The following is a 41498-nucleotide window of genomic DNA, read 5'->3' as shown; positions in this document are numbered from 1 at the left end:
GATGGTACTGCGTGGGAGACTGCGTGGGAGAGTAGGACGCCGCCGGACAATCATTAGCGCGAGGCCGCTCCCTTCAGGGAGCGGCCTCGCTGCATTTCAGCAGGAGTCGGAATGAGTGAGCAGAAGGGCCCCCGTGGTGGGGGCGCAGGTCGTGGAGACGGCCGACGTGGATCGACCGGTGGTCGAGGCGGATCGAGCGGTCGGCCCGGTGCCGGCGGTCGGTCGGGCTCGGGCGGCCGTGGTCGTGACGAGAGCCCCCGTGGTGGGCGTCCTGGACAGGGGCGTTCGGACGGAGGGCGGCGAGGCGACGGTGCAGGGCGCCCGGAGCGTCGTGACACCCGGGGGCGACCCGGGACGGGCGGCACCGGCCGTCGTCCCGAGCGCGAGGAGCGCACGGTCGACCAGGTCGTCTACGACGGTCCGCCGATCCCGGACGACGTGTCGGCGAAGGACCTGGACCGGTACGCCCGCGACCAGCTGCAGAACCTGCCGGCCAAGCTCGCCGACCGGGTCGCGCGCCACCTCGTGATGGCGGGGCTGCTCGTCGCCACCGACCCGGAGACGGCCTACAAGCACGCGCTCGCGGCGCGGGCCCGAGCGCAGCGCAACGGCCTCGTCCGCGAGGCGTGCGGCGAGACCGCGTACGCCGCCGGCAAGTTCGCCGAGGCGCTGTCGGAGCTGCGCGCTGCGCGTCGCATGAACGGACAGCTGCTCTACGCGCCCATGATGGCCGACTGCGAGCGTGCCCTGGGACGACCGGAGAAGGCGCTGGCCTACGACACCCCGGACATCCGGGCCGCGCTGGACGACGCCGGCGGCGTCGAGCTGACCATCGTGGTCGCGGGCGCCCGACGCGACCTGGGTCAGGTGGACGCTGCGCTCCGTCTGCTCGAGACCGAGTCGCTGAACAGCAAGAACCGGTCCGAGTGGGTCGCTCGCCTGCGCTACGCGTACGCGGACACGCTCCTGGCGGCCGGCCGCCAGGAGGAGGCCGTCGAGTGGTTCCACCGGGTCGTGGCGGTCGACGGCAACAAGATCACCGATGCCGAGGAGCGCCTCTCCGCGCTGTCGTGACCTCTGCGCGCGAGCGCACCGCAGGGCCGGGCCGTCGTCCACAGGGACGATGCGCCCGGCCCTTCGTCGTCCACAGGGCTTGCCGGATGGCTGGGCTCGCGACGCCGACGCGGCCACGCTGGGGGGATGTCTGAACCACAGCACCACAACCAGGTGGCCCTGACCGGGCGGGTGTCGGGGACCCCGGAGGCACGCACGTTGCCGAGTGGCGACGAGATCGTCACCTTCCGCCTCGTCGTCCGTCGCACGAGGCCGCGGCGCGGCACGGCCCGGTCGGCGCAGACCGTCGACACGATCGAGTGCGTGGCCTGGTCGTCGCGCCTGCGTCGGACTTGCGTGCGGCTGCCGGACGGCGCGGTCGTCTCGGTCACGGGCGAGCTGCGTCGCCGGTTCCAGCGCGGGTCCGGCGGCGCCCAGAGCTGGTACGCCGTCGAGCTGACCACGTGCTCCCGGTCGCCGGCGGCTCAGTAGGCTCGTGCCATGCCGCTCCGGAGCACCGACGTCCCGCTCTGCGACCTGCACGACGTCGTGATGCTCGACCTCGACGGGGTGGTCTACGTGGGGGCCGACGCGGTCGACGGCGCTGCCACGGCCCTGCAGACGGCCGTCGAGCGGGGCCTCCGACCGGCCTACCTGACGAACAACGCGTCCCGGCCGGCCACCGTGGTGGCCGACCACCTGCGACGGATCGGCATGCCGGTCCCGGACGACGCCGACGTGGTCACGTCCGCACAGGCGGTGGCCCGTCTCATGGCCGCCGATCTCGCGCCGGGAGCACGGGTCCTCGTGGTCGGTGGCCCCGGGCTGAGGGAGTCGCTGGAGTCCGAGGGTCTGGTGCCGGTCGACGGTCCCGACGGCGAGCCGGTCGCCGTCGTCCAGGGGTTCCACCCCGACATCGGCTGGTCGGACCTCGCGGAGGTCGCCTACGCCGTCGGCCGCGGCCTGCCGTGGTACGCGAGCAACCGTGACCTCAGCATCCCCACGCCGCGCGGGACCGCGCCGGGCAACGGCTCGCTCGTTCAGGCGGTCGCCAACGCGACCGGCCTCGAGCCGGTCGTCGCCGGCAAGCCCGAGCGGCCCCTGTTCGACGAGTCGGTCCGGCGGACGGGGGCACGTCGACCCCTCATGGTCGGCGACCGGATCGACACCGACATCGACGGCGCCACCGCGCTCGACATCCCGTCCCTCGCCGTGCTCACCGGCGTCAGCGACCTCCAGGAGATCGCCGGCCTCGACCCGCGGCGTCGTCCCACCTACGTGGCGACGGACCTGCGGGGTCTCGTGGAGACCCACGAGCACGTGGCCGTCGACGGTGACGTGGCGCGGTGCGGTCGGGCTGCGGCCCGCCTCGACGGCGACGTGATCCGGCTGACCGACGGCGACCCTGCCGAGACCGCGTCGGTCCGCGCCCTCCTCGGACTCGCCTGGGCGACGCGCGACACCCGAGGGAGCGACGCCGACCTCCGACTCGTCGACGGTCTGGGAGGATGACGAGGTGAGCGAGCACAGCGACCGCCCGACCGTCGCGTCCCACGGCGACGAGGCACCCGACGTCGATCCCGCCGGCGATCCGGTGGCGGACCTCGTCGCGCGGGCCCGCGAGGCGTGCTCCGGCCACCCCGAGCTCCTCGAGCAGCTGGACCACCTCGACCGGCTCGACGAGGTCGAGCTTTCACGCCGACCCGAGGTGCTCGACGCCGCGCACCGCACGCTGCGCGAGGTGCTCGCCGGCGCGGGACGGCCGGACCCGCGATCGTGACCCGCCGCGTCCGGCTCGACTCCGAGCTCGTGCGACGCGGCCTGGCCCGCTCCCGGGACCACGCGGCGCAGCTGATCGAGGACGGCCGCGTGCGCGTCGGCGGTCAGCGCGCCACGAAGCCGGCCACCCAGGTGGGCACGGACCAGCCCGTCGTGGTGAAGGACGGCGACGACGCCGGCTGGGCCTCCCGCGGAGCCCACAAGCTCCTGGGTGCCCTGGCTGCCTTCGAGCCCGGAGGACTCGAGCTGGCAGGTCGACGCTGCCTCGACGCCGGTGCCTCGACCGGTGGCTTCACCGACGTCCTGCTGCGACGTGGCGTCCGGGAGGTCGTGGCGGTCGACGTCGGCTACGGCCAGCTGATCTGGAGGCTGCGGGACGACCCACGGGTCCAGGTGCACGACCGCACCAACGTGCGCGCCCTGACCCGCGACGACATCGACGGCCCCGTCGACGTGGTCGTGTCGGACCTGTCGTTCATCTCCCTTACCGTGGTCATGCCCGCGCTGACCGCCGTGTGCGACGAGAAGGGTGACATCGTGCTGATGATCAAGCCGCAGTTCGAGGTCGGACGCGGGAACCTGGGAAAGAACGGCGTCGTCCGCGACCCGGACCTGCACGCCGACGCCGTGCTGCGCGTCAGTGCTGCCGCCCTCGAGCACGGGTGGGACACCCGCGGGCTCGCCGCGAGCCCGCTGCCGGGCCCGGCGGGGAACGTCGAGTACTTCTGCTGGCTGCGGCACGACCCCGACGGTGACCCCCTCGAGCGTCGCGACGTCCTCGACGTGATCGGAACAGGGCCCCTGGGTGCCCGCCCCGACCAGGGAGGCCAGACATGAGCGCGCGCCGCATCCTGCTCATCGTGCACACCGCCCGCGCCGAGGCCACCTCGCTCGCTGCCCGGTTGGCGACCGACCTACGAGGGGCCGGGCTCGCCGTCTGCGTGCTGGAGTCCGACCTCGACGAGCTGCAGGCCGCCGGCATCGGGGAGGTCGGAGTGATCCCGGCCACCGAGGGCGCGGCCGCCGGGTGCGAGCTCGCGATCGTCCTGGGCGGTGACGGCACCATCCTGCGCGCCACCGAGATCTGCCGTGGCACCCTGACGCCCGTCCTGGGCGTGAACCTGGGTCACGTGGGCTTCCTGGCCGAGGCCGACGTCGACGACCTCCAGGCCGTGGTCCAGGGCGTCGTCGAGCGGTCCTACCGGGTCGAGGAGCGGCTGACGGTGGAGGTCGAGGTCACGGTCGGGGGCGAGGTCGTCGCCACGAACTGGGCCCTCAACGAGGCCACCGTCGAGAAGGCCTCCCGGGAGCGCATGCTCGAGCTGGTCGTGGAGATCGACGACCGACCGGTCTCCCGGTGGGGGTGTGACGGCGTGGTCTGCGCGACCCCGACCGGCTCGACCGCGTACAACTTCAGCGCCGGAGGCCCGATCGTGTGGCCCGAGGTGGAGGCACTGCTGCTCGTGCCGATCAGCGCCCACGCCCTCTTCGCCCGCCCGCTCGTCGTCTCGCCCGCCTCGACCCTGGCGATCGAGGTCGTGGGGGAGACCACCGCGGGGGTGCTGTGGTGCGACGGCCGCCGCGCCGCCGACCTGCCGCAGGGCGCTCGGGTCGAGGTCCGTCGCAGCGGTACGCCGGCGCGCCTCGCCCGGCTGCACGAGGCGCCGTTCGCGGACCGGCTGGTGCGCAAGTTCGACCTCCCGGTCGCGGGCTGGCGCGGCGCCGCCGAGCAGCGCGGGGTCGAGCGACGGGGCGGGGGTCGCTGATGTGGCAGCACCTGCGGCTCAGCTCCCTCGGCGTCATCGAGTCCGCCGAGCTCGAGCTCGACTCCGGCTTCACCGTCATCACCGGTGAGACCGGTGCCGGAAAGACGATGGTCGTCACGGCACTCGGCCTGCTGCGTGGTGGTCGCGCCGACCTCGGGCTCGTGCGTCACGGAGAGCGTCAGGCGCGTGTCGAGGCGAGCGTGGAGGTCGCGCCCGGCTCCACGGTGGGTCGGATCGTCGACGACGCCGGGGGAGCGGTCGACGACGACGTGGTCGTCCTGGGTCGCGTGCTGTCGGCGCAGGGACGGTCGCGGGCCTTCGCCGGCGGAGCGACCGTGCCCGCAGCCCTGCTGGCGGAGATCACCGACGAGCTGGTCGCGGTGCACGGGCAGTCGGACCAGCACCGCCTGCTGCGCGGACCGGCCCAGCGCGCGGCTCTGGACGCCTTCGCCGGTGAGCCGCTCGCGGACCTGCTCGCGGAGTACACCCCGCAGCACGCCCGGCTGAAGGCGGCGCACGCTCGGGTGCGCGAGCTCACGGAGCACGCCCAGGAGCGTGCCCGCGAGCTCGACCTCCTGCGCCACGGGCTCGCCGAGATCGAGGCGGTCGAGCCGCTCGAGGGCGAGGACGACCAGCTCGTCGCCGAGGAGGGGCGCCTCGCCCACGCCGAGGCACTCGCCCGGGCTGCCCTCGCGGCGCACGAAGGCCTGGCGGGCGACCACGGGACGGCCGCGCGCGACGTCGTGGCCGTCGCCACCGCGGCCCTCCAGGACGTCGCCGGCCACGACCCGACGCTCGACGACCTCACGACGCGGCTGCGCGAGGTCGGGATCCTGCTCGACGAGGTGTCTACCGACCTGAGCGCGTACGCCGACGGGGTGGAGGTCGACCCGGCGCGGCTCGCGGCCGTCCAGGAGCGCCGGGCGGCGATCGTCTCGTTGCAGCGCAAGTACGGACCCGGCGTCGCCGACGTGCTCGCGTGGCAGCAGAAGGCCGCCACGAGCGTGGAGGACCTGGACCACGACGACCAGGCCATCGCCGAGCTCGAGGACGAGATCGCACGGCTGACCCCGCAGGTCCACGACCTCGCGCGGCGGATGAGCGAGGTCCGGCGCGAGGCGGGGGAGCGGCTGGGCGCCCTGGTGTGCGAGGAGCTCGCCCAGCTCGCCATGCCGTCGGCCCGACTCGAGGTGGCGGTCCGCGTGGCCGACGACGCCGTCCTGTCCGCGCACGGCCTCGACGAGGTCGAGCTGCTGTTCGCCGCCAACAACGGTGCCGCGCCGCGGCCGCTGGCCAAGGGAGCCAGTGGCGGTGAGCTGTCGCGACTCATGCTGGCGCTCGAGGTGGTGCTCGCCGACCGGACCACGGTCCCCACGCTCGTCTTCGACGAGGTCGACGCGGGCATCGGCGGTCGCGCCGCGGTCGAGGTGGGCCGCCGGCTGGCCCGTCTCTCGCGCGGCCCCCAGGTGCTCGCGGTCACCCACCTGCCCCAGGTGGCGGCCTTCGCCCACCACCACTTCCACGTGACCAAGGACGACGACGGCAACGTCACGTCCAGCAGCGTGGTGCGTCTGGACGGCCAGGCGCGCGTCGACGAGCTCGCCCGCATGCTGGCCGGCCAGGACGACTCCGAGGCCGCCCAGGCCCACGCACGCGAGCTGCTGGACCTGGCGCGGCAGCAGTAGCCGACGCGGTGGTGGGCCGGGGACGCGCCGGGCCCGCGCTGCGCGGCCGAGGCGGGTCCCCGTGCCACGATGGACGACGATGTCTCGACGAACCCGCCCCTCCGAAGGTGCAGCCGACGACACGACCGACGACATCGTCGGCGTCGTGCGCTTCGCCCGCACCGGTGACGCCTCCTCCAAGGCGCTGCGCGACGGCGACATCGCCGTCGTCGACCTGCCCGACCTCGACCGCGGCCAGGCCGAGGCCCTCGTGGCCCGCAACGTCCGCGCGGTCCTCAACGCGGCGGAGTCCTCGACGGGCCGCTTCCCGAACCTCGGCCCCCAGGTCCTGGCCGACGCCGGCGTCACCCTCATCGACCACGTGGGCGCCGGCATCTGGTCGCGTCTGCGCAGCGGCGACACGGTGCGGATCGCGGACGGCAAGGTCTTCAAGGACGAGGTCCTCGTCGCGCAGGGCCACATGGTCGACGACGCGACCCGCTCCCAGCGGCTCGGCGTCGCCGAGCGCGACCTCGCCACCCGCCTGGGGTCCCTCACCGCCAACGCCTCGGACCACCTCGAGCGCGAGCGCGAGCTGCTGCTCGAGGGTGCGCGCATCCCGCGACTCCCGACCCGCCTGCGCGGTCGACCGGTCGTGGTGGTCTCGCGCACCTACGGATGGCAGGACGACCTCAAGCGGATCCGACGCTGGATCAGGGACTCCGGCGCCGTCGTCGTCGGCGTGACGGCGGGAGCCGACGCGTTGATCGACGCCAAGATCACGCCCGACGTCGTCATCGGCCACCTCGACGACCTCTCCGACCGGGCCCTGCGCAGCGGGGCCGACGTCGTGGTCGTGACGTCCTCGGGACGCAGCGAGGGGCACGAGCGGTTCGAGCGAGCCGGTGTCGACGTCGCGACGTTCACCGCCTCCGGTGCGCCGAGCGACCTCGCGATCCTGCTGGCCGACTCCAACGACGCACCCGTCATCGTCGAGGTCGGCGCACCCCGCGGGCTGGTGGAGTTCCTCGAGCGGGGCACCGCCGAGGTCGCCAGCTCGTTCGTCACCCGGCTGCGCGCGGCGAGCACGCTCGTCGACGCGCGTGCCGTGGCCCACTTCACCCGACGCACCATGCCCGCCTGGCCCGTGCTGCTCGTCCTGGTCGCGGGGGTGCTGGCCGTCGTCGCGGCGATCGGCGTCACCCCGACCGGTCGCGACTGGTACGACGCGCTGGGCGACAGCGTGAGCGATCTCCGAACCTGGCTCGAAGGACTGCTGTAGATGATCACCTTCCGGTACCACCTCGTCTCCATCGCGGCCGTGCTCCTCGCACTGGCCGCCGGTGTCGCACTCGGAGCGGGTGTGCTCGACGAGTCGCTCTCGGCACCCGAGGACGGCAGCGCGAGCACCGGCGGCGACGCCGCGCTGGCCTCCTTCGAGGACGGCTACGCGGCCCGGACCTCGTCCGGCCTCATCGACGGGTCGCTGGACGACCGCTCGGTGGTCGTGCTGACGCTGCCCGGCGCACGTGACGACGAGGTCGCCGGTGTGCGCCGTGACCTCGAGCGGGCCGGTGCCACGGTGACCGGGACCGTGGGCCTGACCGCCAAGCTCATCGACCCGGGCAACCGCCAGTTCGCCGAGAGCGTCGCCGAGGAGGCGGCCCCCGACGCCAGCGGCGAGGGGTACACGCGAGTGGGCGCAGCGCTCGGCAGCTCGGTGCTCGGCGATGCCGGCGGCGAGCTCGACGAGACGGCGCGCACCGTGGCGTCCGCCTTCGACGAAGGTGGACTCACGGCCGCCGAGGAGGCGCCCGACACCTTCGCCGACCTGGCCGTCGTCATCACCGGTCCGTCGCGCGTCGGTGACGCCGCCGAGGTCCTGTCGGGACTGGTCCGCTCGATCGCCGGCTCCGGCTCCGGTGCCCTCGTCGCGGGCCCGTCGTCGGCGAGCCGCGAGGGCGGGGCCGTCGACGTGGTGCGGCGGGAGGCCTCGCAGGTCTCCACCATCGACGTGATCGACTCCGCGGCCGGGCGCGCGGTCACGGCTCTCGCGCTGGCGCGGGCCGCCGAAGGCGAGACGGGCTCCTGGGGCACGTCGCGCAGCAACGACGGACCCGTCCCCGAGTAGCACGGAGCCGCGCGGCGCGTCGCGCCCGGGCTGGTCACGGGCGGGGTCGAGAGCGGCTACACTGGAATCCCGTGGAGCAGTGACGGCCCCGGCCGGCCCGCACGGATCGTCCGACACCCTCGCTGCGCCGCATCCAGGCCCACGACCACGGGAGTCACCTTGCAGGGCAGCGCCGTCACCAAGCACGTCTTCGTCACCGGCGGGGTCGCCTCCTCGCTCGGCAAGGGGCTCACCGCCTCGTCGCTCGGCCGACTGCTGAAGTCCCGCGGTCTGCGGGTCACGATGCAGAAGCTCGACCCCTACCTCAACGTCGATCCCGGGACGATGAACCCGTTCCAGCACGGCGAGGTGTTCGTCACCGACGACGGGGCCGAGACCGACCTCGACATCGGCCACTACGAGCGCTTCCTCGACGAGGACCTCGTGGGTCGCGCGAACGTGACCACCGGACAGGTGTACTCCGAGGTCATCGCCCGGGAGCGCCGCGGCGACTACCTCGGCGACACCGTGCAGGTCATCCCGCACATCACGAACGAGATCAAGGACCGGATGCTCGCCATGGGCGGGCCCGACGTCGACGTCGTGATCCACGAGATCGGCGGCACGGTCGGCGACATCGAGAGCCAGCCGTTCCTGGAGTCGGCCCGCCAGGTGCGCCACGAGATCGGCCGCGGGCACGTGTTCTTCCTGCACGTGTCGCTGGTGCCGTTCATCGGCCCGTCCGGTGAGCTGAAGACCAAGCCCACGCAGCACTCGGTCGCGGCGCTGCGCTCGATCGGCATCCAGCCCGACGCCATCGTCTGCCGCTCCGACCGCGAGATCCCCGAGTCGGTCAAGCGCAAGATCTCGCTCATGTGCGACGTCGACACCGAGGCCGTCGTGACCGCGAGCGACGCCCCCTCGATCTACGACATCCCCAAGGTGGTCCACCGCGAGGGTCTCGACGCCTACGTCGTGCGCCGTCTCGACCTGCCGTTCCGCGACGTCGACTGGACCGAGTGGGACGCGCTGCTGCGCCGGGTCCACCAGCCCGCCGACGAGGTGACCATCGCGCTGGTCGGCAAGTACGTCGACCTGCCCGACGCCTACCTCTCGGTGGCGGAGGCGCTGCGGGCCGGTGGCTTCGCCAACGACGCGAAGGTGAACCTGCGCTGGGTGCCGTCCGACGAGTGCGCGACCGAGTCGGGTGCGGCACGGCACCTCGGCGACGTCGACGGCATCTGCGTGCCCGGCGGCTTCGGCATCCGTGGCATCGAGGGCAAGATCGGTGCGCTGCACCTCGCCCGGACCCGCGGCATCCCGACCCTCGGCCTCTGCCTGGGCCTGCAGTGCATCGTGATCGAGCACGCCCGGAACGTGGCCGGCATCCCCGGGGCGAGCTCCACCGAGTTCGACCCCGACGCGAGCGACCCGGTGATCGCCACCATGGCCGAGCAGCACGCGTTCGTCGAGGGCGCCGGCGACCTGGGCGGCACCATGCGGCTCGGCCTGTACGAGGCCGCCCTGGCGCCCGGCAGCATCGTGGCGGGCGTCTACGGCGCCGACAAGGTCGAGGAGCGCCACCGGCACCGCTACGAGGTCAACAACGGCTACCGTGACCAGCTCGAGCAGTCCGGACTGGTCTTCAGCGGCACCTCGCCCGACGGCACGCTCGTGGAGTTCGTCGAGCTGCCGGCCGACGTGCACCCGTTCTACGTCGCCACGCAGGCGCACCCCGAGCTGCGCTCGCGTCCCACCCGCCCGCACCCGCTCTTCGCCGGTCTCGTGAAGGCCGCCCTCCAGCGCCAGCGCGAGACCCGGCTGCCCGTCGACGAGCCCGCCGCGCACGGCGTCGAGGCCGACGCAGGCACCCCGACGGCCTGACCGGATGACCCTCTCGTGAGCGCGCACCCGACCCTGCCGGGAGAGCTGGTCGACGACGTCGCCGATCGACCCGCCACGTGGCCGGTGGCCTCCAGCGATCGGGTCTACAGCAGCGCGTACCTCGACGTCGACGTCGACGTGATCGTCGACCCGCAGGGGGACGAGCACTCACGCGCCGTCGTGCGACCGAACGGCGCCGTCGGCGTGCTGGCGCTCGACGAGGACGACCGACTGCTGCTCGTCGTGCAGTACCGACACCCCGTGGCCGCACGGCTGGTCGAGCTCCCTGCTGGCACCCTCGACGTCGAGGGGGAGGAGCCCCAGGAGGCTGCGGCTCGCGAGCTCGCGGAGGAGGCCGACGTGGTGGCCGCCGAGTGGGCGCCGCTGATCTCGCTGCTGTCGAGCGCCGGGTACACGAGCGAGGCCTGCCAGATCTTCCGGGCCAGCGGTCTCAGCGCGGTCCCCGAGGACGAGCGGACCGAGCGGCGGGCCGAGGAGGCCGGCATGGAGCAGTGGTGGGTGCCCTTCGAGAAGGTCGTCGACGCCGTGCTCGACGGGAGCGTGCGCGACGCGACGATGTGCGCCGCGGTGCTCGCCGAGGCCGCCCACCGTCGGTCCCGATGAGCGACGGGTCCACGACCGGGACCGGCGACCTCGACCGCTCGATCCTGGACTACGTGAGCCACCTGGGGGTCGAGCGCGGCCTGGCCGCCAACACCTTGGCCAGCTACCGCCGTGACCTGCGGCGGTACCGCGAGCACCTCCACGGTGCCGACGTCCACGACGTCGCCGACGTCACCGAGACCGACGTGCTGGCCTTCCTGGCGGCCCTGCGCACCGGGAACGACGAGCATCCACCCCTGGGCGCCTCCAGTGCGGCGCGCGCCGTGGTGGCCGTCCGGGGGTTCCACAAGTTCTGCCTGCGTGAGCAGCTGGTGGCGCAGGACGTCACGGCCGCGGTCAAGCCGCCGCGACCGGCCTCCAGGCTTCCCAAGGCGCTCCCGCTGGCCGACGTCGAGGCGATCCTCGAGGCCTCCGGTGCGGCGGGCACCAGCCTGGCCAAGCGCGACCGAGCCCTGCTCGAGGTCCTGTACGGGACCGGGGCCCGCATCTCCGAGGCCGTTGGTCTGGACGTCGACGACGTCGACCTCGAGGAGGGCACCGCCCTGCTGCGCGGCAAGGGTGGCAAGCAGCGGCTCGTGCCCGTCGGATCCTTCGCCAGAGGTGCGATCACCGACTACCTGACCGTCGCGCGGCCGGGGCTCGTCTCGGTGACGGGCACCGGTGGCGCAGCCCTGTTCCTCAACGCGCGAGGTGGACGGCTGAGCCGGCAGAGCGCCTGGACGGTCCTGGTGCGCGCCGCCCGCGCGGCCGGCGTCGGGGTCGACGTCTCGCCGCACACCCTGCGCCACTCCTTCGCCACCCACCTGCTCGACGGGGGCGCCGACGTGCGCGTGGTGCAGGAGCTGCTCGGGCACGCCTCGGTGACGACCACGCAGATCTACACGCTCGTGACGGTCGACCGGCTGCGCGAGGTCTACGCGACGTCGCACCCCCGCGCTGGTTACTGAGTGCTGGTGACCGAGTGCCGGTCGCGGTGCGCCGGTCTTCGGGCGCCGGCTGCCGAGAGCCACCCACGGATCGCGATACAGTGACACGACGATCGCCGGGCAGGCGACCAACGCGGCGTGAAGGAGACAGATGAGCGACGACCTCGGGCCCACCGGACGCCCACGACCGGACTTCCCCGAGCCGTCCCCCCGCCGCGGTGGGCAGCCTGCGCAGATCATCGCGATGTGCAACCAGAAGGGCGGCGTGGGCAAGACCACGACCACGATCAACCTGGGTGCCGCCCTCGTCGAGGCCGGCCGTCGGGTGCTGCTGCTCGACTTCGACCCGCAGGGGTCGCTCACCGTCGGGCTCGGCTTCAACGCCCATGAGCTCGAGCAGTCGATCTACCACGTGCTGATGGACCGCGAGCTCACGCTCAAGGACATCGTCCTCGAGACCGCGGTGCCCGGCCTCGACCTCGTCCCGGCCAACATCGACCTCTCGGCCGCCGAGATGCGCCTGGTGACCGAGGTCGGTCGTGAGCAGGTGCTCGCCCGTGCTCTGCACCCCGTGCTGCACGACTACGACGTGGTCCTCATCGACTGCCAGCCGTCGCTCGGCCTGCTCACGGTGAACGCCCTCACGGCGGCCGACGGCGTGATCATCCCGCTCGAGTGCGAGTACTTCGCGCTCCGGGGCGTGGCGCTGCTCAAGGAGACCATCGAGAAGGTGCGCGACCGCACGAACTTCGACCTCAAGATCATCGGTCTGCTCGGCACCATGTACGACGGGCGCACCCTCCACGGCCGCGAGGTGCTGCAGACGCTCGTGCAGGGGTGGGGCGACCTGGTCTTCCACACCGTCATCCGGCGCACGGTCAAGTTCTCCGACGCCACGGTCGCGGGTCTGCCGATCACCGAGTTCGCGGGCGGGTCCCCGGGTGCCGCGTCGTACCGCCAGCTGGCCCAGGAGGTGCTGCATCGATGCCCCGACGCGTGAGCATGCCCGGGGCGGACGAGCTGTTCCGCCCCACCGCCCCCGCGTCGCAGGCCCGCAAGCCCACCGGCGGGGGTGCGGACGGCCCGCCGGCACAGGGGCGGGACGACGCGTCGCAGGCCCCGCCGCGTGACAGCGGGCGGGTCAAGCACGACGAGAAGATGACGGTGTACGTGACGTCGGCCGAGCTGCTGGCGATCGAGCAGGCGCGGCTCGGGCTGCGCGGCACCGTGGGGCGCAACGTCGACCGCGGCCGACTCGTGCGTGCCGCCATCGCGCTGGCCCTGGAGGACCTCGAGGTCCGGGGCGAGGAGAGCGACCTCGCCCGTCGCCTCGGCTCCGCATGAGCCTGCCGGTCGACGAGGCCGGCCTCGACACGGACGGCACGGACGGGGTCGACGAGGGGAAGGGCTTCCACGTCGACGTCGGGGTCTTCGAGGGACCGTTCGACCTCCTGCTCTCGCTCATCTCCAAGCACCAGCTCGACATCACCGAGGTCGCGCTCTCGACCGTGACGTCCGAGTTCATCGGCTACGTGCGCGAGCTGGGCGGCGACCTCGAGCAGACCACGCAGTTCCTGGTGGTCGCCGCGACGCTGCTCGACCTCAAGACCGCGCGGCTCCTGCCCCAGGCCGACGTGGAGGACGAGGAGGACCTCGCCCTCCTGGAGGCGCGTGACCTGCTGTTCGCCCGCCTCATGCAGTACCGGGCCTTCAAGCAGGTGGCGCGGTTCGTCGCGGACCGGCTGGCCACCGAGGGGCGCCGCCACCCCCGCCAGGTCGGTCTCGAGCCGCGCTTCGCGGCACTGCTGCCCGAGGTGATCGTGTCCGTCGGGCCGGACGAGCTGGCCGCCCTGGCCGCGCGGGCGCTCGAGCCGAGGCCCGAACCGATCGTCTCGCTCGCCCACCTGCACGCGCCCACCGTGAGCGTGCGGGAGCAGGCCCACCTCGTGGTCGACCGGCTGCGCCGCGAGCGGAGCACCACCTTCCGAGCGCTGACGGCCGACGCCGACCTGATGACCACCGTGGCGCGCTTCCTGGCCCTGCTGGAGCTGTTCCGCGAGGGTGTGGTCGGCTTCGAGCAGGCCACCCCGCTCGGCGACCTGCACCTGCGCTGGACCGGCACCGACGACGCGGACGTCGACATCGACGTCGGCGACGAGTTCGACGGCGGCCCGGTCGAGGAGCCCACCGCACCGACCACCCCGGAGGACGACGATGTCTGAGGACACGACCGAGACCCCGCTGGAGACCTCCACGCAGGACGGGACCTACGACGGGGGCCGTGAGGCCCCGGAGCCGGGGGGCCCGGCCTCGGACCCGTCGCTGCCCCGAGGCCCGCACGAGCTGGAGCTCGAGCTGCTGGAGCTGCGGCCGGCCCTGGAGGCCGTGCTCATGGTCGCCGACCAGCCACTCGACCACCTGACCCTCGCGCAGGCCGTCGGCCACCCGCCAGCCGAGGTCGAGGCGGCGCTGGGGGCGCTCGCCGCGGAGTACGACGAGCAGGCGCGCGGCTTCGAGCTGCGCAACGTCGGCGGAGGGTGGCGCTACTTCACCCGTGAGACGTTCGCCCCCGCGGTGGAGCGCTTCGTGCTCGACGGCCAGCAGGCCAGGCTCACCCAGGCGGCGCTCGAGACCCTGGCCGTGGTGGCGTACCGGCAGCCGATCAGCCGGTCGCGCATCTCGGCGATCCGCGGCGTGAACGTCGACGGCGTGGTCCGCACCCTCGTGACACGCGGACTGCTCGAGGAGGCCGGCACCGACAGCGAGAGCGGCGCCTTCCTCTACCGCACGACCAGCTACTTCCTCGAGCGGATGGGGCTGGCCTCCCTCGCCGAGCTCCCCGACATCGCGCCCATGCTGCCCGAGATCGAGGAGATGGACGACGAGGTCGTGTCCGTGACGGCCCCTGCGGACGCTGCTGGACCCGAGGACGCGATCGACGACCCGCAGCCCGAGGAGCAGGACGGCGCGCCCGCCCCCGAGTCCGACGAGGTGCCGCATGAGCAGCGGTGAGGTCGAGGGCGTGCGCCTGCAGAAGGTGCTCGCGCAGGCCGGCGTGGGCAGTCGGCGTCGCTGCGAGGAGCTCATGGCCACCGGCCGGGTGGAGGTCAACGGCGAGGTCGTGACGCAGATGGGGGTCCGCGTCGATCCGCTCGCCGACGTGGTGCGCGTCGACGGCCGACGCATCCCTCCGCCGTCGGACCACGTGTACCTCGTGCTCAACAAGCCGCGCGGCGTCGTCTCGAGCATGGCCGACGAGCAGGGGCGCCGGGACCTCACGGAGTTCGTGGCCGGCCGCGAGGAACGCCTGTTCCACGTCGGCCGTCTCGACACGGACACGTCGGGGCTGCTCCTGCTGACCAACGACGGCGACCTCGCCCACCGATTGGCCCACCCCTCGTTCGAGATCACCAAGACCTACGTGGCGCTCGTCGAGGGCGCCGTGGGCGACTCCGTGGGTCGGAGGCTGCGTGCCGGGGTGGACCTCGACGACGGGGCCGCCTCGGTCGACCGCTTCGTGGTGAAGGACCGCGGGCGGGGCCGTTCGCTCGTGGAGCTCGACCTGCACATGGGGCGCAACCGGATCGTGCGGCGGTTGCTCGACGCCGTCGGGCACCCGGTCGTGGAGCTCACGCGGACCAGCTTCGGACCGGTGCGTCTGGGCGGTCTGGCGGTCGGTCGGTCGCGCGAGCTGTCACGCGAGGAGCTGGGGGACCTCTTCGATAGCGTGGCCCCATGACGTCGCTGCCCCCCACCCTCGTCGTGGGCTGTGGCCTCATCGGCACCTCCGTGGCTCTCGCACTGCGTGAGCACGGGATCGACGTGCACCTCACCGACCGCGACCCCGAGCACGTCGCAGCCGCCGTCGAGCGGGGTGCAGGCAGTCCGGAGCCCGTGCGCGACCCCGCCCTCGTGGTCGTGGCCGTGCCGCCCGGTGCCACCGCGGCTGCGGTCCGCGAGGCGCTGGAGACCTTCCCCGAGGCCGTGGTCACCGACGTGGCGAGCGTCAAGGGCAGCGTCGTCCGCGCGCTCGACCGGACGGGTGGGATCGACCGCTACGTCGGCAGCCACCCGATGGCCGGCAGCGAACGGTCCGGTCCGCTGGCCGCCTCGGCGCGACTCTTCGAGGGCCGTCCGTGGGTGATCACCCCCGTCGACGGGGCGAGCGACGCCGCCGTCCGGCTGGTCGAGGAGGTCGCCGTCATGCTCGGTGCGGTCCCGATCGTCATGGAGGCCGACGCCCACGACCGTGCGGTCGCGCTCGTCTCGCACGTGCCCCAGGTGCTGTCGACACTGGCGGCGGCACGCCTCGTCGACGCGCCGCCGGCGCACCTGGCCCTCGCCGGCCAGGGGCTGCGCGACGTGACCCGCATCGCCGGCAGCGACCCCGCGCTGTGGCGCGACATCATCTCCACGAACGCCGCCGAGATCGGCCAGGTCCTCGGTGCCGTGCGCGACGACCTCGACGCCATGATCGCGGCGCTGGACGACCGCGACGCCGTCGGCACGGTGCTCGAGGCCGGTCGTGCCGGGACCCGGTCCATCCCCGGCAAGCACGGCGGGGACCCCGTCGAGCTCGTCGTGGTCAACGTCCAGATCCCCGACACGCCGGGGGCGCTGTCGCGGCTCTTCGCGCACGTGGGGGAGTCGGGCGTCAACATCGAGGACCTGCGCATCGACCACGAGCTCGGTCGTCCGGTCGGCCTCGTCGAGATCTCCGTCGCGGCCGATCGGGCCGACACCCTGGTGGAGCGCCTCGCCGACCAGGGCTGGTCGGCCTACCGTTGACCCGTCCCACCTCGTCCCTCACCCCGAACCAGCACCCCAAGGAGTCATCCCCTGTGAGCAGCACCCTCGTCGTCGCCGTCGACGGACCGTCCGGCTCGGGCAAGTCGAGCACCGCGCGGGGAGTCGCGACGCGACTGTCGCTGGCCTACCTCGACACCGGGGCGATGTACCGCGCCGTCACGTGGGCGCTGCTCCAGCGCGGCACCGACCTCGGTGACCCCGACGCCATCGCCCGCGACGCGGCCGATGTCCAGATCGTCTCGGGCACCGACCCGCAGGCCCCCACCATCACGGCCGACGGGACCGACGTGTCGCAGGCCATCCGCGAGGACGACGTCACGGCGCACGTGAGTCCCGTCGCGGCGGTCCCGCAGGTGCGGACGCTCCTCGTCGAGCTGCAGCGCCGGGTCATCGCGTCGGCGGACCAGGGCATCGTCGTCGAGGGACGCGACATCGGTTCCACCGTCGCGCCCGACGCGGCCGTGAAGGTCTACCTGGTGGCCGACGCCGAGGCACGGGCGGCCCGCAGGGCCGCGGAGCGCGGGGGCGCGGACCAGGAGGCCACGGCCGCCTCGCTCGCCGCCCGCGACCGGATCGACTCCACGCGCGCCACGTCGCCCCTGACCCGCGCCGACGGCGCCGTCCAGATCGACGGCACCCACCTGAGCCTGGAGGAGGTCGTCGACGCCGTCGCCGCCCTGGTGGAGGAGGCCCGGACGGCGTGAGCGAGCACCTCCTCTCCGCAGCGCGGGGGAGTCGCCCTCCACAGGGCCTCCCGGAGACCGGGCTGCGGGTGCTCCGACCGCTCGCGCGGCGGTACCTGGACCGCCGGTGGGACGTGCGTCAGCGCGGTGAGCACCGGGTGCCCGACGACGGTCCCGTGATCTACGCGAGCAACCACATCGGGTGGCTCGACGGTCCGCTGCTCATCCTGTGCACCCCCAGGCCGGCCCACGCCCTGGTGAAGGTCGAGGCGTTCGAAGGTCGAACCGGACGCCTGCTGCGGTTCGCCGGGCAGATCCCGCTGGACCGGTTCCGACGCGACGTCGGGGCCCTGCGGACCGCGGCGCAGGCGCTCGCGAGCGGCCAGTCGGTCGTCGTGTACCCCGAGGGCCTGCGCGGGGCCGGTGACGTGGCCCGGACGAAGGACGGCGTCGCCTGGCTCGCGATGGTGAGCGGCGCCCCGGTGGTGCCGGTCGCGATCTTCGGCACCCGAGCCCCGGGTGAGCCCTCCGAGAGCAGGCCCGAGCGTGGTTCTCGCATCGATGTCGTCTACGGTGAACCCTTACGGATCACGCCCGTCCCGTGGCCCCGCACGCGGGCCCACGTGGCCGAGGTCGGGCGTCGGATCACCGAGCACCTGCGGCACCACGTCGAGTGGGCCGCGGCCACCGGGCACCTGCAGCTGCCCGGCCCCCTGCCCCGAGGAAGTACCGATGTCTGACACCCCCGCCCGCGAGCCGGTCGACCCCGCTCTGCCCGTCCTCGCGATCATCGGCCGTCCGAACGTCGGCAAGTCGACCCTCGTCAACCGCATCATCGGACGCCGCGAGGCCGTCGTCGAGGACGTCCCCGGCGTCACCCGCGACCGCGTGCCCTACGACGCGGAGTGGAACGGCAAGGCCTTCACGGTCGTCGACACCGGCGGCTGGGACCCCGACGCACGCGGACTCGCCGAGCGCATCGCCGCCCAGGCCGAGGTGGCCGTCCAGGCCGCCGACGCCGTGCTGTTCGTCGTCGACGCCACGGTCGGCATCACCGACGCCGACGCGGCCGTCGTCAAGATCCTGCGGGCGGCCAAGAAGCCGGTCGTGCTCGCGGCGAACAAGGTCGACGACCAGCGCAGCGAGCTCGAGGCCGCATCGCTCTGGAACCTCGGCCTGGGCGAGCCCTACCCCGTCTCGGCCCTGCACGGTCGTGGCAGCGGCGACATGCTCGACGCCATCCTGGCCGTCCTGCCCGACGCGCCGCCGGATCGCGACCCCGAGCTCGGTGGCCCGCGTCGCGTCGCCATCGTCGGCAAGCCCAACGTCGGCAAGTCCAGCCTGCTGAACCAGCTGGCGGGGGAGTACCGCGTCGTCGTGGACGACGCGTCGGGCACCACGGTCGACCCGGTCGACGAGCTCGTCGAGCTGGGCGGTCGCGAGTGGCGCTTCATCGACACCGCCGGCATCCGCCGTCGGGTCCGCGAGGCCTCCGGACACGAGTACTACGCCAGCCTGCGCACGTCCACCGCGGTGGAGCGCGCCGAGGTGGCCGTCGTGATCGTCGACGCCAGCCAGCCGTTCACCGAGCAGGACATCCGCATCGTCACGTCGGTGGCGGAGACCGGCCGGGCCCTCGTCGTGGCCTTCAACAAGTGGGACCTCGTCGACGAGGAGCGGCGCTACTACCTGGAGCGCGAGATCGAGCGTGAGCTCGTGCAGGTGCAGTGGGCGCCGCGGATCAACTTCGCGGCCCGCACGGGCTGGCACGTCGACCGTCTGGTGCGGGCGCTCGACGCCGCGCTGGAGGGGTGGGAGACCCGCATCGGCACCGGTGCGCTGAACGCGTTCCTCGGCCGCCTCGTGGCCGAGCACCCGCACCCGGTGCGTGGTGGCAAGCAGGCCAAGATCCTGTTCGGCACCCAGGCGTCGACGGCGCCGCCCACGTTCGTCCTCTTCACGTCCGGCAAGCTCGAGGCCGGCTACCTCCGGTTCGTCGAGCGTCGGCTGCGCGAGGAGTTCGGGTTCGTCGGTACGCCCATCCACATCCAGCAGCGTCCTCGCGAGAAGCGCGGCAGGCGCTGACCCGAGGTGCCGCCGCGCTCACCCCTGCCGCCACGCCACGGGCTCGGTGCGGCCTGGGTGCGCACGCCCGACCACGACCGCACCTCTCCGGCCCCCGCGCCGACGCTGGGCGCGTGGTTGCGCGACCGGTTGCCCGAGCGGGTCGACGTCGAGGCGATGCTCGAGGCGGGTCGCTTCGTGCTGGGCGACGGCACACCGCTCGTCGGTGACGAGCCCTACCGCCCGCACACGTTCGTCTGGTTCCACCGCGACCTGCGCGACGAGCCCGAGGTGCCGGGCGACATGCCGGTGCTCCACGAGGACGACCGGCTGCTCGTCGTCGACAAGCCGGCCTTCCTCGCCACGATCCCGCGCGGGCGCCACGTGCGCCAGAGCGTCGTGGTCCGACTGCGCGACCAGCTCGGCCTGCCCGAGCTGACGCCCGCGCACCGGCTGGACCGGGTGACGTCCGGGGTCCTCGTGCTGGTCAAGGAACGGCGCTGGCGGGGCGCCTACCAGTCGCTGTTCGCCCGCCGGGAGGTGCAGAAGACCTACCTGGCGCTCGCTCGGCACGACCCCGGGCTCTCGCTCCCGCTGACCGTGAGCAACCACGTGCGCAAGGACCGGGGCACCCTGCGTGCCGAGGTGGTGCCCGACGCTCCGGTGAACGCGGTGACCCACGTCGACCTCGACGAGGTCCGCGGCGGGCTCGCGGTCTACCGCCTGAGCCCGGCCACGGGCCGCACCCACCAGCTGCGCCTGCACCTGTGTGGGCTGGGTGTCCCGATCGTCGGGGACCCGCTCTACCCCGACGTGCTCGACCTGCCCGTCGACGACATGAGCACGCCGTTGCAGCTCCTCGCCCACACGCTGTCCTTCGACGACCCGGTCGACGAGCAGCCACGGACCTTCACGAGTCACCGGAGCCTGCCGCTGACCGTCGGTGACCGATGACCTCGCGCCGGGGCGCCGTGCCGTGTGGGGTAGGGTTGCGGAGGTTCATCGGGCTGTAGCGCAGCTTGGTAGCGCACCTGACTGGGGGTCAGGGGGTCGCAGGTTCAAATCCTGTCAGCCCGACCGAGGAAACCGCAGGCCAGAGGCCGTTCCCGCTCGTCGCGGGGGCGGCCTCTGCCTCGTTCTCAGCCCGTTCCTGCGCCGGCACGGGACATCGAGAGGGAGTGGACGATGAACAAGGACGACGACCTCACGCTGACCGTGGGCCGGGAGACGCTGGTGATCCGCCAGCGCTACGAGACGTTGAGCATCGTCAACGACGTCCTCGTCGCCCTCTGGTTCCTGGTCGGGAGCATCCTGTTCCTCTGGGAGTCCACCACCACGATCGGGACCTGGTTCTTCGTGGCCGGGAGCGTGGAGCTGCTCGCGCGGCCGCTCATCCGACTTGCGCGGCGCGTCCACCTGCAGCGCGCCGGCGATCCCAGCGGCCGGGACGACTTCCTCGACGGGTGATTCACTCGCCCGGTGACGCCCGGCCCGGGTGAGGGGGACTCCGCGCACGACGGAGCTGCGAGGGCGTCGAAACAGGAACGACATCACCGCTTATCGCGGCTTTGTTCCGGACGTGACCAGCCTGAAACGACAGCCAGGCTGACTTGAGTCATGGCCCGCTCGCAGCTCGACTCCCATCGCCACATCGGTGCGCTGCCGGCCTACCCGTTCTACGGGGGCCCGGCTATCCGCGCCGACGTCACGGCGAAGGCGACCGTCGCCGAGTTCGTCGCCACCCTCGACGCCGAGGGCACGGATCGGGCGCTCGTCCTGCCCAACTACGGCGTCCCCGTCCCCGACGCGGCCTTCGACCTCAACCCCCTCGCGATCGAGGCCGCGCAGAAGGACGACCGCATCAGCTGCGGCCTCTGGGTCTCGCCGAAGGCCTCGGACGCCACCCGCAACGACGCCGCGCTCGCGCTGGTGGGGGAGCAGGGCGTGAAGGCGCTCAAGACGAGCTTCCTGCTCGGAGGCAGCCCGTCCGACCCCGACTGCGCCGAGCAGATCGACCGCATCTTCACGACGGCAGCGGCCCACGACCTCGTGGTCCACGTGCACACGTCGCCGGGCGCGGCGTCCGACGTCGACGAGGTCGGCACGCTCGTGGAGCGGTACGGCGACGACACCAAGATCCACCTGGTCCATCTCGGTGGTGGCATGAGCGGCCACATGAAGCTGATCGGCGGTCGTCTCTTCGACTGGATCGAGGCGGGCAAGCAGGTCTACACCGACACGTCGTGGACCATCGGCTTCGCGCCCGCCTGGCTGGTCCAGGAGATCGAGAGGCGCGGCGTCGGCCACGACCGCATCCTGTTCGCCACCGACGCCCCGTGGGGCGACTTCGAGGGCGAGCACGCGCGCCTGTCCGCCGCGGCCGGCGACGGCGAGCTCGCCGACCACTTCTTCCGCCGCAACTTCGAGGCGCTCTACGGCACCTAGCCCCCAGTCCCTGGACCACACCGACGTGGCGCCAGTGCACGACCGACCGCAGGACCCGACCGCAGCACCGATCATCAGGAGAACCCGCATGACCGACATCGACGACCAGATCGCCGAGAACATCGCCAAGTCGCTCGCCGAGATCCCGCACCCCTCGCAGCCGAAGGGCACGAACCTCTACGGCTCGACCAAGCTGTTCCCCGACTACCAGGCCGAGGACGGCGAGTCGTACTTCACGCTCGTGCACGGCATCCCGCACGAGTCGTCGGTCAGCTTCGTCGCGATCCTGCAGGCCACGCGCGCCCTGCGGAAGGGCTTCGACTCCGCGATGTACTTCTACGGACCCGGCACGCTCGCCTGCATGGCCACCCGCGGCTTCCCGACGACCGGGGACGCCGGCTTCCCGGGCGAGCTCAACATGAACGCCTCGCTCGAGACGTTCATCGGGGAGGGCGGCACGGTCTACTGCTGTCGCTTCGGGCTGGCCCTGCACGGACTCCGCGAGGAGGACCTGATCGAGGGCGTCATCCCGGCGCACCCGCTCGACGTGCAGGACGCGCTGATCCACTACGCCCGCAAGGGCGCCATCATCAACTCGACGTACAACCTCTGAGGCGGCCGGGATGACCGCACCGTCCTCCGAGGAGACACGCACCAGCACGCGGGTCGACGTCGCGATCCAGGGCATCCGCCTGCTCGACGCCCCGCTCACCCGCCCCAACGGCGCGGGCCCGAGCGCCGACGGGCACGTGCTCCTCGACGGGATCGGTGCGGCCATCCCGCTCAACCCCCGCAGCCCCTACTCCGTCGACGGCGGACGTCTGCTGCTCGACGGCGCCGACACCGGGCTCGGTGTGGAGGCGGTGTCCAGGCCGGCCTTCTACGACCTGACGACCTCCGACGGCACCAGCATGGAGAAGATCGCCCGCCTCCACGCCGCGAACGTGCTCGCCACGACGGTCGTGCAGACCTGCATGCGGTACGACGAGTCGGACCGCTGCCGCTTCTGCGCGATCGAGCAGTCGCTGGAGCAGGGCACGACGATCGCGGTGAAGACGCCGCAGCAGGTCGCCGAGGTGGCGAAGGCCGCCCACGACCTCGACGGCATCACCCAGATGGTCATGACCACCGGCACCTCCCGAGGACGCGACCGAGGTGCGACCCACCTCGCCCGCTGCGTCCGGGCGGTCCGCGAGGTCCTGCCGGACCTGCCGATCCAGGTGCAGATCGAACCGCCGGCCGACCTCGCGTCGATCACCCAGCTGTACGACGCGGGCGCCCGGTCCATCGGGATCCACGTCGAGTCGATGGACGACGAGGTGCGGCGGCGCTGGACCCCGGGCAAGGCCACGGTGTCGATCGACGAGTACCGCGCAGCCTGGCGCGAGGCCGTGCGCGTCTTCGGGCACAACCAGGTCTCCACCTACTTGCTCGTGGGGCTCGGCGAGGACCCCGACGAGCTCGTCGCCGCGGCGCAGGAGCTCATCGACATGGGTGTCTACCCCTTCGTCGTCCCGTTCCGTCCGCTCGCGGGCACGCTCGCCACCGACGTCGACCACGCCCCGGCACCGGCCGCGTCGAAGGTCGGCTCGGTGACGATCCGCGTGGCGGCGGCGCTGCGTCGTTCCGGGATGGCCGGGTCCGACCAGGCCGCAGGCTGCGCCGCGTGCGGCGCGTGCTCCGCCCTCAGCTGCGAGGGGGCCTGACATGACCGTCGACAACGGGATCCTCACCGGCATCCGCCGTGTCCCCGTGGCGGCCACGGAGGCCTTCATCGTGGTCGAGGCCGGCCCGCCGGAGATCGACGCGTACCGACGGCTGCGACGCGAGGTGTTCGTCCGCGAGCAGGGACTGTTCGAGGGCCACGACCGCGACGACGCCGACGACGACCCCCGCACCGTCGTCCTCGTCGCCCGCACGACGGACGGCGAGGTGCTCGGCGGCGTGCGGTTGCACCCGGCGCCGCACGCGTCGACCGCCGGCCGCGACATCGGCTGGTGGCGCGGGAGCCGCCTCGCCGTGCTGCCGGCGGCGCGTCACGGCGTCGGCGTCGGTGCCGCACTGGTGCGGGCCGCCTGTGCCCGCGCCGAGGCGGCAGGCGCCCTGCGCTTCGACGCGCAGGTCCAGGCCCGGCACGCAGCGCTGTTCACGCGGCTCGGGTGGGAGGTCCGGGGCGACGTCGACCTGCTGGGGCAGCCGCACGTCCTCGTCGACTGGCCCATCGGTCGGGTCCAGAGGCTCGCGACCGCCACGAAGGCGCCGCTCGGTGCCCTCCTGGCCGGGCTCGACGGGCCGGCCGGGTTCCGCGGGGACGACGGCGTCCCCGTGCCGGGCTCGGACTTGGTCGCCGCGTGCGACGCGATCCTGCCCTCGATGGTCGAGCGCGACCCCGAGTGGGCCGGCTGGTGTGCGGCGCTGGTCAACCTCAACGACCTGACGGCGATGGGCGCCGCACCGGTCGGTCTGCTCGACGCCGTGGGCGCCCGGGACGCCTCGTTCGCGCAACGCATCGTGGCCGGGCTCCGCTCCGCGGTCCAGGCGTGGGAGGTGCCCGTGCTCGGGGGCCACACCCAGCTTGGGGTGCCGGCCGCCCTGTCGGTCACCGCCCTCGGACGCACGTCGCGCCCGGTGCCCGGCGGGGGAGCGAGCCCCGGCGAGGCGCTGCGACTGACGGCCGACCTCGGCGGAGGCTGGCGACCTGGCTACACGGGAGCCCAGTGGGACTCCTCGTCGCACCGCACCGGCGAGCAGCTGCGAGCCCTGGGTGGCGTCGTCGGCTCCCTCGCGCCGACGGCGGCGAAGGACGTCAGCATGTCCGGCCTCGTCGGCAGCACGGGCATGCTCGCCGAGGCCAGCGGTGTCCGCGCCCTGGTCGACGTCGAGCGCGTGCCGACACCGCGGGGCGCCACGCACGGGGACTGGTTCACCTGCTTCCCCGGCTTCGCGATGGTCACCACGGATCGACCGACGGCGGACGCGGGCGACCTGCCCGGGTTCGTCACCTCAGAGGTCTGCGGCGAGATCACCGCCGGGGCCGGGGTCGGGCTGCGCTGGCCCGACGGAGTGGTGACGGAGGCCGTCCGCGGTCCCGTCACCGGAATGGGAGCAGCATGACCACCTTCGCAGCCGTCTCGGAGAACTTCGGGCGCGACGTCGACCAGAACCTCAGGCGCATCGCCGAGCTCGCAGCGTCCGCCCGCGGACGCGGGGTCGACCTGCTCGCCCTGCCGGAGGCCTGCCTCGGCGGCTACCTGTCCGTGCTCGGCCGGGGCCGGGACGGCAGCCACGACGAGCAGCCCGAGTCGCTGCCGCCCGTCATGGACGTGGAGGGTCCCGAGCTGCGTCGTGTCGCCGAGATCGCCGGCGACATGACCCTCGTCGTCGGCCTCTGCGAGTCCGACGGGGCCACCCGGTACAACAGTGCGGCGATCGTCACGGGGGACGGGGTGCTCGGCGTGCACCGCAAGGTGCACCAACCCCTCGGCGAGGGCTCCTTCTACGCGGCGGGCGAGACCTTCGAGGCGTTCTCGACGCCGGTCGGCCGCCTCGGCGCCCTGATCTGCTACGACAAGGCCTTCCCCGAGGCGGCGCGCGCCCTGGCCCTCGACGGGGCGGAGGTCGTGGCCTGCATCTCCGCCTGGCCGGCCTCCCGGACGGCGACGGCGGACGACCTCGCCGACGATCGCTGGACGCACCGCTTCAACCTGTTCGACAGCGCGCGGGCCCTGGAGAACCAGATCGTGTGGGTGGCCTCGAACCAGGTCGGCACCTTCGGCTCGCTGCGGTTCGTCGGGAGCGCGAAGATCGTCGGTCCCGGCGGCGACGTCCGGGCGACGACGGGGACGGACGGCGGCACGGCCGTCGCGAGTCTCGACGTCCGTGCCGAGCTCGAGGGTGCACGACGGGCCATGTTCCACCTCGGTGACCGGCGTCCGGAGACCTACCGGGAGCCCGTCCATGCCTGAGATGACGTTCTCGGTGCGCTGGCCCGACGGACGGATCGAGCCGTGCTACTCGCCCTCGCTCGTGGTGCACGACCACCTCGAGGTCGGCCGGACCTACGCCGTGGAGGAGTTCGTCCGACGTTCCTCCGAGGCGCTCTCGGTCGCGAGCGAGCGGGTCCGGGCGCGGTACGGCTTCGCCTGCAGCGCGTCCGACGCCTCGCGCGAGCGCATCGAGAACGCCGCGTCGGCGTTCGCCCCCGACGCGAGCGTCGAGGTCGTCGCGATGCACCCGCCCCTGCCAGGAGGACCCGCATGACCATCCCCGTCGCGATCGTCGGAGCCGGGCAGGCCGGGCTCTCCGTCAGCCACCACCTCATGGCGCGGGGCGTCGAGCACGTGCTCCTCGAGGCCGGCACGCCCGCCCACGAGTGGGCGGACAGCCGGTGGGACAACTTCACCCTGGTGACCCCCAACTGGCACTGCCGTCTCCCGGGCTACGCGTACGACGGGCCCGACCCGGACGGGTTCATGACCCGCGACGAGGTCGTCGCCTGGCTGGACGGGTACGTGCGCTCGTTCGACCCACCCGTCCGGGACCACACCCGCGTCGTGGAGGTCCGGGAGCGGGAAGGGGGCGGGTTCGTCCTCGACCTAGAGACCCCCGACGGCCCGGAGTCGATGGAGGCGCAGGACGTCGTCGTGGCCACCGGCGGCTACCACCGTCCGATCGAGCCGGCGTTCGCCCGGGCCATCGACCCGTCCATCGTCCAGCTGCACTCGCAGGAGTACATGCGGGCCGACCAGCTGCCGGCCGGTGCCGTGCTGGTGGTGGGGACCGGCCAGTCCGGTGCACAGATCGCCGAGGACCTCCACCTCGAGGGCCGCCAGGTCCACCTCGCACTCGGCAACGCACCCCGGGTGGCACGGACCTACCGCGGTCGCGACTGCATGACCTGGCTCGCCGACATGGGGCTCTACGACACGGCCGTGCAGCAGTACCCGGGCGGGCTCGCCGCGCGCGAGAAGACCAACCACTACGTCACCGGACGCGACGGCGGGCGGGACATCGACCTGCGCGTCTTCGCACGCGAGGGCATGCGTCTCTACGGTGCCGTCGTCGACGCCCGTGGCACCTCCCTCGACGTCGCGCCGACCCTGACGGCCTCGCTCGACGCGGCCGACGCCGTGTACACCTCCATCCAGCGGGACATCGATCGCTACATCGAGCGCGAGGGCATCGACGCCCCCGTCGAGGATCCGTACGCGCCTCCCTGGGCGCCCGCCGAGGACCCGACGTCCCTGGACCTCGCCGCCGAGGGGATCACGTCCGTCGTGTGGGCCATCGGCTACCGGCCCGACTACCGCTGGCTCCGCGTCGGGGTGTTCGACGGCACGGGACGACCCACCCACACGCGGGGCGTGACGTCGGTGCCCGGCCTGCACTTCGTCGGCCTCCCGTGGATGCACACCTGGGGGTCCGGGCGCTTCCTCGGCGTCGCGGCCGACGCCGGTCACGTGGCTGACTGCATCACGGGTGCCCTCCGCCCGGTGGTGCAGGAGGCCTGACGTGCGGATCGGCGCGGTCGCCGCCCACTTCGGGCGCGACCTCGACCGGGGCCTCGAGAAGATGCAGCGGATCGTCGACGACGCCCGGACGAGCGGCGTGGAGCTGCTCGTGTTCCCCGACGCCACCCTGGGTGGCTACCTCACCGACCTGCGGCACCCGTCCGCCGACGCGATGCCGCCCGCCCTGCGCGAGGACGCCTGGCAGATCGCCCGCGTCGTGGAGATGGCGGGCGACATGGTGGTCTGCTTCGGCTACACCGAGGAGACGACGCGGGGCGAGGAGGTCGTCCACCACAACGCGGCGCTCTGCGTGACCGGCGACGGGGTGCTCGGACGTCACCGCAAGGTGCACCAGCCCGCGGGCGAGGCGCTGGCCTACCGGGCGGGGGAGCGGTTCGGTGCGTTCGACACCCCGGTCGGCCGGCTCGGCATGGTGATCGACTACGACAAGACGTTCCCCGAGTCGGCCCGGTCGCTCGCCCTCGACGGCGCCGACGTCGTCGCCTGCCTCTCGGCCTGGCCGGCGAGCATCACGGACCGCGCGTCCCGTCTGCCTCAGGACCGCCAGTCACGGTTGTTCGACCTGTACGACAGCGCGCGGGCCGCCGAGAACCAGGTCGTGTGGGTGTCCTCGAACCAGACGGGGGTCATGGGCGGCCTGCGGTTCCTCGGCCAGGCCAAGGTCGTCGGCCCGGGCGGGGACGTGCTCGCCCGCACCTGGTCGAAGGGTGCCCTGGCGGTCGCCGAGGTCGACGTCCAGCACGAGATCGCCCGGTCACGCCGGATCCTCCACCACCTCGAGGAGCTGACGCCGAGCAGCTACGTCACCGATCGTCGGGGACGCTGATGCGCGTCGCTCTGCTCACCTACTCGACCAAGCCCCGCGGCGGCGTGGTGCACACCCTCGCCCTGGCCGAGGCGCTGGCCCGCCAGGGCTGCGACGTCGACGTCTGGACCTTGGCGCGCGGAGGTGACCGGACCTTCTTCCGATCCGTCGACCCGGCCGTCGGCGTCCACGCGGTGCCGTTCCCGGAGGTGCCGGCGGAGGGCGTCGGGGCCCGCATCGTCCGCTCGATCGACACGCTGGCCGCCGCGCTCGCCGACGTCTCCTACGACGTGGTCCACGCCCAGGACTGCATCAGCGCCAACGCCGTGCTGGCCGCCGGGCTGCCCTGCCTGCGCACGATCCACCACCTCGACACCTTCACCACCCCCGAGCTGGTGGCCTGCCACGACCGCGCCGTCGTCGAGCCGAGCGGGCACGTCTGCGTGTCGGAGACGGTGGCGATGGAGGTCGCGGCGCAGTTCGGCGTGCGACCGGTGGTCATCCCCAACGGCGTCGACGCCGCGCGCTTCGCTCGCGCGGCCGGGCCGGACGCCGCCGCCTCTCGAGGTCGGTGGCAGGAGGAGCTCGGACCGTACGTGCTCGCGCTCGGCGGCATCGAGCCCCGCAAGGGCAGCATCGACCTGCTGGAGGCCTTCGCGCTCATCCGCCGCCGACGCCCCGAGATGCGCCTGGTGTTCGCGGGCGGCGAGACGTTGTTCGACTACCGCGACTACCGCGCCGCGTTCGACCGGCGGGCGTCCGAGCTCCACCTGCAGCCCGCCCTGCTCGGCGTGGTCGACGACGACGAGCTCCCGTCCCTGGTGGCCGCGGCGTCGGCCATGGCGTTCGTGTCGACCAAGGAGGGCTTCGGTCTCGCCGCGATGGAGGCGCTGGCCGCCGGGGTGCCGGTCGTCGCCCGCGACCTGCCGGTGCTCCGCGAGGTCTTCGGTGACGCCGTCGTCTTCGCCTCGGACCTGATGAGCATCGCGGGATCGCTCGCAGACGTGCTCGAGAACCCGCCCGACCCGGAGGCCGGTCGGGTCCTGGCGCGCTCGTCGTCGTGGGAGGCGGCCGCGTCCGCCCATCTCGACCTCTACGCGCGACACGCAGGGCGGGCATGACGGTCAGCATCGGTCGCGCCCTCGACGTGCTGGCCCAGGAGGCACCCGACGCCGTGGCCGTCCGGCACGGCGACGTCACCATGACCCGACGCGAGCTGGACCTCGACACCACGCGCCTGGCGCGCCGGTGGTCCGACCGGGTGGGCCAGGACGACCTGGTCACCGTCGCGCTGCCGAACGGCCTCGACTTCGTGCGGGCCTGCTTCGCCGCCTGGAAGCTCGGTGCGACCCCACAGCCGTTGTCGACCACGATCGGGGCGGAGGAGCGTGACCGCGTCCTCGAGCTGGCCGGGCCGGCACTCGTGGTCGACCAGCCGATCGGCGTCGTGGACGGCGACGACGCCCCCGTGCCGGACCGGGTCGCGGCGTCGTGGAAGGCCCCGGTCTCGAGCGGGAGCACCGGTCGTCCGAAGCTCGTGCGCGCCGCCGCAGCGGGCACCGTCGACCCGCACGGGCCGGTCGCCGAGTTCGTCCCGCGCGACGCCGTGCAGCTGGTCGCCGGCCCGCTGACCCACGCCGCCCCGTTCGTCTACGCGATGCGGGGCCTGATGACGGGTCACGAGGTGGTGCTGATGTCGGGCTTCGACCCCGACGCGTGGCTCTCCCTCGTCGCCGAGCACCGGGTGACCTGGGGGATGCTCGTCCCGACGATGATGCACCGCATCCACCGACTGGGTCAGGACCGTCTCGACGCCGCCGACGTCTCGTCGCTGGACTCGGTGCTGCACCTCGGGGCGCGGTGTGCGCCCTGGCTCAAGCGCGCTTGGATCGACTGGCTGGGGCCCGACCGGGTCGTCGAGGTCTACGCCGGGACCGAGTCCCAGGGGATCGCGACGATCTCGGGACGGGAGTGGCTCGACCACCCGGGGTCGGTCGGTCGGGGCTGCGGCGGCTCCCGGTTCCGCGTGGTCCGGCCGGACGGGTCGGACTGCGACCCCGGCGAGGTCGGCGAGATCGTCATGCGTCGGGACGCGCCCACGTACGAGTACGTCGGCGCCCGACCGCAGGTGCGCGACGGCTGGCACACCCTGCGCGACAGCGGCCACCTCGACGCCGACGGGTACCTCTACGTCAGCGACCGCCTGGACGACGCGATCGTGACGGCCGGGGGACCGGTGCAGCCCGCCGACGTCGAGCAAGTGCTCGATGCCCACCCGGACGTGGCTGGATCCGTGGTCGTCGGACGTCCCGACGAGGAGCGCGGCGAGGTGGTGCATGCCGTCGTGCAGACCACCGCGAGCGTCGCGGAGCTGACCAGGTGGGTCGCCGGTCGGCTCGACCGGGAGAAGCGCCCACGCTCATGGGAGGTCGTCACGGAGTCGCTCCGGTCCGACACCGGGAAGGTGCGGCGGCGCGACTGGCGGGAGCGGTACGTCACCGCGGGGGCGCATCGGGGCGACCGTCGCGGCGAAAGTGACGAAAGTCCTGCAGCGCCCGGGACCTTCGCCTAGGCTCGCACCGACGTCGTGCCGGGAGGCACTGGGAGAGGCGTCACGGGAGATCATCGTGTGGAGTCGTGTCAGCGCTGCCGTCGTGGGAGCCGTGCTCGTGGTGGGACTGCTCGGCGCGCCCGCGGAGGCGGCCGCCAAGCCGTCGAAGGTCGGGCTCATCACCTTCACGGGTGCGAGCCTCAGCGGGACCAAGGCGTCGCTCACGCTGCGCTGGCCCGCGGCCCGCAACGCCAGGTCGTACGAGCTGTTCATCTCGCCGTCCTACAGCGGCGTGCTGAAGGCCAAGGTCTACAAGCGCACCAGCAAGACGTCGATCACCCTCGCGGGACTGAAGCGGGGCGCGACGTACTTCATCACGGTCCGCGGCGTGAACGGCTCTACGAAGGGTGCCCGCGCCTCGCGGGTGGGACGGACGACGATCGTCTCGCAGGGATCCGGTGCCCACGCGCCTCGGAGCGTGACGACCTGGAACCTGTGCACGGAGAAGTCGGGCTGCGTCTCCGGCGGCGGAGCGTGGTCACGTCGCCAGGCGGCCTTCCAGGCCTTCGTGAAGGCCCGCAAGCCGTCCGTGATCGCCCTCCAGGAGTCCAAGGTGCTCGCCTCCGGACGTCCGACCGCCGTGCCCGACTACACGCGCGCGGCCTACTACTCCAGCAAGTCCCTGTTCCTGGACTCCTCCGTCTACGGCGTGGTGACCAAGGGCGATGCCACTCGCGACGAGATCGACGGCACTCTGCGCGAGTGCCGCGAGGCCGACGACGGACGGTACGGCTGCTTCTCGCTCGGTGGAGGCAAGTACGCGGTGTGGGCCGAGGTCGAGGACCTGGCCACGGGCCAGCACGTGGTCTACGTGAGCGTGCACCTCACGAGCGGCAAGAGCGACGCGGCAGCGAGGACGCGCCGGACCGAGGTGACCAGGCTGGTCGACGCTGTCGCGAAGGCCAATCCCGACGGTCTGCCCGTCGTGCTGGCGGGTGACTGGAACAGCCACCGCAACCGGTCGAACGACTGGCAGGCCTCGGTGCTCCGCGCAGCGGGGTATCGCGACGCCTTCGACCTCGCCCGCAGCGTGGGCCGTCAGCACCACAACAGCTACAACGACTGGGAGACCTCCCCGACCACGTCGGTGACCTGGGGCGACCACGTCGACAAGGTGTGGGTCGTGCCCGGTCGGTCGGTCGTGAGCCGCTGGGAGAACGCGGCGCCGATGGCGGGGACCCGCTACGCCGCGCCGCTGGTCTCCGACCACAACCCGGTGCTGGTGCGCGTCTCGCTCGACTGACGGAGCGCGCGCACGGCCCATATTGCATCGTCCGCGATGTAATCTGGCCCGATGACCGATCCCACGGTGTCCGACCTGCTCTGCTTCGACCTGTACTCCACCTCGCGCCAGATGACGGCCGCGTACCGGCCCATCCTGGACGAGCACCACCTGACGTACCCCCAGTACCTGGTCCTGCTGGCGCTGTGGGAGCGGGACGGACAGAGCGTCAAGGACCTGGCGGCGCGTCTGCACCTCGACTACGGCACGCTGTCGCCGCTGGTGAAGCGGTTGGAGGCGCACGGACGCGTGGTGCGCGCGCGCAACCCCGCCGACGAGCGGTCCACCCTCGTGACCCTCACCGAGGAGGGCGCCGCGCTGAGGCCCCTCGCTGCGCGCATCTACGCCCACGGCGCCGAGATCCTCGACATGAGCGAGGCCGACCTCGTGATGCTGCGGCGGCTCGTCGGCACCGTGCGGGAGCGCCTGAGCGCGGCCGCGGGAGCCTGAGCGCATGGAGCCCGAGCGCCTCGACCTCGTCCGGTCCGTCGTCCTCTTCGTCCTGGCGGCCGTCGCCGAGATCGGCGGTGCATGGCTGGTGTGGCAGGGCGTCCGCGAGAACCGCGGCCTGCTGTGGATCGGTGCCGGCTTCGTCGCGCTGGGGATCTACGGCCTGGTGGCGACCCTGCAGCCCGATGCGAACTTCGGCCGGATCCTCGCCGCGTACGGCGGCGTGTTCGTGGCCGGCTCGCTGCTGTGGGGCATGCTCGTCGACGGCTTCCGGCCCGACCGCTGGGACGTGCTCGGTGCCACGGTCTGTCTCGTGGGGGTCGCGGTGATCATGTACGCACCCCGCGAAGCCTGACCCGCGCCGCGTCCGGGCGGCGTCGGACGGCAGGATGGTCGCGTGAGTGAACTCGCCGCCGATGCAGACCTCGCTGTCAGGCTCGTCACGGAGGCCGCCGCGCTGGCCGCCCGGATGCGGGCGGGCTCCGACCTCGACGTGCGCAGCAAGACCTCCGTCTCCGACGTGGTCACGGCGGCCGACCACGCCGCCGAGGCGCTCGTCGTCGAGGCGCTGCGGGCGGAGCGGCCGGACGACGGGCTGCTGGGCGAGGAGGGCACGGACGAGACCGGTTCGTCCGGCCGCCGCTGGGTGATCGATCCCGTGGACGGCACCTACAACTTCGCCAGTGGCTCGGACTACTGGTGCTCCGCCGTCGCCCTCGTCGACGGCGACGAGCTGCTCCTCGGAGCGGTGGCCCACGCGCGGGACGGGGTGCTCGTCGGAGGTCCCGGGACGCCCACCACCTGGAACGGTCGCGAGGTCGGACCCATGGCCGACGACGAGATCCGCCTGGTCGGCGCGGCCACCTACCTGCACCCGGGCAACGTGGGCGACGCGCACGTGCGCGACCCGTTCCTGCGTGCCGCGGCGCTCCCGGCCACCCTGCGCATGCACGGCTCGGGGTCGATGGACCTCGTCGGCGTGGTGACCGGACGACTCGGTGCCTGGTTCCAGCACAGCACCCCCGCGTGGGACTGGCTGCCCGGTGCCGCGCTCGTCAGGGGTGCTGGTGGCGTGGCGGAGCAGGTGGCGGTCGACGGGCTCACCTGGTCGGTGGCCGGTGGGCGCCGGAGCGTGACCGCCCTCCGAGACGCGCTGGAGGCGGCGCCGTGACGGCCGGGGCCCGTGCGGAGCGAGCCGTCGCGGTGTTCTGCGGATCCAGCCTCGGGTCCGACGCGACGTACGGCGACGCGGCCGCCCAGGTGGGCCGCACGCTCGCCGAGCGCGGCGTCACGGTGGTCTACGGCGGTGGACGGGTGGGACTCATGGGGGCCGTGGCCGACGCCGCGCTGTCCGCCGGTGGCCGGGTGGTCGGCGTCATCCCGCAGTCGCTGCACGCGCGAGAGCTCGCGCACACGGGCGTCACCGAGCTGCACGTGGTCGAGACGATGCACGAGCGCAAGCTGCGGATGTCCGAGCTGGCCGACGCGTTCCTCGCCCTCCCCGGCGGCGCCGGCACGCTCGAGGAGATCGCCGAGCAGTGGACGTGGGCCCAGCTCACCATCCACGCGAAGCGGTGCGGCTTCCTCGACGTCAACGGCTTCTGGTCCCCGATCCGCCTGATGCTCGACCGCATGGTCGCCGAGGGCTTCGTCCGCCCGGAGCAGCAGGACATCGTCACGGTCGACGACGACCTGGAGCGCCTGCTCGCCCGCCTCGCCGAGCCGCCGGGCTGGACCGACAAGTGGGGCGGCGCGCTGCCGACCCCGACGCCGTGAGCGACCTGTCTCCGTCACCGCCCGACCGACCCGTCATCGAGGTCGTCGCGGCGCTCGTGAGCGGTCCGGACGGCCGTACCCTGCTCGTGCGCAAGCGCGGCACGGGTCTGTTCATGAACCCGGGCGGCAAGCCCGAGCCGGGTGAGGCGCACGTGGCGGCACTGCGCCGCGAGCTGGCCGAGGAGCTGGGGCTCGACGTGGCCGCCGGCGACCTCGTTCCCCTCGCCACGATCCGAACCGTGGCGGCCAACGAGCCCGGTCACGACCTCCTCGCGCACTGCTTCACGCTGCGTCTGGACGATCCTCGGCACGCTGCGGCCGCAGAGATCGAGGAGGCGCGGTGGGTCGACCCCGCCGACCCGGACGTCGCGCTCGCTCCCTTGGCGTCGGACCACCTCCTGCCGTGGCTGGTCCGGGGCCTCTGAGCCGGTCGGGCTCACCGGCCCCGGAAGCGGTCCATCTCGCGGCGTTCACGCTTGGTCGGGCGACCGGCCCCTCGCTCACGTCGGGGCATCACGAGGCGTTCCTCGCGGGGCGGAGGGGGAGGCGAGTGGTCGGTGTAGCACTCGACGGCGACGGCCGCACCGACCCGCTTGAGCAGCACCCTGCGGACCACGACGACACGGGGACCGCCGGGCGTGGTGGCCTCGACGCGGTCACCGACGTGCACGGCCTGCGACGGCTTGGCGCGCTTGCCGTTGACGTGCACCTGGCCGCCCTTGCACGCGGTCGTGGCGGCCGACCGCGAGCCGAACAGCCGCACCGACCACACCCACACGTCGGCGCGCACGCTCGTCGGCTCCACCCGTCCAGCGTAGATCCCGGGATCTAGGCTGGAGCCATGACACGACCCGACGAGGCGGAGACCATCGAGATCACCGGCGAGATGATCCGGCTCGGGCAGCTGCTGAAGTTCGCCGACGTCGCCGAGTCGGGGGCCCAGGCCGGTGAGCTGGTCGCCTCGGGCGACGTGCGCGTCGACGGCGAGGTCGAGACCCGGCGCGGACGTCAGCTGCACGCCGGTTCGGTGGTGACGATCGCGACCCCGCAGGGTGCGCGGGTGCTGCGTGTCGAGACGGGCTCCGGCGACGGCGACGTCGACGTGCCCTGGTGAGCCGCACCGTGGAGGTCGTCGCCGACCGGGACCGGCCCGGCGCCGCCACCGTGCGCGTCGACGGCACGGAGCAGTCGTACGTCGACCTGGACGATCCCACCCGCCTGGAGTTCGACTACGTGCGTCGCATGGCCGACGTCGTCGACACCTCGTGGCCGGCCGGCGAGCAGGTGCGCTCGCTGCACGTCGGGGGAGCGGGCATGACGCTCGCGCGGTACGTGGCCGTCACCCGCCCCCGCTCGCGCCAGCTGGTGCTCGAGCCCGACGCCGCCCTCACCGAGCTGGTGCGCCGCGAGCTGCCGCTGCCCGAGCGCAGCGGCATCCGCGTGCGGCCGCAGGACGGTCGCGCCGGCGTGGCCAGCCTGCGCGACGAGGCCTACGACCTGGTGGTGGTCGACGCCTTCGACGGCGCCCGCGTGCCGGCCGACCTGGTGACCCGCGAGTGGTACGCCGACGTCGCGCGCGTGGCGGGCTCCAGCGGGATCGTCCTGCTGAACCTCGCCGACCGGGCTCCGTTCGGCTTCGTGCGCAACGCGCTGCGGGCGATCGAGACATCGCTCCCGCACCTGCTCGTGAGCGCCGAGCCGGCCACCTTGAAGGGACGACGCCACGGCAACGTGCTGGTGGTCGCGTCCCGGTGCCCGGTCGATCCGGGCCCGCTCTCGCGTCGTGCGGCCAGCTCGCCGTTCCCCTACCGGGTCCTCGACACCGCGCAGGTCCGGGACAGGCTCGCCGGGGGAGAGGCCTTCACCGACGAGCGCACCGAGCCCTCACCCGCACCGCCCGGCGGGGCGACGTTCTTCTCCTGACGCCCCGAGGAGGGCTCAGACGAGCCGCTCGCGCCACGCGGCGGGATCGCCCACCTGGAAGGCGGCGGCGTCGCCGAGCCCTTCGCGCTCCCACGTGACCACCAGCAGGTCCTGGCCGGACGAGCGGCCCATGAACGTCCGCGAGACGGACGCGGACGTGACGGTGTCCCGCGGGACCACCACGTCGCGGCCGGCCACGAGGGTGACGAACGCCAGGTGCTCGGGCCCGAGCAGCAGCGAGCCGATGCCACGGACCTGGGTCTGACGGTCCGACGCCACGGCGAAGAGGACGGCCTGCTCCGTGTGCTCGGGGCGGAGCTCGGCCACCCGACGCCGGTGCTGGCGGCGCAGACGCACCACGCGGACGACGGCTGCCGCGACCAGCAGCAGGACGAGACCCGCCACCAGGCCTAGCACCGTCAGCAGCACGTCCATGCCGGCCCGCTCAGGCCTTGAGCGCGCGCTCGAGCGCGTCGACCGCGTGGTCGATCTCGTCGCGCGTGATGACCAGCGGGGGAGCGATGCGCAGGGTCCGCTCGTGCGTCTCCTTGCACAGCACGCCCTCGTCGCGCAGCGCCATGGACACCTCGCGTCCGGTCTTGGCCATCGGGTCGATGTCGACGCCCGCCCAGAGTCCGCGGCCCCGGACCTCGGCGACGCCCTGGCCGACGAGGGCCTGCAGGCGGTCGTGCAGGTGGCGACCGAGGTCGGCGGAACGCTCCTGGAACTCCCCGGACGCCAGCAGCTGCACGACGGCGCGCCCGACGGCACAGGCCACGGGGTAGCCGCCGAAGGTCGAGCCGTGCTGGCCGGGCTTGAGCACCCCCAGGACGTCGGCGCGGCCGACCACGGCCGAGACCGGGATGATCCCTCCGCCGAGCGCCTTGCCGAGCGTGTAGAGGTCGGCGCGGACGTCCTCGTGGTCCAGCGCGAAAAGGCGTCCGGTGCGAGCCAGGCCCGACTGGATCTCGTCGGCGATCAGCAGCACCTGGTTCTCGGTGCACGCCTCGCGGACGTCGGCCCAGAAGCCCTCGGGCGGGACCACCACGCCGGCCTCGCCCTGGATCGGCTCCATGAGCACGGCCGCCGTGTTCGGGCCGATCGCGTCGCGCACCGCCTGGGCGTCGCCGTAGGGCACCGTGACGAAGCCGGGGGTGAAGGGACCGTAGTTGTCGTGCGCGGCCGGGTCGTCGGAGAACGAGACGATCGTGGTGGTGCGACCGTGGAAGTTGTTCGTGGCCACGATGATCTCGGCGGCGTCGAAGGCCACTCCCTTGACCTCGTACGCCCACTTGCGGGCCACCTTGATGGCCGACTCCACCGCTTCGGCGCCCGTGTTCATGGTGAGCACCATCTCGGTGCCGGTGAGCTGGGCGAGCTCGCGGCAGAACGCCCCGAACTGGTCGTTGTGGAAGGCCCGCGAGGTGAGCGTGAGCCGGTCGATCTGCTCGTGCGCGGCCCGGACGAGGTCGGGGTGACGGTGACCGAAGTTGAGAGCCGAGTAGCCGGAGAGGAAGTCGAGGTAGCGCGTGCCCTCGACGTCGGTGACCCAGGCGCCCTCGGCCTCGGCGATCACGACGGGCAGCGGGTGGTAGTTGTGCGCCCCCCACTGGTCGTCGAGCGCGATGATCCCTGCGGTGGTCTGCGTGTCGGACATGGCCACCACGGTAACGGCCGCCGCCAGGTCGCCGATGCCCCTGGCCTAGGGTCGTGCCGTGTCGATGATGCCCACCGTCAGCCCGCGGGGCGCCGCCGTGCGTGCGCTCCGGTCGGTGCTGGTGGGCCTGACCGTGGCCCTGTGCGGCGCCACGGCGCACGTGGGTGCCGGGGGAGAGGTCGGGGCAGGAGCCCTGCTCACGGTCGCGGTCGTCGCCTCGGCGACCACCGCACTCCTGGCCGGACGGCGGCTCACGACCGGCCAGCTCGTCGGTCTGCTGGCGCTCGGCCAGGTGGGTCTGCACGTCCTGGGGTCCGGATCGGGTCCGCACGACGCCTCGATGGTCCTCACGCACGTGGTGGCCACGGGCGTCAGCCTGCTGGCGCTGCGCCACGCCGAGGACCTCTGGTGGCGTCTGGCCGACGCCGTCGGCGACGTGCTGGCCGTCCCGCAGGTCGTGCCCGTGCCTGTCGTCGACCACGTCGTCCGGGTGACGGCGACCGTCCACCGCGGTCGTCGGGTGGTCCGGACGGTCAGGAGTCGCGCGCCGCCCTCGGCGGCGTGACCGACCCGACCGTCCTGCACCACCCGTTCCTGCACCACCCGGAGGTTCCTTCATGTCCATGCACCACTCGCGTCTGCCTGTCCGGCTGACCGCCGCTCCACTCCTGACCGCCGCCGCCGTCCTCGCCCTCGCGGGACCGGCCTCGGCCCACGTGTCCGTCTCCTCTCCCGACGCCGCGCGCGAGGGGTACGGCAAGGTCGTGTTCCGCGTCCCCACCGAGTCCGACACGGCCGACACCACGAAGCTCGTCGTCACCCTCCCCGCCGACACCCCGTTCCTCCACCTCACCGCGCAGCCCAAGCCGGGGTGGAAGGTCTCCATGCAGGAGGGCACGCTGCCCGAGCCCGTGGAGGTCGACGGCACCGAGATCACCGAGGCCGTCCGCACGGTCACCTGGACCGCCGAGGGTGACGGCATCGCACCCGGTGAGTTCGACGAGTTCGCCCTCTCCGGCGGCCCCTTCCCCGACGCCGACTTGGTCCGGTTCGCCGCCGAGCAGACGTACGACGACGGCGAGGTCGTCGACTGGGACCAGGTGCAGCAGGGCGACGAGGAGCCCGAGAAGCCCGCCCCGACCCTCACCCTCCTCGCTGCCTCCGCCGACGCCCACGGCTCCGGTGGCCACGGGGCGGGTGCAGACACCGACGAGGCCTCGAGCGCGAGCGACGACCAGGGAGGCTCCGACACATGGAGCAGGGTGCTCTCCGCTGCAGCGCTCGCCGTCGCCGCGCTCGCCCTGCTGGGTGTCGTGCGGCAGGATCGACGCCGTGCGTAGATCTGTCGGTCCTCTCCTTGCGGCGCTCGTCGCGGCCCTCGTGGTCGCGGTGCCCCTGCCGGCGAGCGCGCACGCCGCGCTCGTCGGCACGGACCCGCGCGACGGCGCCGTGCTGGAGACGGCGCCGGCGTCGGTCACCCTCGAGTTCAACGAGCCGGTGACCCGCTCCGAGCTCGTGCTGACCGCGCCCGACGGGTCGCGCGTGCCCCTCGAGGTGTCCGCGCGCGACCGCGAGGTGACCGGCAGCGTCGGCGCGGACGCCGAGGCCCAGCGCGGCACGTACACCATCGCGTTCCGGGTGGTCTCGGCCGACGGGCACCCGATCGCCGGGACGTCGGAGTTCGAGACCACGTCGGGCCGGGCCGTCGAGCAGGTGGACCAGGTGCAGGACGACGAGTCGTTCCTGCACCGTCACGCCGAGCACCTCTGGTGGGCCGTCGGTGGTGGCCTGGTGGCCGTCGGCCTCATTCTGTGGCCGCTCCTCCGCCGACGCAGCGAGGTCGACTCGTGAGCGTCGTGCGGTCGAGCGCGGCGGCGTTCCTCGTCGCCGCCGCGGCCTGCGTCGCCGCCCTGAGCCTGGGCGGCGGCGCGCCCCAGCCCGTGCCCGAGGGTCTGCCCGACCCCGGGCAGCTGGTCGGGTGGGGCCTGCCGCTGCTCAGCGTCGTCTCCGACGCCCTGCTGGTCGTGCTCATCGGCCTGCTGCTCGCCGCAGTGTTCCTCCTGCCGTCGTCGAGCGACGTCGTGCAGGGCCTCAGCGTCGACGCCGTCCGTGGGGCCGCCCGCGCAGCCGCGGCGTGGTCGGTCGTGGGTGTCGCGCTGTACGTCCTCACCGTCGCGGACGTCTTCGCCCGCACGATCGGGTCGATCACCTTCCCTCTGCTCACCGAGCTGGCGACCACGTCCACGGGCGGCGTGGTCCTGCTCCAGGTGGTGGTCGGTGCCGTGGCCTGGGGCGTCCTGCGGTGGACGATCTCCGTCCGTGCCCTGGCGGTCGGCCTCGGCATCGTCCTCGCCTCCCTCGTGCCCGTCTCCTTCGCGGGTCACTCGGCGCAGTCGGGGTCCCACGACCTCGCGGCCCTGAGCCTGCTGCTCCACCTGGTCGGCGTCTGCCTGTGGGTCGGCGGCCTCGTCGCCCTGACCTGGGTGGCGTGGCGGGGGAGCAAACGACTCACGCCCGCGCTCCGTCGCTTCTCCAGCCTCGCGCTGTGGGCCTTCGTGATCGTCGGGGTCTCGGGCGTGGTGAACGCCGCCGTACGCCTGCGCAGCGTCTCCGACGTCGTCGGCACCGGGTACGGGCAGCTCGTCATCGCCAAGGTCGTGGCACTCGTGCTGCTCGGCTGGTTCGGCTGGGTCCAGCGGCGACGCCTCGCGGACCGCGACGCGGGTTTCCTGCCGATCGCCGCTTCCGAGGTGCTGCTGATGGCGGCGACGATCGGGCTGGCCGTGGCGTTGTCGCGCACCCCGACCCCGGTCGGCGACGTGCTGACCTCCCCGGCGCAGGAGCTGCTCGGCGGACCGCTGCCGCCGGCTCCCGACGCGCTGCGCCTCGCCTGGGGGTGGTCCGCCAACGGTCTCGGACTGACGATCGTCGCGCTCGGCGCCGCGCTGTACCTCCGTGGTCTGTGGACGCTGCGCCGTCGTGGGGTCCACTGGCCGGTGGGCCGCACGATCTCCTGGTTCGTCGGGCTGCTCGTCGTGGCCTGGAGCACCGTCGGTGGACTGGGGGAGTACTCGCACGTGCTGTTCAGCGCCCACATGGTCTCCCACATGCTGCTCTCCATGGTGGCGCCGATCTTCCTGGTGCTCGCCGCGCCGGTGACCCTCGCCCTGCGCACCCTCCCGGGCCCGCGCCAGCCGGGTGACGTCTCGCCGCGCACCCTGCTGACGTCGTTCCTGCACTCACGGCTCATGGCGTTCCTGACCCACCCCGTCGTGGGTCCGGCCCTGTTCGTCGGCAGCCTCTACGCGCTGTACTTCACCCCGTTGTTCGGGTTCCTCATGCGCGAGCACTGGGGCCACACGGCGATGGAGGTGCACTTCCTGCTGGTGGGCTCGCTGTTCTACTACGTGATCATCGGCGTCGACCCCTCGCCGCGACGCCTCCCGCCGCTCGCGCGGTTCGGCGTCATGCTCGTGACGTTGCCGTTCCACGCGTTCTTCTCGATCGCGATCATGTCGTCGGCGACCGTCCTCGCGCAGTCGTACTGGACGACGCTCGAGCGGCCCTACAGCACCGACCTGCTGGCCGACCAGTACCTCGGCGGCAGCATCTCGTGGGCGCTCGGCGAGGTCCCGCTGATCCTGGTGATGATCGCC

General features: G+C 73.1%; 48 protein-coding genes and 1 tRNA gene (1 of these 49 running past the window's edge). 46 read left to right on the top strand and 3 right to left on the bottom strand.

What is annotated here, in order from left to right; genetic code table 11:
- Positions 1–438 precede the first annotated feature (438 nt).
- The 40 genes from ASF35_RS13685 to ASF35_RS13490 all read left to right on the top strand — a co-directional run bounded on the left by ASF35_RS13685 (position 439) and on the right by ASF35_RS13490 (position 34687).
- A complete protein-coding gene (locus ASF35_RS13685; protein WP_235499157.1) occupies positions 439–1074 on the top strand; it encodes a tetratricopeptide repeat protein in 636 nt (211 codons plus the stop codon).
- Positions 1075–1200: 126 nt separating this feature from the next.
- Entirely contained in the window at positions 1201–1545 is a 345-nt protein-coding gene (locus ASF35_RS13680; RefSeq protein WP_055968446.1) for a single-stranded DNA-binding protein, read from the top strand.
- Positions 1546–1554: 9 nt separating this feature from the next.
- Complete coding sequence (locus tag ASF35_RS13675; RefSeq protein WP_055968444.1) at positions 1555–2565, top strand: HAD-IIA family hydrolase; 1011 nt, start codon at positions 1555–1557, stop codon at positions 2563–2565.
- A gap of 4 nt (positions 2566–2569) precedes the next feature.
- Positions 2570–2833, top strand: a complete 264-nt coding sequence (locus ASF35_RS13670; RefSeq protein WP_055968442.1) for a hypothetical protein — start codon at positions 2570–2572, stop codon at positions 2831–2833.
- Positions 2830–3669, top strand: a complete 840-nt coding sequence (locus ASF35_RS13665) for a TlyA family RNA methyltransferase (protein ID WP_055968440.1) — start codon at positions 2830–2832, stop codon at positions 3667–3669. Before ASF35_RS13670 ends, ASF35_RS13665 begins: the two co-directional genes overlap by 4 nt.
- The gene (locus tag ASF35_RS13660; protein WP_055968438.1) at positions 3666–4598 is read left to right on the top strand and encodes an NAD kinase; all 933 of its coding nucleotides are present in this window, start codon (positions 3666–3668) and stop codon (positions 4596–4598) included. Before ASF35_RS13665 ends, ASF35_RS13660 begins: the two co-directional genes overlap by 4 nt.
- Positions 4598–6283, top strand: a complete 1686-nt coding sequence (gene recN, locus ASF35_RS13655) for a DNA repair protein RecN (protein ID WP_055968437.1) — start codon at positions 4598–4600, stop codon at positions 6281–6283. The genes ASF35_RS13660 and recN overlap by 1 nt, the downstream gene beginning before the upstream one ends.
- 79 nt (positions 6284–6362) lie before the next feature.
- The gene (gene steA, locus ASF35_RS13650) at positions 6363–7544 is read left to right on the top strand and encodes a putative cytokinetic ring protein SteA (protein WP_055968435.1); all 1182 of its coding nucleotides are present in this window, start codon (positions 6363–6365) and stop codon (positions 7542–7544) included.
- Positions 7545–8393, top strand: a complete 849-nt coding sequence (locus ASF35_RS13645; RefSeq protein WP_055968433.1) for a copper transporter — start codon at positions 7545–7547, stop codon at positions 8391–8393. It abuts the gene before it with no gap.
- 159 nt (positions 8394–8552) lie between these two features.
- Positions 8553–10256 carry a CTP synthase gene (locus tag ASF35_RS13640; RefSeq protein ID WP_055968431.1) on the top strand — a complete coding sequence of 568 codons (1704 nt, stop codon included), beginning with the start codon at positions 8553–8555 and terminating at the stop codon, positions 10254–10256.
- A gap of 15 nt (positions 10257–10271) precedes the next feature.
- Positions 10272–10880: an NUDIX domain-containing protein gene (locus ASF35_RS13635; protein ID WP_055968429.1), complete on the top strand. Its 609-nt coding sequence runs from the start codon at positions 10272–10274 to the stop codon at positions 10878–10880.
- Positions 10877–11827 (top strand): site-specific tyrosine recombinase XerD, encoded by a 951-nt coding sequence (gene xerD, locus ASF35_RS13630; RefSeq protein WP_055968636.1) that lies wholly within the window; start codon positions 10877–10879, stop codon positions 11825–11827. Before ASF35_RS13635 ends, xerD begins: the two co-directional genes overlap by 4 nt.
- Before the next feature lie 130 nt (positions 11828–11957).
- Positions 11958–12806: a ParA family protein gene (locus ASF35_RS13625; protein WP_055968427.1), complete on the top strand. Its 849-nt coding sequence runs from the start codon at positions 11958–11960 to the stop codon at positions 12804–12806.
- Between the two features lie 2 nt (positions 12807–12808).
- Complete coding sequence (locus ASF35_RS13620) at positions 12809–13150, top strand: hypothetical protein (protein WP_369797014.1); 342 nt, start codon at positions 12809–12811, stop codon at positions 13148–13150.
- Positions 13147–14028, top strand: coding sequence for a ScpA family protein (locus tag ASF35_RS13615; RefSeq protein WP_055968423.1), 882 nt, complete (start codon positions 13147–13149; stop codon positions 14026–14028). The genes ASF35_RS13620 and ASF35_RS13615 overlap by 4 nt, the downstream gene beginning before the upstream one ends.
- The gene (gene scpB / locus ASF35_RS13610; RefSeq protein WP_082495509.1) at positions 14021–14818 is read left to right on the top strand and encodes an SMC-Scp complex subunit ScpB; all 798 of its coding nucleotides are present in this window, start codon (positions 14021–14023) and stop codon (positions 14816–14818) included. The genes ASF35_RS13615 and scpB overlap by 8 nt, the downstream gene beginning before the upstream one ends.
- A complete protein-coding gene (locus tag ASF35_RS13605; protein ID WP_055968421.1) occupies positions 14805–15545 on the top strand; it encodes a pseudouridine synthase in 741 nt (246 codons plus the stop codon). Before scpB ends, ASF35_RS13605 begins: the two co-directional genes overlap by 14 nt.
- Positions 15542–16594, top strand: a complete 1053-nt coding sequence (locus ASF35_RS13600) for a prephenate dehydrogenase (RefSeq protein ID WP_055968419.1) — start codon at positions 15542–15544, stop codon at positions 16592–16594. Before ASF35_RS13605 ends, ASF35_RS13600 begins: the two co-directional genes overlap by 4 nt.
- Before the next feature lie 53 nt (positions 16595–16647).
- Positions 16648–17319: a (d)CMP kinase gene (gene cmk, locus ASF35_RS13595; RefSeq protein WP_055968417.1), complete on the top strand. Its 672-nt coding sequence runs from the start codon at positions 16648–16650 to the stop codon at positions 17317–17319.
- Complete coding sequence (locus ASF35_RS13590) at positions 17316–18038, top strand: 1-acyl-sn-glycerol-3-phosphate acyltransferase (protein WP_082480204.1); 723 nt, start codon at positions 17316–17318, stop codon at positions 18036–18038. Before cmk ends, ASF35_RS13590 begins: the two co-directional genes overlap by 4 nt.
- A complete protein-coding gene (der, locus tag ASF35_RS13585; RefSeq protein ID WP_055968413.1) occupies positions 18031–19383 on the top strand; it encodes a ribosome biogenesis GTPase Der in 1353 nt (450 codons plus the stop codon). The genes ASF35_RS13590 and der overlap by 8 nt, the downstream gene beginning before the upstream one ends.
- A gap of 117 nt (positions 19384–19500) precedes the next feature.
- Positions 19501–20316, top strand: coding sequence for a pseudouridine synthase (locus tag ASF35_RS13580; protein ID WP_369797017.1), 816 nt, complete (start codon positions 19501–19503; stop codon positions 20314–20316).
- Between the two features lie 49 nt (positions 20317–20365).
- Positions 20366–20439 (top strand) — tRNA-Pro (locus tag ASF35_RS13575).
- A gap of 108 nt (positions 20440–20547) precedes the next feature.
- Positions 20548–20829 (top strand): YrhK family protein, encoded by a 282-nt coding sequence (locus tag ASF35_RS13570; protein ID WP_055968409.1) that lies wholly within the window; start codon positions 20548–20550, stop codon positions 20827–20829.
- 150 nt (positions 20830–20979) lie between these two features.
- Positions 20980–21807 carry an amidohydrolase family protein gene (locus ASF35_RS13565; RefSeq protein WP_055968407.1) on the top strand — a complete coding sequence of 276 codons (828 nt, stop codon included), beginning with the start codon at positions 20980–20982 and terminating at the stop codon, positions 21805–21807.
- Positions 21808–21895: 88 nt separating this feature from the next.
- Complete coding sequence (locus ASF35_RS13560) at positions 21896–22420, top strand: MSMEG_0572/Sll0783 family nitrogen starvation response protein (protein ID WP_055968405.1); 525 nt, start codon at positions 21896–21898, stop codon at positions 22418–22420.
- A 10-nt stretch (positions 22421–22430) separates the two neighbouring features.
- Complete coding sequence (locus tag ASF35_RS13555) at positions 22431–23513, top strand: MSMEG_0568 family radical SAM protein (RefSeq protein WP_055968403.1); 1083 nt, start codon at positions 22431–22433, stop codon at positions 23511–23513.
- A gap of 1 nt (position 23514) precedes the next feature.
- Positions 23515–24921 (top strand): MSMEG_0567/sll0787 family protein, encoded by a 1407-nt coding sequence (locus ASF35_RS13550; RefSeq protein WP_055968401.1) that lies wholly within the window; start codon positions 23515–23517, stop codon positions 24919–24921.
- Positions 24918–25772: a carbon-nitrogen hydrolase family protein gene (locus ASF35_RS13545; RefSeq protein WP_055968398.1), complete on the top strand. Its 855-nt coding sequence runs from the start codon at positions 24918–24920 to the stop codon at positions 25770–25772. The genes ASF35_RS13550 and ASF35_RS13545 overlap by 4 nt, the downstream gene beginning before the upstream one ends.
- The gene (locus tag ASF35_RS13540; protein ID WP_055968396.1) at positions 25765–26067 is read left to right on the top strand and encodes an MSMEG_0570 family nitrogen starvation response protein; all 303 of its coding nucleotides are present in this window, start codon (positions 25765–25767) and stop codon (positions 26065–26067) included. The genes ASF35_RS13545 and ASF35_RS13540 overlap by 8 nt, the downstream gene beginning before the upstream one ends.
- A complete protein-coding gene (locus ASF35_RS13535) occupies positions 26064–27317 on the top strand; it encodes an MSMEG_0569 family flavin-dependent oxidoreductase (RefSeq protein WP_055968394.1) in 1254 nt (417 codons plus the stop codon). Before ASF35_RS13540 ends, ASF35_RS13535 begins: the two co-directional genes overlap by 4 nt.
- A gap of 1 nt (position 27318) precedes the next feature.
- Positions 27319–28164 carry a carbon-nitrogen hydrolase family protein gene (locus tag ASF35_RS13530; protein WP_055968391.1) on the top strand — a complete coding sequence of 282 codons (846 nt, stop codon included), beginning with the start codon at positions 27319–27321 and terminating at the stop codon, positions 28162–28164.
- Positions 28164–29264, top strand: a complete 1101-nt coding sequence (locus tag ASF35_RS13525) for an MSMEG_0565 family glycosyltransferase (RefSeq protein WP_055968388.1) — start codon at positions 28164–28166, stop codon at positions 29262–29264. Before ASF35_RS13530 ends, ASF35_RS13525 begins: the two co-directional genes overlap by 1 nt.
- Positions 29261–30715 carry an AMP-binding protein gene (locus tag ASF35_RS13520; RefSeq protein ID WP_082495508.1) on the top strand — a complete coding sequence of 485 codons (1455 nt, stop codon included), beginning with the start codon at positions 29261–29263 and terminating at the stop codon, positions 30713–30715. The genes ASF35_RS13525 and ASF35_RS13520 overlap by 4 nt, the downstream gene beginning before the upstream one ends.
- Before the next feature lie 55 nt (positions 30716–30770).
- The gene (locus ASF35_RS13515; protein ID WP_156368043.1) at positions 30771–31997 is read left to right on the top strand and encodes an endonuclease/exonuclease/phosphatase family protein; all 1227 of its coding nucleotides are present in this window, start codon (positions 30771–30773) and stop codon (positions 31995–31997) included.
- A gap of 51 nt (positions 31998–32048) precedes the next feature.
- On the top strand, positions 32049–32486 hold the full coding sequence (locus ASF35_RS13510; protein WP_055968384.1) for a MarR family winged helix-turn-helix transcriptional regulator: 438 nt from the start codon (positions 32049–32051) through the stop codon (positions 32484–32486).
- A 4-nt stretch (positions 32487–32490) separates the two neighbouring features.
- Positions 32491–32841 (top strand): YnfA family protein, encoded by a 351-nt coding sequence (locus ASF35_RS13505; protein WP_055968382.1) that lies wholly within the window; start codon positions 32491–32493, stop codon positions 32839–32841.
- Positions 32842–32883: 42 nt separating this feature from the next.
- Complete coding sequence (locus ASF35_RS13500) at positions 32884–33657, top strand: inositol monophosphatase family protein (protein WP_055968380.1); 774 nt, start codon at positions 32884–32886, stop codon at positions 33655–33657.
- Positions 33654–34262, top strand: a complete 609-nt coding sequence (locus tag ASF35_RS13495; protein WP_055968379.1) for a TIGR00730 family Rossman fold protein — start codon at positions 33654–33656, stop codon at positions 34260–34262. Before ASF35_RS13500 ends, ASF35_RS13495 begins: the two co-directional genes overlap by 4 nt.
- Positions 34259–34687 (top strand): NUDIX domain-containing protein, encoded by a 429-nt coding sequence (locus ASF35_RS13490; protein WP_235492974.1) that lies wholly within the window; start codon positions 34259–34261, stop codon positions 34685–34687. Before ASF35_RS13495 ends, ASF35_RS13490 begins: the two co-directional genes overlap by 4 nt.
- An 11-nt stretch (positions 34688–34698) precedes the next feature.
- Here the strand turns inward: ASF35_RS13490 and ASF35_RS13485 are convergent, their stop codons facing one another.
- Positions 34699–35067, bottom strand: a complete 369-nt coding sequence (locus tag ASF35_RS13485; RefSeq protein WP_055968376.1) for an RNA-binding S4 domain-containing protein — start codon at positions 35065–35067, stop codon at positions 34699–34701.
- Positions 35068–35103: 36 nt separating this feature from the next.
- Between ASF35_RS13485 and ASF35_RS13480 the strand changes: the two genes are divergently transcribed.
- Complete coding sequence (locus tag ASF35_RS13480; protein ID WP_055968374.1) at positions 35104–35376, top strand: RNA-binding S4 domain-containing protein; 273 nt, start codon at positions 35104–35106, stop codon at positions 35374–35376.
- Positions 35373–36185: a spermidine synthase gene (locus ASF35_RS13475; protein ID WP_200914363.1), complete on the top strand. Its 813-nt coding sequence runs from the start codon at positions 35373–35375 to the stop codon at positions 36183–36185. Before ASF35_RS13480 ends, ASF35_RS13475 begins: the two co-directional genes overlap by 4 nt.
- Before the next feature lie 15 nt (positions 36186–36200).
- On the opposite strand, the gene ASF35_RS13470 is transcribed toward ASF35_RS13475, so the two are convergent.
- On the bottom strand, positions 36201–36620 hold the full coding sequence (locus ASF35_RS13470) for a hypothetical protein (RefSeq protein ID WP_055968373.1): 420 nt from the start codon (positions 36618–36620) through the stop codon (positions 36201–36203).
- Between the two features lie 10 nt (positions 36621–36630).
- Positions 36631–37842 (bottom strand): ornithine--oxo-acid transaminase, encoded by a 1212-nt coding sequence (gene rocD / locus ASF35_RS13465; RefSeq protein ID WP_055968371.1) that lies wholly within the window; start codon positions 37840–37842, stop codon positions 36631–36633.
- 58 nt (positions 37843–37900) lie between these two features.
- Here rocD and ASF35_RS13460 point away from each other — a divergent pair, with 58 nt between their 5' ends.
- The 4 genes in view from ASF35_RS13460 to ASF35_RS13445 are tightly spaced (at most 52 nt apart) and all read left to right on the top strand, a layout consistent with a single transcriptional unit that may run on beyond the window.
- Complete coding sequence (locus tag ASF35_RS13460) at positions 37901–38407, top strand: hypothetical protein (RefSeq protein ID WP_156368042.1); 507 nt, start codon at positions 37901–37903, stop codon at positions 38405–38407.
- A gap of 52 nt (positions 38408–38459) precedes the next feature.
- Positions 38460–39182, top strand: a complete 723-nt coding sequence (locus tag ASF35_RS13455; RefSeq protein WP_055968367.1) for a YcnI family protein — start codon at positions 38460–38462, stop codon at positions 39180–39182.
- Positions 39175–39693, top strand: coding sequence for a copper resistance CopC family protein (locus ASF35_RS13450; protein ID WP_162239218.1), 519 nt, complete (start codon positions 39175–39177; stop codon positions 39691–39693). The genes ASF35_RS13455 and ASF35_RS13450 overlap by 8 nt, the downstream gene beginning before the upstream one ends.
- On the top strand, positions 39690–41498 hold the 5' portion of the coding sequence (locus ASF35_RS13445) for a cytochrome c oxidase assembly protein (RefSeq protein ID WP_055968363.1). Its footprint extends 150 nt past the window's final position; only the first 1809 of its 1959 coding nucleotides appear in the window; the start codon lies at positions 39690–39692; the stop codon falls past the right edge of the window. The genes ASF35_RS13450 and ASF35_RS13445 overlap by 4 nt, the downstream gene beginning before the upstream one ends.

It is taken from the genome of Aeromicrobium sp. Leaf291 (genome assembly GCF_001423365.1).
GTDB lineage: Bacteria > Actinomycetota > Actinomycetes > Propionibacteriales > Nocardioidaceae > Aeromicrobium.
The sequence above is the reverse complement of the archived record's forward strand: the minus strand, read 5'-3'. Positions and strand labels throughout refer to the sequence as shown.

What these genes read in the sequence shown, in the direction of transcription:
- ASF35_RS13680 (WP_055968446.1), top strand. Translation starts at nt 1,201, where the DNA reads ATGTCTGAACCACAGCACCACAACCAGGTGGCCCTGACCGGGCGGGTG.
- ASF35_RS13675 (WP_055968444.1), top strand. Translation starts at nt 1,555, where the DNA reads ATGCCGCTCCGGAGCACCGACGTCCCGCTCTGCGACCTGCACGACGTC.
- ASF35_RS13660 (WP_055968438.1), top strand. Translation starts at nt 3,666, where the DNA reads ATGAGCGCGCGCCGCATCCTGCTCATCGTGCACACCGCCCGCGCCGAG.
- recN (WP_055968437.1), top strand. Translation starts at nt 4,598, where the DNA reads ATGTGGCAGCACCTGCGGCTCAGCTCCCTCGGCGTCATCGAGTCCGCC.
- steA (WP_055968435.1), top strand. Translation starts at nt 6,363, where the DNA reads ATGTCTCGACGAACCCGCCCCTCCGAAGGTGCAGCCGACGACACGACC.
- ASF35_RS13645 (WP_055968433.1), top strand. Translation starts at nt 7,545, where the DNA reads ATGATCACCTTCCGGTACCACCTCGTCTCCATCGCGGCCGTGCTCCTC.
- xerD (WP_055968636.1), top strand. Translation starts at nt 10,877, where the DNA reads ATGAGCGACGGGTCCACGACCGGGACCGGCGACCTCGACCGCTCGATC.
- ASF35_RS13625 (WP_055968427.1), top strand. Translation starts at nt 11,958, where the DNA reads ATGAGCGACGACCTCGGGCCCACCGGACGCCCACGACCGGACTTCCCC.
- ASF35_RS13620 (WP_369797014.1), top strand. Translation starts at nt 12,809, where the DNA reads ATGCCCGGGGCGGACGAGCTGTTCCGCCCCACCGCCCCCGCGTCGCAG.
- ASF35_RS13615 (WP_055968423.1), top strand. Translation starts at nt 13,147, where the DNA reads ATGAGCCTGCCGGTCGACGAGGCCGGCCTCGACACGGACGGCACGGAC.
- scpB (WP_082495509.1), top strand. Translation starts at nt 14,021, where the DNA reads ATGTCTGAGGACACGACCGAGACCCCGCTGGAGACCTCCACGCAGGAC.
- ASF35_RS13605 (WP_055968421.1), top strand. Translation starts at nt 14,805, where the DNA reads ATGAGCAGCGGTGAGGTCGAGGGCGTGCGCCTGCAGAAGGTGCTCGCG.
- ASF35_RS13600 (WP_055968419.1), top strand. Translation starts at nt 15,542, where the DNA reads ATGACGTCGCTGCCCCCCACCCTCGTCGTGGGCTGTGGCCTCATCGGC.
- der (WP_055968413.1), top strand. Translation starts at nt 18,031, where the DNA reads ATGTCTGACACCCCCGCCCGCGAGCCGGTCGACCCCGCTCTGCCCGTC.
- ASF35_RS13570 (WP_055968409.1), top strand. Translation starts at nt 20,548, where the DNA reads ATGAACAAGGACGACGACCTCACGCTGACCGTGGGCCGGGAGACGCTG.
- ASF35_RS13565 (WP_055968407.1), top strand. Translation starts at nt 20,980, where the DNA reads ATGGCCCGCTCGCAGCTCGACTCCCATCGCCACATCGGTGCGCTGCCG.
- ASF35_RS13560 (WP_055968405.1), top strand. Translation starts at nt 21,896, where the DNA reads ATGACCGACATCGACGACCAGATCGCCGAGAACATCGCCAAGTCGCTC.
- ASF35_RS13555 (WP_055968403.1), top strand. Translation starts at nt 22,431, where the DNA reads ATGACCGCACCGTCCTCCGAGGAGACACGCACCAGCACGCGGGTCGAC.
- ASF35_RS13550 (WP_055968401.1), top strand. Translation starts at nt 23,515, where the DNA reads ATGACCGTCGACAACGGGATCCTCACCGGCATCCGCCGTGTCCCCGTG.
- ASF35_RS13545 (WP_055968398.1), top strand. Translation starts at nt 24,918, where the DNA reads ATGACCACCTTCGCAGCCGTCTCGGAGAACTTCGGGCGCGACGTCGAC.
- ASF35_RS13540 (WP_055968396.1), top strand. Translation starts at nt 25,765, where the DNA reads ATGCCTGAGATGACGTTCTCGGTGCGCTGGCCCGACGGACGGATCGAG.
- ASF35_RS13535 (WP_055968394.1), top strand. Translation starts at nt 26,064, where the DNA reads ATGACCATCCCCGTCGCGATCGTCGGAGCCGGGCAGGCCGGGCTCTCC.
- ASF35_RS13525 (WP_055968388.1), top strand. Translation starts at nt 28,164, where the DNA reads ATGCGCGTCGCTCTGCTCACCTACTCGACCAAGCCCCGCGGCGGCGTG.
- ASF35_RS13520 (WP_082495508.1), top strand. Translation starts at nt 29,261, where the DNA reads ATGACGGTCAGCATCGGTCGCGCCCTCGACGTGCTGGCCCAGGAGGCA.
- ASF35_RS13510 (WP_055968384.1), top strand. Translation starts at nt 32,049, where the DNA reads ATGACCGATCCCACGGTGTCCGACCTGCTCTGCTTCGACCTGTACTCC.
- ASF35_RS13505 (WP_055968382.1), top strand. Translation starts at nt 32,491, where the DNA reads ATGGAGCCCGAGCGCCTCGACCTCGTCCGGTCCGTCGTCCTCTTCGTC.
- ASF35_RS13480 (WP_055968374.1), top strand. Translation starts at nt 35,104, where the DNA reads ATGACACGACCCGACGAGGCGGAGACCATCGAGATCACCGGCGAGATG.
- ASF35_RS13470 (WP_055968373.1), bottom strand. Translation starts at nt 36,620, where the DNA reads ATGGACGTGCTGCTGACGGTGCTAGGCCTGGTGGCGGGTCTCGTCCTG.
- rocD (WP_055968371.1), bottom strand. Translation starts at nt 37,842, where the DNA reads ATGTCCGACACGCAGACCACCGCAGGGATCATCGCGCTCGACGACCAG.
- ASF35_RS13455 (WP_055968367.1), top strand. Translation starts at nt 38,460, where the DNA reads ATGTCCATGCACCACTCGCGTCTGCCTGTCCGGCTGACCGCCGCTCCA.